Consider the following 54,834-nt stretch of genomic DNA (forward strand, 5'->3'; position numbering starts at 1 on the left):
TGGCCAATCGTGCCGATGTTCACATGAGGCTTTGTACGCTCGAATTTACCTTTTGCCATAGTCTCTTTCCTTGGACGGCCTGGACCTTCAGTTCAGTCGAATGCGGGGCGATTAGCGACTGCGGCCGAAAAACACAAGTGCCTTGTGGCCGGGACTTTCTCACCCGGTCTGAACCCATGATCCGGTTTTCGGGGATGTGGCGCGGATATAGGAACGAACAAGAAGGAATGGAATGGCCGGAGATAGGTTCCGCGGGTACCGGCATTCAGCGGGTGGACATCGCCGCTCCCGCCTGTCCGCTTGCCGGATTTACAGCCGGATCTGGCCCATTGCCGGTGTGACGCCGGTCTGATTTCCTGATCCGATGCATTTCATTCCGATCGCCATCCGCGGCCCGCTGTTCATGATCCTCTCGACCGGGTCCTATGTCGCCAACGACACCATGTTGAAGCTCGCCACGGTAGGACTGCCGCCCTATGAAGCGCTGTTTCTGCGCGGGACAGCGGCAACGCTTTGGGGCATCCCGTTGCTGTTTGCGCTGGGCTACGCCAAGCAGATCCCGCTGATCCTCGACAGGAGAGTGTTGCAAAGAAACCTGCTCGAGCTGGCGGCAATCCTTTGCTACGTGGTGGCGCTCGCCAACATGGAGATCGCCGATTCGACCGCCCTGGGGCAGATCACTCCGCTGCTCATGCTGATTGGCTCCGCTGTCCTGTTCGGCGAACGGATCGGGGGGCTGCGCATGGCGCTGATCGGGCTCGGCTTCATCGGCGCTGTGATGGTGGCGCAGCCGACCATGCAGGGAATCTCGGTCTACGCCTTGCTGGCGCTCGGCAATGCGGCATTCGCCGCCGCGCGCGATCTCGCCGGGCGGCGGGTCGCCGCCGATGTGCCTGGCATGATCGTCGCGATTTCCGCGGTGGTGGTGGTGCTGGTCGGCTCAGGCGTCGCGCATCTGATGTCCGAGCGTTGGGTGATGCCGGAGACGCATCATTTGCTGCTTATGGCTGGGGCCGGATTGTTCCTGATCTTCGGCCACTTCTTCATCTTCATGGCCTATCGCGCCGGGCCGACCCGGGTGGTGGCGCCGTTCTATTACTGCTTCACCGTCTGGGCGGTCATTTCGGGGCTGGTGGTGTTCCAGCAATTGCCGAACGCGCTGGCGATCAGCGGCATCCTGCTGGTGGTGGCCAGCGGGCTGACCATCGTGTCGCTTGACGAGCGTAGGCGCCGACTGACCGTCGTCGCATAATTTGGGCAGTGGTGACCAAAACAACGGTTACACCGCAAATTTCAACTTGGCCGCTGCCCGCAAAAAATGGAGAAACCTGTGACAAGCCAAGAGAATGCCGGCAACCGCATGCTTGCCGGAAATTGCCTGTGCGGCGCCGTGCAATACGCGGTGGCCGACGAGTTCATCTACGCCGCCAACTGCCACTGCTCGAACTGCCGGCGCACCACCGGTTCGGCCTTCAAGCCGTTTGCCGGCATCGAGCGTGAGAGACTGAGCCTGACCAAGGGCGAGGACAACCTCCTGATCTTTGGCGAGGAGACCGGCCACGACGTGCACTGCAAGACCTGCGGCTCATTGCTCTATTCGGTCGTCCGCGACGGCGCCTTCGTGCACGTCGCCATGGGAACCCTCGTCGACGAGCCGACCATCCGCGCGACCCAGCACATCTTTGTCGGCTCCAAGGCGAAGTGGTTCACGATCGCCGACGACCTGCCTCAATATGAAAAGCATGTCGCCGGAGGCGCCGACTGAAGACCTGGCGATGTCGATGACGGCATTGCCGCTCAGGCACTACAGAACCGCCACAGACAGTGACACGCAGCGACACGGCGCATTTTCAAGGAAGCTATTTTTGATAATGACTTCAACAGCATGCTTGGAGCGGGTAGCGGGAATCGAACCCGCATATTCAGCTTGGAAGGCTGCTGCTCTACCACTGAGCTATACCCGCGCCGTTCAGTTAAGCATCACCCGAAAACCGCTATGCACTTTTGGTCCGATGCTTTGCGTTTCAGGGCTTCCGGGCCGGCAGTGGTGGAGAGGGTTGGATTTGAACCAACGTAGGCATAGCCAACGGATTTACAGTCCGTCCCCTTTAACCACTCGGGCACCTCTCCAGTCTGCCGCCGGAGCCATGCAACGAGGCATTGACGCGTCGCGACTGCGTGAGCAGCCCTTCGCGAAGCGCCTTATGGCGGCAGCGCCCAAAACTGTCAACCGCAACATCCCGGCAAACCGCGCTGAATTTCTTGACGACCCGACGAGCAGGGTTTTCCGGCTGTATCCTTAGACAGACGACACGGCTATAGAACCGGCCATGAGCAATGATAACAAGCCCAAGACCCCGAAAGACACCCACTACGCCAAGCTGCGCCGAGCGCATCGCGACGAGAAGAGCGGCGGCGCGCCGGCGTTCAGGCCGCGCCAGCCGGTGCCGCCAGGAGAGACAGCAGCGGACGGCCTGGTGCGACTTTACGGCCTGCACACGGTGCGGGCGGCACTCGACAATCCGCGCCGGCGGATCAAGAAGATGCTGGTGACGCGCAACGCCGCCGAGCGGCTGGCGATCGCCGACCTCGCCGCCCTGCCCTTTGAGACAGAGATGGTCGAGCCGAAAGACATCGACAAGGTCACCGGCTCCGATGCCGTGCATCAGGGCGTGCTGATCGAAGCCGAGCCGCTGAAGCCGAAGCGCCTCGATGCGCTCGGCGATACAAAGCTGGTGCTGGTCCTCGACCAGGTTACCGACCCGCACAATGTCGGCGCGATCCTGCGCTCGGCGGTCGCCTTCGGCGCCGGCGCGCTGATCACCACGGCGCGCCATAGCCCGCATGAATCCGGCGTGCTGGCGAAGTCGGCCTCCGGCGCGCTGGAGCATATCGACCAGATCGAGGTAAAGAACCTCGCCGACGCGCTCGGCCAGTTGCACGATGCCGGGTTCCAGACCATCGGCCTCGATTCCGACGGACCGGCGGAACTCGAGAAGAGTTTTTCGGGAGAAAAGATCGCATTGGTGCTGGGCGCCGAGGGCAAGGGCCTCCGCCAGAAGACCCGCGAGACGGTGACGACGCTCGCCCGGCTCGACATGCCCGGCGCCATCCGCTCGCTGAATGTGTCGAACGCCGCGGCGGTGAGCCTTTATGCGGCGAGGAAGGTTTTGGGGTAGGGGAGTAAGGGAGTAGGGACGTGCAAGTTTGCCGCATGCCGTGAATAGACATTTCCTACTGCCCTACTCCCCTACTCCCCTACTGCCCTATTCCCCTAGCCCATGTCCCGCCATTCGCTCCAGCGCCCTGACCAGCGCCGAGTGATCCTCCTTGGCGCCGCCATTGGCCGCGCAGGAATTGAACAATTGCTGCGTCGTCGAGGTGTTGGGCAGCGAAACGCCAAGCGCTTTTGCCCCTTCCAGGGCGAGATTAAGATCCTTCTGATGCAATTCGATGCGGAAGCCCGGCGCGAAGCTGCGCTTGATCATGCGCTCGCCATGCACTTCTAGAATGCGCGAGGCCGCTAGCCCGCCCATCAGCGCTTGTCGCACCTTGGCCGGGTCGGCGCCGGCTTTCGACGCAAAAACAAGGGCTTCGGCGACCGCTTCAATGGTCAACGCAACGACAATCTGGTTGGCGACTTTGGTGGTCTGGCCGACGCCGTTGGGGCCAACCAGCGTGATGTTCTTGCCCATTTTTTCGAACACCGGCCTGGCGCGCTCGAATGCCTTTTCCTCGCCGCCGACCATGATGGTCAGCGACGCGGCCCTGGCGCCGACCTCGCCGCCCGACACCGGCGCATCGAGATAGTCGCAGCCGAGGTCGTTGATCTTCCTGGCAAAAACCTTGGTCTCGATCGGCGAGATCGAACTCATGTCGATGACCAGCTTGCCCCCCGTCAAACCCGAGGCGACACCGTTTTCGCCAAACAGCACGTCGGCCACCTCAGGCGTGTCGGGAACCATGGTGATGACGATGTCGGCCGTTTTCGCAACGGCGTGATGGCCGGTGACGGTCTTCAGACCCTTGGCGACGAGACCGGCCGGCGGTTTCGAGCGATGGTCGCTGGCGACGACGGTGTAGCCGGCGTCGATCAGATGCCCCGCCATCGGCGCGCCCATGATGCCGAGGCCGATGAAACCGATTGTGTCCATTGATGTTCTCCCTGGTATTTTCCTTGTTAAGGCCGCGTTCCTTCGCGCCCCCTCTGGCCCGCCGGCCATCTCCCCCACAAGGAGGGAGATTGGATGTCACCGCCGCTTTCGCCAATTTTCGACGTTGGAAAAGTAAAAGCCGGCGCCGGAACTGCCGATCTCCCCACCCGTGGGGGAGATGGCCGGCAGGCCAGAGGGGGGCGCGAAGGAACTCGACTTCAATAATTCTTGACCCCTACGCCGCCGCACTGCCCTGCCCGGCAAACTCCCGGAACCAACCCAGCCCGGCTTCCGTGTTGGCCTCCGGCTTGTACTCCGCCCCGACCCAGCCGGTGTAGCCGATGCGGTCGATGTGGTTGTACAGGAAAGGAAAATTGATCTCGCCCGTCCCCGGCTCATGACGGCCGGGATTGTCCGCAAGCTGGATATGCGCAGTGCGGCCGAGGTTTGCCTCGATGGTGCGGGCGAGATCCCCCTCCATGATCTGCATGTGATAGATGTCGTATTGCAGGAAAAGGTTCTTTGAACCGACGCGGTCCATGAGCGCCAGGGCCTGGTCCGAATAGTTCAGGAAGAAGCCCGGAATGTCGCGCGTGTTGATCGGCTCGGTCAACAGCCTGATGCCGGCCTGCGCCAGCTTCTCAGCTGCGAAAGCCAGGTTTTCGGCGAAGACATCTTCCATCACTGAACGCTCGACGCCTCGCGGCGCGATGCCGGCGAGGCAGTTGACCTGTTCGCAGCCCAGCGCATGCGCGTAGGTGATCGCCTTGGCGACGCCTTGCCGGAACTCGGGAACACGATCCGGCAACACCGCAATGCCGCGCTCGCCCTTGCCCCAATCGCCGGCCGGCAGGTTGAACAGCACCTGCGTCAGGCCATTCTTCTTCAGCCTCGCCGCCACGACATCGGGCGCATGGTCATAAGGGCCGATATATTCGACACCCCTGAAGCCGGCGCGGGCGGCGGCATCGAAGCGGTCGAGGAAATCGTGCTCGCCAAAGAGCATCGAGAGATTGGCTGAAAAACGCGGCATTCTTTTTTCTCCTTGTTTTCGCCCGGCCCAAGCTGTGGTGAGATTCAGGTCAGGCCGAGCCGGGGTCGAAGACGGGCGCGAAGCGACCAAACTAGGTGGGTTCCGAGAACCGGAGCGGAGCGTACTTTTGGTACGTGAGCACCGGAAGTACCAAGAAACCGCCGTTTGCAGGCCGGCATCACCTGAATATCAGCGCAGCTTAATCCAGCATGACGATCGCCGTGGGGGCATCTTCATGGTGTTCGGCAAGCTCCTCGAACTCTGTGATCTTGTCGATTTCGGTGCCCATCGAAATGTTGGTCACGCGTTCGAGGATAAATTCGAGCACGACGGGAACCTGGTGCTCCTTCATCAGGCGCTGCGCCTGCTTGAAGGCGCCGGCGAATTCCTCCGGCCTGCGCACCCGGATCGCCTTGCAGCCCATGGCCTCGGCAACAGCAACGTGGTCGACGCCATAGCCAGCCTCGGGATCGTCTTTGCGGTTGACGTTCTCGAAGGCGAGGCTGACCTCGAAATCCATCGAAAAGCCGCGTTGCGCCTGGCGGATCAGGCCGAGATAGGCATTGTTCACCACGACATGGATATAGGGCAATTTGTGCTGCGCGCCGGCTGCCAGTTCCTCGATCATGAACTGGAAATCATAGTCGCCGGACAGCGCCACGATGTTGCGCTGCGGGTCGGCGGCGCGAACGCCAAGCGCTGCCGGCAGCGTCCAGCCGAGCGGGCCGGCCTGGCCGCAATTGATCCAGTTGCGGGGCTTGTAGACATGCAGGAACTGCGCGCCGGCGATCTGCGAAAGCCCGATCGTGGTGACATAGGTGGTGTCGCGGCCGAATGCCTTGTTCATCTCCTCGTAGACGCGCTGCGGCTTCAGCGGCACCTGGTCGAAATGCGTCTTGCGCTTCATCGTCTTCTTGCGGCTCTGGCATTCTCTGGCCCAGCCCGACCAGTCGCGCAGTTTCCGCGCCGTCCTCCATTCGGTGGCGACGTCGAGCAGCATTTTCAGTGCCGCACCGGCATCCGAGACGACACCGAGATCCGGCGCGAAGACACGGCCGATCTGGGTCGGCTCGATGTCGACATGGATGAATTTTTTGCCCCTCGTGTAGACGTCGACCGAGCCGGTATGGCGGTTGGCCCAGCGGTTGCCGATGCCGAAGACGAAGTCGGCCTCGAGCATCGTTGCGTTGCCGTAGCGATGCGACGTCTGCAGCCCGCACATGCCGGCCATCAGCCGATGGTCGTCGGGAATCGCGCCCCAGCCCATCAGCGTCGGGATCACGGGCACGCCGCTGACTTCGGCGAACTCGATCAGCAGATCCGAGGCATCGGCGTTGATGATGCCGCCGCCGGCAACGATGACAGGCCTTTCGGCCGCGTTGAGCATCGCCAAGGCTTTCTCGGCCTGGCTGCGTGACATTGCCGGCTTGAACGGCACCAGCGGCTCATAGGCATCGATGTCGAACTCGATCTCGGCCAGTTGCACATCGACCGGCAGGTCGACGAGAACCGGCCCCGGCCGCGATGAGCGCATCAGGTGGAACGCCTTCTGCAGCGCCATCGGCACCAGGTAGGGTTCCATGACGGTGACCGCCCATTTGGCGACGGGCGCGGCGATGGCGGCAATGTCGACGGCCTGGAAATCCTCCTTGTTGAGACGCGCCCGCGGCGCCTGGCCGGTGATGCAGAGGATCGGGATGGAATCGGCCGCGGCCGAATAGAGCCCAGTGATCATGTCGGTGCCGGCCGGGCCCGAAGTGCCGATGCACAGGCCGATATTGCCTGACTTGGCGCGGGTATAGCCCTCGGCCATGTGCGAGGCCGCCTCGACATGGCGCGCGAGGATGTGGCGGATGGTGCCCCTCGCCTTCAGCGCCGAATAGAACGGGTTGATCGCCGCACCCGGCACGCCGAAGGCGCAGGAAATACCTTCCTTTTCGAGAACGAGAACCGCTGCATCGACTGCGCGCATTCTGGCCATGTCAGCCTCCACGGAATGTGTTGATGACCGAGAATGCCAGTGCGCCGACTATTTTTCAATTTTTTCAGAATATTTTTTCATTTCTAAGAAACGGCATCTACATCATGATTTCATTATGTTTTCTGTTTTCCAGGAAATTGGCGTGGCAAGCCAGTGAAAAACTTTTTCATTGCGCATCTGGCGAAATCGGCAAGAATGCCGCCATGGAAACCACCGAAAAACGCCAGCGCGGGCGGCCGCGTGCCTTCCACGGTCCGTCCGACGCCGCTTCGGTGCAGTCGCTCGACCGGGCGCTGCGCATCCTCGCCATCGTCGCCGACGGCAGCGGTCTGTCGCTGAGCGAGATCGCCGCGCAGAGCGGCCTCCCCGCCTCCACCGCCTACCGCATGCTGACGACGCTGGAAAACCACGGCATGGTCGAGTTCGACGGCACCGACCAGCTCTGGTCGATCGGCGTCGAGACTTATCGCATGGGCGCGGCGTTCCTGCGCCGCCGCAAACTGGTCGACCGCGCCCGCACCGTTATGCAGGACCTGATGGAGAAGACCGGCGAGACCGCCAATCTCGGCGTCGCCGAGGACGATTGCGTCGTCTTCGTCAGCCAGGTCGAGACGCATCAGGCGATCCGCGCCTTCTTCCGGCCGGGCACGCGCAGTTCCTTCCATGCGTCGGGCATCGGCAAGGCGGTGCTGGCGCATCTCGAGCCGGAGCGCGTCGGCGCCATCCTGCGCCGGGCCGGGCTGGAGCGCTTCACCGAAAAGACGCTGTCCGACATCTCGGCGCTGGCCCGCGACCTGGTGACGATCAAGCTGCGCGGCTGGTCGGTCGACGACGAGGAGCGGCATCCCGGCATGCGCTGCGTGGCCGCCGCGATCTTCAACGAGTTCGGCGAGCCGATCGGCGGGGTTTCGGTTTCGGGACCGACAGTGCGGGTGACGCCGGAGCGGCTGGTCGAGATCGGCCCCCTGGTGCGCGAAGCCGCAACGGAAATAACCAGGATGATTGGTGGTCTGCCGCCCCCTTCTTCACCAAGCCGCGCCGCCGAACCGGGTTCACTCTTCGAGATTGGCGCTGCGCGCTTACCTTGACAGCCGCCCGGCTACGGCCAAGTTTGCGTCCACCTTCCGCCAGCCGACGCCCGAAAGACGCATGAGCCTCCAATCCGTCAAAGCCTTCTTCGCCGAATATGCCCCCGACATCGAGGTGATCGAAACGCCGACAAGCTCGGCGACCGTCGCGCTCGCGGCCGAGGCGCACGGCGTCGAGCCGGGGCAGATCGCCAAGACCATCTGCCTGCGCGTCGGTGACCGGATCATGCTGGTCGTCGCCCGCGGCGACGCGCGCATCGACAATCGCAAATCGCGCGTTGCATTCGGCGGCAAGCCGCGCATGCTCGATGCCGAGCAGGTGGCCGAAATCACTGGCCATCCGATTGGCGGCGTCTGCCCCTTCGGCCTCGCCTCGCCGTTGCCGGTCTATTGCGACGTATCGCTGCGCGCCTACGATCAGGTCGTGCCAGCGGCCGGCGCAACCAATGCAGCGGTGAAAATAGGCGTCGAGCGCATGGCGGCGCTGACCGGCGCCGAATGGTGCGACATCTGTCAGGATGAGCTAGGCCCCGGGCACCGCGCTCTTGGTCGATAGGTCGTAGAAATCAAGCAGCATCGCCAGCCCAACTCCGCAGGCGGTGAAGATGAGGCCGGCGATGAAGATGCGGGTGGCGCGTTCATAGACGCGTCGCTGTAGAGACGTTGTGTCGAGCAGCAACTGCAGCGCTCGTATCTGCAAGGCAATGCCTATCAAAATCGGCACGACGGCTGCCAGGTGATAGATTTCCCAAGGGAGCGGGTTGGCGGCCCAATGCGTGATGAAGCCCAGCGAGAAAGCCAGTAGAATGCCGACGGTGGTGATCGTGCCGTTGCGGAAATCCGTCTCAATCTGCTCTTCCTTGGGTTCGTGCTCGTCCAAGCGTCCCTCTCCCTCTGGTGCCTTCACCGCCAGACTAAGCTGTCGAAAAATCCCTGTACATCCCTCGCTGGAACCGGTTGCGGTGCCGGGTTCAATTTTGCAACCCAGACAGCTGAAAAAGGGGCAGTGGGTGCCCCCTTTTCCCTTGCCTGAAACGGTTCACCTCCCCTCAAAGCCGGCAGCGGTGACGGTAGCCGTCGTAGCCGACATAGGTGTCCGAGTACGGATCGTAACTCTGATAGCGGTTGAGGCAGCGCCGGACGTGCCATGAGCCCCCATTTTCCTCGATATAGACGGTGCGCGGCTGGGCGAGCGCGGTGCCGAGCAGGAAGCCGCCGACGCCGGCGGCGATGCCGATGCCAAGATGCTTGTTGTGATGGTGCTTGTGATGGGCGGCCGAAGGCTGAACGGAGCCGGCCAGCATGGCGGCGGCGACGGTGGTGGCGATGAGGCCGGAAACGATGGTGCGCTTGAACATGACGATCTCCTTGCTGCGTTGTGAGAGGCGATCCATCCGCCTCTTGACCATCAGTCGTTGCAGCAGGGAAAAAGGTTCGACGGTTTTTTGGATTTTTTCGAAAGCGCAAAAGCGGCCGGTCTGAACAGGGTTTGCAGCCAGGCGCACAATTACGACCGGCGAAGAGCGCCAGTCGGCAGCCCGCCGGCGGGAGGCCTTAGCCCATGCCGGTGATGTGGCGCAGCCAGAAGGCGAGCGCGATGAAGCCGATGATGGTGGTGATGCCGGTCCAGTCGACATTGGCGCTCTTCACTTGCTTGACGAGCTTCACCAGGACAATCCAGGCCACGACGACGACCAGGGCAATGACGACAAGTCTGATCATGCGATACCCTCGCCCATGCGATTGCACCTGCAGTCAATATAGGAAGCGAATTGGCCGTTTTCAGGATGTCCGCGCCGGCCGCTCCGGCGCGTTCGCCGACAAAACAGAGTTTTGTCTTTACTGGCGCAACAACTATGCTAACCGGAGCGCCATGCCCTTGTAGCTCAACTGGTAGAGCAGCGGTTTTGTAAACCGAAGGTCGGCGGTTCGATTCCGTTCGGGGGCACCAGCAAAATCAAATACTAGAAATAATCCGGCCATTTGTCTTGTTCTTCCACAGTAAGGGTAACGACACGGGGTAACCAGACGTACATGCTAATCAAGCTCCAAAAAGATATATGTCCCTGATGAAGGAGAGGTACTAGAGGCAAATTTAGGAGTGACGAGCCGTGATCGGCCCCCACCGAGTGGTCCAGTTTGGGTGTTATTATTTAGTGCATTGATGTCTCCGCCGCCATTGCCGGATGGAGGTGGAGCGAAGCGGAACCGAAGTGTTACCCCGTGATACTTCAGGTGACCGCTATCTGAATCCCACGCCCCCGAATAGGAGGGCCCGCCTGCGAGCAGGTTGGCCAGATATCACTGACGTCTTTGCGGATGCTTTCGGATTGCAACAAGCACCGCGCCGTCATCCAAGCTACATTCAACAGACCCTACCGCGGCCAGCGCGTCAGTGGCATCCACCGAATCCCCACCCGGTCCAGGCCCTCTGATAACGAAATGTCCTTTCTCACATGTGAAGTCCCACTTGTGCAGCTGCTTGTACGATTCCGTCTTTCCTTCGTTTTCAGCATGATAAAGCACGACGAAACCATCATGTTTTGTGACCGAGAGCATCTGTTGTATTGCCTTGAGTGGACTAGCCGTGTGGTCTATACAATTCTGTCCATGCACGATGTCGAAACTGTAATCGCCAAATTGGGTGCTAAGATTTTCGGCGTCACCAAAGACTGTTCGCACAAGAGGTTGGATCCCAAAATCTCTCAGAACTTGATCATATTCTGTTGCCAGCAGGTCAGTTGCAGTAATCATGATCTCTTTCGAGGCATGCACTTTGCCGAGCTTCGTCAAGGGGCCAGCGCCCACATCGAGTATGTAAACTGGGTTGGTCGTCAACCTGTCGACATATCGCCCAACGTGATCCTGAATTGGTAAATTGGGGTCAAGACGTTCCTTGTAGTCCTCTGGCCAGAATGATCCCTGAGTGGAGAACCAGTGTCTCCAAAACAGAACTTCGTCTCTGAGCTGTTGGGATCGGCTGTCTCCCTCCAGCCAGCGCAGGATCTTTCGTCCGAGCCGCCGAGCCCTAGTCAACACCGATGTCGATCTTCTCAGAGACCCTTCTCTAGCCATGACGGGAATCCTCACGGTGAAGAGGGTTTACGGTCCGCTCTGGCCACGAAACGACCAGGGCAATGACGACAAGTCCGATCATGCGACACCCTCGCCTATGCGATTGCACCTGCGGCCAATATAGGAAGCGAATTGGCCGTTTTCAGGATGTCCGCGCCGGCCGTTCCGGCGCGTTCGCCAGCAACCGAAAACAGAGTTTTGTCTTTACTGGCGCAACAAATATGCTAACCGGAGCGCCGTGCCCTTGTAGCTCAGCTGGTAGAGCAGCGGTTTTGTAAACCGAAGGTCGGCGGTTCGATTCCGTCCGGGGGCACCAGTTTCCACCCGACAATCCAGAAATCAAGAAACTCAAGGGTTTCAACGTCCCCCCGAGGTACACCAAAAAGTACACCGAGGGTACACGAAGGATGAAAATGGCACTGGAGCATGTCCAGCCGCGCGGGGCAATCGGAAGGCCTATCGTCGGAAGGTGCCCAAGGCACTTCAAGGCATTCTGAGCGAGACAGAGATGGTGCTTCACCTCGGCAAGACCCGATGCCGAGGTGCACAAGCAGTATGACGCCCTGGAAGCGGCAAAGGAGGCCGTCAAAGCGGCAGGTGACTGCAAGATGTTACGGTCATGAAGCAGCGATGACAGAGCCTCGGCTGCGCTTGGCAAGTACGTTAGAGCCGCCGTAGCGGACAGGAAGGTCACTACCTACTCATTGCGCCACCGCATGGAGGATGGGCTCCTGAGAAGCTGAAGCGGTCCATCATGGGCCACTCAGGGGGCGGCGCTGCTACTACCCGACTATCTGAACCTATTGGCTAAGCAAGGCTTCGGCGTTAGTTTACGCTGGCCGGCCGCACACAACAGGAGTGTAGCCATGAAACTGCTCTTTTATCTCGCGTCGGTAACATTAGCGCTCTCGGCCTCCAGTGTCGCCGCTGAACTCACAGCGGAGGTTCCCCAGGGAGATCCCGAGTTCACTGCAAAAGCGATGTCCGCTGCCCCGGCGGATCTCGGGAAGGATGCCACAATCATTCGGATAGGTGATGGCTTCAAGGTGACGCCCATCAAGACCGGAACGAACGGATGGACTTGCGCTGTCGATACGACCGGCGAGCCGTGGTGTGCCGATGCCGCCGGGCTTGAATGGTTCAAGGCGATTTCCACCAAGGCCGAGCCGCCTGACAAGACCGGCTTCGTCTACATGCTCGCCGGCGACTTGGGCACCAGCAACCATGATCCCTAGCGACTGACAAGTCGCATTGGGTTCAAACGGGTCCGCACGTCATGATAGTCGGGAAGGCGGCGCACGAGATGGCGGCCAGTTATCCGAACAGCTTGGACGCCGATCCAAAGCATCCCTACGTGATGTTTCCAGGGACCAAGTACCAGCACCTGATGTTCCCTGCCGACGTGGCAGGCCACAGCTAATAGCAGCCTCCACCGCCGCGTCTTGGCCGGTCGCGGCGGAACTCATCGCTCTGGAAGAGGCTTGCGAGCCCGTTTGCCGGACCGATCATAATCGCCGGCACCTGAAAAAAGTGCGGTGGCTTGAGGATCGAGTGTGAATGGGAGGAAGTTGACCGCGAATGGGATGTGCAACGGCCACTCTTGGCCAAACAAGGTTTACAAAGGTACACCGCTCAGCCACAAAAAGGTACACTGAGCTTAACCGTTTCTGGGAAGAGGCCATTATATCCACTTGAGTTTTCTTGGTAATTTCGGTGGACGCTCCAGTTGGATTTGGCCCTTAGCGCCGTCTGGGGGCACCAGAAAACTTCGACTTCTTGCGAGAGCCTCGAGGGCGCTCGATATCTGCTCATCCCCGATTTCCACAGGCCGGGGCCGTCAGGATCGGTAGCACATCAGCTTCAATGCATATATTCACCGGCGGAACCCACGGGTATTCCCTAGTGGAAACCATAGGAGTCGCCGTTGGAGCAGAAACGCACGATCGCACCCTTTATTGGCGGCATGTATGGCAGCCTTGCTGCCCTCGCGTTGGCGTTCGGTTTCCGCTTCCTGATGATTCCCGATCCTGATCCAAGCTCGCAAGCAACGATAACCCTTTCAGGACTGGCCTTTTCGATTTGTTTCAGCCTGACCTTCCTTCGCGAGCATCGACGCCAAATCGCTGCCGCGAGAGAATTTCTCGGCCGTCCAAGATCGTATCGGGACTAATCCCCCCGTTCTGCAACGCAAAGCGCCCATGCCCTCCCCAGGTCCTCCGGGTCGTGCCCGGGGCATCAGAAAAATTCAGCAATCGAACCAACGGATGCAACAGTGGATGCGGACCGGCGGTATCTCCTGCTCGCCGGCCATTCCAATGCCATTCGATTAAAATGCGCCTGTGTATATTAGCACTCGCTCAATTTAGCGCGCCGACAATGTCTGTGCGGCGGGCTAGACAACGGGTGGTGTTATGCGAAGCGACTTCGCTGCAGCGCGCGAGCTCTTGGAGTGTGCCCAAAACCGGCTCTGCGGCATGGACGAAACGAGCCAACGCGTCAGCGAGGCACTCGACTCCCTGATTGAGGAAATAGCCATCGCGGAATTCCGCAAGGCGCCATTGACCATCGTGCCGTTTCCACGCGCGCGGCCGCCCAGGCATGCTCGTTGAAGCGCCGATCGCGCCGATATGGGAAGTCAGCAGCGGGAGTGCTCCACGCGCCACCAGCTGATTTGAACCTGCGCGATTGCGGCTTAGCGGCGTCCGGCCCACCAGAAATCCCATCGGGAGATCCCGCCCCTCACACCGCGATCGCCGCCACCAGAATCCGGTTCTGCCGGCGTATCGCGGCGCGCAATTCGGCAATTCTGGCGCCGTCGCGCTTCACGAACTCGATGAACATCATGTTCATGTTGTTGAACACCAGTTCGCCCAAGGCCTGCCCGTCGATATCGCGGCGCACCAGGCCGAGCCCCTGCAGCCTAGCGATCAGCGCGCGGATCTGCTCGGTCAGCGCCCGGTCGAGCGCGGTATAGGCCTGGCCGAACGGGCTGTCGGGCAGTTGCGTCGAGATCGCCATCGCCTGCCGCCACATCTCCTTGCTGAGATAATGCAGCGAATGCTCGATATAGATGCCGAGCAGCGTATCGAGCGCATCGCCGACATTGGCCGGCGGGTTGGCGACGACGCCCTGCCCGGCATTGAGCACCTCGTTGACCTCCATCGACACGATGGCACCGAGGATGTCGCCCTTGTTCTGGTAGTAGTTGTAGATCGTGCCGACCGAGACCTCGGCCTGAGCCGCGATGGTCTCGATCTTGGCGCCTTCATAGCCGGCATCGCGAAAAAGCTCCGCCGCCGCCTCGATGATGCGGCGATGTCGATCCGCCTTTTGCCTTGCCCGCAATCCGCTCATATCGGCTATTTGCCATAAAAACAGAATTGACTCAATTTTAGAATTGGTTCAATTTTTGTCACAAGCCAAAAAGGCAAGGGAGAACACTCGATGCGCATTAATCTGAAGACCTCGAATCCAACTACCAAGGTTCCGCTTTCCGTTCTGAAGAGCCATCTCCACGCCGCTTGTGCTGCGACAGCACTGCTGCTGGCGACGGGCAGCTTCGCTCAGGCTGCGGATCTCAACGCTCTGATCTGGTGCGATCACGCCGACCCGGCGCTGCTGCAGCCTTTCGAGGAGGCCAATGGCGTCAAGGTCAATGTCAAGGAGTTCGAGGGCACCGGCGCCGGTATGGCGATTGTCGAACAGTCGCAACCCGGCGACTGGGATGTGATGGTGATCGATAGCATCGACATACCGCGCGGCGTCGAAAAGGGCCTGTTCGAGCCGCTGCCGGAAGACAAACTGCCGCTCGCCGACCTCTTTCCCCAGGTGAAGATGGACAGCTCCACCGTCGTCGACGGCAAGCGCTACGGCATCACCGAAAAATTCGGCTACAACACCATCGGCTATAACAAGACCAAGGTCGATCCGGCCGACATGCAGTCGCTTGCCGCGCTGACCGGCGACAAGTACAAGGGCAAGATCGCCATCTACGACTATTACCTGCCGGTCATCGGCATGGCCGCACTGGCGATCGGCAAGAAGACCGCCGAGCTGACCGAGGCCGACCTTCCCGCCATCAAGGAAGAGCTGCTGAAGATGAAGGCCAATGCCAAGCTGGTCGGCGAGGTGACCGCCAGCCAGACGGCGCTGGCGACCGGCGAGGTCGACATTCTAGTCGGCGGCGGCGAATGGGTAACGGCCGGGCTGGCCAAGGAGAACCCTGCCCTCGACTTCTCGATCCCGAAAGAAGGTGCTGTGCTGTGGTCGCAGTCGCTTGCCATGTTCAAGGATTCCAAAAACAAGGACATGGCGCTGAAGTTCATCCAGTACATCATGAGCCCTGAAGGCCAGGCGCGGCTCGCCACCTCGGCCTGCTATTGGGGAATGCCGGCGAATACCAAGGCGGCTCTGACCGACGAGCAGAAGAAGATCCTGCGCTTCGACGAGCAGCCGGATTTCCTCGCCCGCGCCCAGCCCTACCCGGCGCCGAACGCCGATCTCGACAAGAAGATGCAGGACGTCTGGACCGAAATGCTGCAGGCGCAGTGATCGGTCGCCGGTCGTGAGCGCTACTGGAAACACTGGGCGTGCCCTGCCCTGGGCGCTGGTCACGCCGGCGCTCGGCTGGACGCTGCTGTTCTTCGTGCTGCCTTTCCTGGCCATGGCGCTTTCCAGCCTGACGGCGCATGACGGCGGTGGCTTCACCCTGTCCAACTACAGCCAGTTCTTCAATAATCCCGCCTATTGGCAGGCGATGGTGAACTCGCTGCAGGTCACCGCCATCGTCACCCTGATCTCGGTACTGCTCGCCTACCCCTTCGCCTGGATCCTGGCCGAACAGGTGCCGGAGCGCTGGCAGCGGCTGGCGCTGATGCTGGCGGTGCTGCCGTTCTGGACCTCCTATGTCGTGCGCTCCTATTCCTGGCTTCTGGTGCTGGCGCAGAACGGCGTGATCAACCGTGCGCTGACCGGCTCCGGCCTGTTTAGCGAGCCGCTGCAACTCGCCAACACACGGCTGGCCACGATCATCGGCTTCGTCCATTTCTTCGTCATGCTGTTGACGCTGACGATCTTCGCCAATCTGAAGCAGCTCAGCCCGAGCTACCGCAAAGCCGCCGCCGATCTCGGCGCCGGGCCGGTGCGCACGCTCCTGCATGTCGTCTTGCCGCTGACCTTGCCCGGCATCATGGTCGGCGCCTTCCTCACCTTCGTGCTGTGCATCGGCGACTACATCACGCCGCAGATCCTGGGCGGCAACAATGAGCTTTTGATGCCGCAGCTGGTGATGATGCAGATCGGCCGGCGCGGCGATTTTCCGCTCGCCTCGGCGCTGTCGATCATCCTGATGGCGGTCGTCACCATTGCCTATCTCGCCTGCGCCCGCTGGCTCAAGATCGAGCGGGCCTGACCATGCGCGCTCTTGTCCGTATCGTCTCGTGGATCTATGCCGTAGCCATCTATGGCTTCATCTTCCTGCCGGTGGTCGTGCTGGTGCTGTTTTCGCTGCAGGCGACGTCGTTTCCGATCCCACCCTTCACCGGGCCGTCGCTGCGCTGGTACGACGCCGTGCTCGCCGACACGCGGCTGACCTCGGCACTGGTCAATTCGCTTGGTGTGGCGGCTCTCTCCTCGGCTGCAGCCGTCGCGCTGGGTTTCCTTTCTGCCTGGGGTTTTGCGCGTTTTGCCCTGCCGGGTTCAGGCCTGATGCGCGGGCTGATCACGCTGCCGCTCACAGTGAGCTATCTCATCATCGGCATGGGATTGCTGGTGCTGTTCAACTGGGCCGGCGTGCCAAAATCGCTGCTTGCCGCCGGCATCGGCCATGTCGTTATCAACCTGCCGCTGTGCTTTGCCATCATCTACAGCCAGATGGGCGACCACCAGATCAATATCGAGCGCGCCGCGCGCGACCTCGGCGCGCCCGAATGGAAGGTGCTGCTGCTGATCACCGTGCCTGTCATGGCGCCGGCGATCTTCGCCGGCTTTTTCCTGTCGATGACCTTCTCCTGGGACGAATTCGTGATCTCGTTCCTGCTGACGCGCTTCGACACGACGCTGCCGGTCGAGATCTGGAACCTGCTGCGCTCAGGCCTCAATCCCAAGACCAACGCCGTCGGCTCGCTGGTCTTCGCCGTCTCCATCGTGCTGGTCGTGTTTTTTGAACTGATGCTGTTGCGGAGGAAGCCGGCATGACCGCGCCACTGGTCGATATAAGCTCTGTCTCGCACCGCTTCGGCCAGCATACCGTGCTGAAGAACGTCTCGCTGACGATCGAACCGGGCAGCTACACGATCCTGCTCGGCCCGTCGGGCTCCGGCAAGACGACGCTGCTGTCCATTCTCGGCGGCTTTGTCACGCCGAGCGAAGGCAAAGTGCTGATCCGCGGCGAGGACTGCACTGCCGTTCCACCGGCGAAGCGGCCGACGACGACGGTGTTCCAGGACTATGCGCTGTTTCCGCATATGAGCGTCGGCAGCAATGTCGGCTTCGGACTGCGCATGCAAGGCATCGATGCCGCGACACGTGCCGCGCGGGCGCGCGAGGCGCTGGCGCTGGTCGGGCTGGCCACCGCCTTCGACAAGAAGCCGCACCAGCTTTCCGGCGGCCAGCGCCAGCGTGTGGCGCTGGCCCGTGCCCTTGTCGTCGAACCTGCGGTGCTGTTGCTCGATGAACCGCTCGGAGCGCTCGACCTAAAGTTGCGCCGGCAGATGCAGGACGAGCTGAAAGCGATCCAGAAGCGCGTCGGCACAGCCTTCATCCATGTCACCCATGACCAGGAAGAGGCAATGGCGCTGGCCGACCATTGCGTGGTGATGAATGACGGGCGCATCGAGGACGAAGGGCCGCCCGAGCGTGTCTATGCGCGGCCGGCGACGCGCTTTTCCGCGACTTTCATGGGCGAAAGCACGCTGATTTCAGGAGCGGTGACGGCGGCGAAGGACGGAACAATCACTGTCGCGACGCAGGTCGGACCGCTTTCGCTGACCGGCACATTGCCGGCCGGGACGACTGTCGCACTCGCCGTCCGTCCGGAGCATCTTGTCCTCGGCGCGGCCGGCGGCGCTGTAGGGTTCGGCACGGCCAAGGTGAGCGACGTTGTTTTTCAAGGCAGCTTCAAGCGCGTGCTTGCTGTCTCCGAGAAAGACCCGGCGCTGCACTTCATCGCCAGGGCTCCCGCCGCTGCGGCCGTCCAGCCGGGCGACATCGTTGCGGTTTCGTGCGAGGCTGGCGACATCATCCTTCTGGCGAGTTGAGCCATGGGCGCGCTTCCGATTATCGACGCTCCGAATTGGTATGAAACCATCCGCATGGCCGATGGCGTGACGCTGATCCACGAGCCGTGGATCAAGCCGTTCTTCCGCTGCAACCTCTGGCATGTGCGCGGTCGCGACCACGATCTTCTGTTCGACACCGGCCTCGGCCATTTCAGCCTGCGGCGCCATGTGCCGCTGGTGACGGAGCGAAAGCTCACCTGCGTCGCGAGCCACACCCATTTCGACCATATCGGCTGCCATCACGAATTTCCGGACCGCTGCGTGCATGCGGCCGAAGCGGAAATCCTCGCCGATCCGCGCAATGAGTGGACGGTCGCCGACCGCTATGCCACCGAGGCAATGTTCGACGGAATGCCGCAAGGTTGGGATACCGCGCGCTACCGGATCCTGCCGGCGCCGGCCGATCGCTTGCTCGGAGAAGGCGACGTCGTCGATCTCGGCGACCGTGCCTTCGAGGTGATCCACACGCCGGGCCATTCACCAGGCGGCATCGCGCTCTATGAGAGGAAGACCGGCATCCTGCTGTCCGGCGACATCGTCTATGACGGCCCGCTGATCGACGATGTCTATCATTCGGCCGTCGACGATTATGTCGAGACGCTGTTACGGATGCGCGAGCTGAAAGTCGCGGTCGTGCATGGCGGCCACTTCCCGAGCTTCGGCAGGGTGCGCTACCACCAGCTTATCGACGAGTATCTCGCGCAAAAGCGGCAGGCCGGCTGCCATCTGCTGCAGGCGCGATAAGCACCGGTCTTCGTATCGCAGGAAGTGCCTGGCGAGTTCACAGCGCCCTTTGCGGGCACGGCGTGCCGGCGGCGTCGCCGCAGCGTGAAGCCGTGGGCTGAGGTCTCAAACTCGTCTCTTCGGACTGGCGCACCAGTTGGGCAAAGGCAAGAGCAAAACTTCCCAGCATCAGGACGATGATAATCAGGCGTGTTACCGGCAATAGATTGGTCCGACTGGCTGGCCCCACGCCGCCCATCCACTGCCGGCTAACATGGTCGATCCGGCTTTACGAGAGTTTAATCTCCGTCTTAACCATCACATTCGCTTGTCACTTGACACGATGCGCGAGCACCTGACCGGCAGCTCTTCCCGGCGCTGTGTCGAGCAGCGCCACATGCCTCCCTTTGCAGATTTGCCCGCCCATGCTAACCCGGCGCTGGCGCGGCCCAAGCAACCGGGCGCCACCAGCCGGTCGCCACCAACCGTCGACATTGGGGAGCCATGAACAAAGCCGCCAGCCGTTTCGCCTTCGTCTCGTCCGACACAGCCGACGCCAAGGCGGCGCTGGAGAGCCTGTCGGCGCGCTATGGCCAGGCGTCCATCGAGGATGCAGAGATCGTCGTCGCACTCGGCGGCGACGGCTTCCTGTTGCAGACCTTGCGCGACACGATGAGCACGGGAAAAAAAGTCTACGGCATGAACCGTGGCACCATCGGCTTCCTGATGAACGAATACCGCGCCAGCGGTTTGACCGGGCGCATCGCGGCGGCCGTTGCCGAAACGATCCGTCCGCTGGAGATGCAGGCGGTGACGGCAGAGGGCGAAACGATCTCGGCGTTGGCGATCAACGAGGTTGCGCTGTGGCGCCAGTCCTACCAAACGGCCAAGATCCGCATCACCGTGGACGGGCAAGTGCGGCTGGAGGAATTGAACTGCGACGGTGTGATGGTCGCGACACCGGCCGGCTCGACCGCCTACAATCTGTCCGCGCACGGGCCGATCCTGCCGCTTGACGCGCCGCTGCTGGCGCTGACCCCGGTCAGTCCGTTCCGCCCGCGCCGCTGGCGCGGCGCGCTGCTCTCCAACAAGGCGACCGTTCGTTTCGACATTCTGGAGCCGGAAAAGCGGCCGGTGAACGCCGCCGCCGACCACACCGAGGTGAAGGCCGTAACCTCGGTTACGGTGCAAGAATCGCCAACGGTGACGGCGACGCTGCTGTTCGATCCGAGCCACTCGTGGAATGAGCGCATTCTCGCCGAACAGTTCCGTTACTGAGCCGGTACGGCGACAGTCAGTTCGATTAAGCATCGCGATTAAGGTTACGACTTCACAATCATGCCAATCCCCGCCCGTTTCTGTTGACAAATCGTGGGCTTGCGCCTACCTGCAATACCAATCTTGCAGGCGCGCGGCGCTTGCCGCGACTGCTTATGTTGCGCCCCCGAACCAGCCAAAGACAGCCAAACTTGTCCTCAGACGCCCAGATCGCTCAAGAAGCGTTGACCTTCACAGACCTCGGCCTGTCGCCGAAGGTCCTTTCCGCAGTCACCGATGCCGGTTACATCGAACCGACGCCGATCCAGGCCGGCGCCATTCCGCACGCCTTGCTCGGCAAGGATATTTTGGGCATCGCCCAGACCGGCACCGGCAAGACGGCCTCGTTCGTGCTGCCGATGCTAACCCGCCTCGAAAAAGGCCGGGCCCGCGCTCGCATGCCGCGCACGCTGATCCTCGAGCCGACGCGCGAGCTTGCCGCGCAGGTCGAAGAGAATTTCATCAGATACGGCAAGAACCACAAGCTCAACATCGCGCTGCTGATCGGCGGCGTGTCGTTCGACGAGCAGGACAAGAAGCTGGAGCGCGGCGCCGACGTGCTGATCGCGACGCCCGGCCGCCTGCTCGACCACCGCGAGCGCGGAAAGCTTCTGCTCAACGGCGTCGAAATCCTCGTCATCGATGAGGCCGATCGCATGCTAGACATGGGCTTCATCCCCGACATCGAGCGTATCTGCGAGATGATCCCGTTCACCAGGCAGACGCTGTTCTTCTCGGCGACGATGCCGCCTGAGATCACCAAACTCACTGAGAAATTCCTGCACGCGCCGGTGCGCGTCGAGGTTTCGAAGGCCGCGTCCGCCGCCACCAACATCGTCCAGCGGCTGGTGAAATCCGGCTCGAAACCCTGGGACAAGCGCGAAACGCTGCGCAATCTGATTAGGGCCGAGGATGCGGAGTTGAAGAACGCCATCATCTTCTGCAACCGCAAGATCGAGGTCTCGGAGCTTTTCCGCTCGCTGCTGAAATATGATTTCGACGCCGGCGCGCTGCATGGCGACATGGACCAGCGCGCGCGCATGCAGATGCTGGCCAATTTCCGTGACGGCAAACTGCGCTACCTCGTTGCGTCGGACGTTGCGGCGCGCGGCCTCGACATCCCCGATGTCAGCCACGTCTTCAACTACGACGTGCCGATCCATGCCGAGGACTATGTCCACCGCATCGGCCGCACCGGCCGCGCCGGACGCTCGGGCAAATCCTTCACCATCGCCACCAAGTCCGACACCAAATACATCGACGCGATCGAACGGCTGATCGGCAACAAGATCGAGTGGCATGACGGGGATCTGTCGACGGTCGTCGCCAGCGAGGGCGGAGAGGACGATGCTCCCCGCCGTGGCCGCGGCGCCCCGCGCCGCGCCGGCCGCAAGGACGATGACCGCAAGGACAGGGGCGAACGCAAGCCACGCGAACGCCACGCCAGGCAAAGCGAAGCTGCAGCACCGGATGCGGCGCGCGAGGAACAGCCAGTGGCTGCCGAGACCGCGGTCGCCGATGCCGGGGAGCGGCGCGCGCGCAAGGAAGCGATCCGCTCGGAAAATAGCGAGCGCCAAGCTTCGCCCGAACGTAAGGCTTCGCCCGATCGCAATCGCAACGAACAGCGTGCGCCGGAACGTGGCGACACCAGGCCGCAGCGCGACGGCAATCGCCATGCCCGCCATCGCCAGGAAGACAATGACGCGACCGTCGGCTTCGGCGACGACATGCCCGCCTTCATGCGCATCGTCGCCAAGGTCTGATCACAGCAGAAATTCTCAAATGCCAACGAAAACGGCCCCTTGCGGGGCCGTTTTCATGTCCGATATTTGCTTTGCTCAGGTGTTAGCGCGAAAGCTGGATCTTGACGTCCCGTTTTTCGGTCGGCCGCTGCCGCGTTAGAAGCCGATGACCATGAGGCGGTCGACCGCGCTCTTTCGTCTCGTCTGATCCGGTGGTTACAGGTTTTTGAATTCCGGACGGGACGGCAACATATCCAGAAACGCGCGAACTTTGGCTGACGATGATCTGCCTTCCGGCCACACGGCGTGCATCGGCACCGGCACCGGCTCGAATTCGCTTAAAACCACCTCTAGGCGGCCATCGTCCACCGAATGCCTTATCTGCCAGAGGGGCGAGTAGCCCAAACCCAATCCGTGAGCTGCGGCTGCGTAGATCGGTGCCATCAAATTGGATCGAAAACTGCCAGCCACTTTCACCGCCCGAGGTTTCCCCTCAATCTGAAACATCCATTCACCTGGACGCTGGTCGGAGGTTCGAACAATGCAGCTGTGCTTGCTCAGTTCAAAAGGATGGGTTGGTCGGCCACGGCCTTCAAAGTAGGAAGGCGAGCCGAACACGACGCGCCGCAACGCGCCCAAGCGTCTGGCCCGCAAGCTGGAATCCGGCAAATTGCCGATCCGTATTGCCAGATCGAGGCCCTCGGCACCAAGATCAACAAATCCATCGGAAAGCTGGAGGTCAACCTCGACCCGCGGATACATCTGCATGTAGTCGGCGATGACAGGTACAACGAAATCCGGGCCGAACAGAACTGGCGCGCTCACGCGCAGGATACCTGATGGCTCCGATCGTTGGTTGGCGGCTTGAAGTCTTGCGTCGTTTATTTCGTCGACGGCGGGTTTGATGCGGTGGAAAAACGCCACTCCGGCTTCGCTCGGTGTCGAACGGCGCGTCGTTCTCTGCACAAGCTCGACCCCGACGGATTCCTCCAGCGTCGCCAAAGACCGGCTGATCGATTGCAGTGAGCGGTTCAGCCGACGTGCGGCGGCCGTCAAACTTCCATGCTCGACGACTGCCATGAACGCTTCAAAATCATCTATCCGGCTCATGGCATCTCCTTTTCTCTCGAAAATCGAGAGAAACTATCGCAAAGCCAAACAATTGTAACGCTGTTCGCGAGTTTTTATTTCCCTCGAAGAAAATCCCGAAAGGGCAAGCTTCGTGGAAGGGAATTGTCATGCGAGCACCCAATCCAACCGTCCTGGTCGTGGGCGCAACAGGCCGATTTGCCGGACTGGTTGTGCCTGAACTTGTCCGCCGCAATGCCACCGTTCGAGCATTCATTCGCGACCCCGCGAGCGCCGAAAAGGCCCGGAGGCTCGGAGCATCCGAGGTCGTGACCGGCAATTTGCGCGACCCTCAGAGTCTCGAAAATGCCGTCGAGGACGTCGACGGCGTCTTTCACATCGGACCGGCCTTTGCCCCCGATGAAGCGGCCATGGGTGTTGGGATGGTTGAGACTGCAGCACGAGCAGGCGTTCGAAAATTCGTCTTTTCGTCAGTGATCCAGCCGACCAATACGAGGCTCAAAAACCATGCGAGCAAGGTGCCGGTCGAGGATGCTCTCTACTCGACGAATATGGAATACACCATTCTGCATCCCGCCAATTTCATGCAGAATATCGCAGCAGCCTGGCCGTCCGTCGTTAGGGATGGCGTTTTCTCGGAACCGTTTCCAAAGACAGCAAAGCTGGCGCGCGTCGATTACCGCGATGTCGCCGAAGTGGCAGCGATCGCATTGACCGAAGCGCGGTTGTCCTATGCCACCCTCGAGCTGTGCGCTGGTATGCATAGCCGGGAAGAGATCGCTTCAATGATGAGTGAGGAACTTGGCCGCTCGATCTCTGCTGGCGAGCCGACCTTCGGCGAGTGGGCAGCGAATGCCCGCCTTCCCTACGATGACCGCCAATTGCAGCTGCTGGCTAAAGTACATGACCACTACGCCAAGTACGGCCTCGGCGGAAACAGTCTGACATTGCGCTGCGCTTTGGGCCGCGAGCCGCGTTCGTTGCGAAGCTTTATTCGGGAGCTAGCCCTGCAATCGGCACAGATCGCCTGATCGCGCTCACGCATTTTCCGACTAGGAGAGTCCATGCATGCATCACCGCAAAAGACATTGAAGCTGAGAAAACTGCCGCCTTCCTACAGTGCAGTGGTAATGCCGTTCGTTCTTTCAATCCTCATGACCTGTATTATCTCGGCGGTTTCGACGGCGATCGGCACGGGCTGGACGAACGGTTTCGTAGCGACTTGGTCATACGCATGGGGCGTATCATGGCTTGTTGCGTTTCCGAGCCTGCTGATTGTCCTTCCGATCGTGCGCCGGATCGTTGCGGCAATTGTCGATCAGCCGGCCCGCCCCTGACACTATGAAACCGAAGCGATGGGCGCTCGTCGCTCCAGCAAAAGCAAACAATAACGGCCCCTTGCGGGGCCGTTCTCATGTTCAATGCCGTCTTCTTGTTTGTCTTGCTCAGGTGAGCGGTGAAAGCTGGATCTCGACGCGGCGGTTCTGGGCACGGCCGGCGGCCGACGCGTTGGAGGCGATCGGACGCGTCTTGCCGAAGCCGGTGACGGCGAAGCGGCGGGAATCGACGCCCTGCCCGGACAGATAGTTGGCGACCGCCAGCGCGCGGCGCTGCGACAGGTCGAAATTGTGTTCGTCGCCACCGGTCGAGTCGGTGTGGCCGAACACGTCGACCGTGGTCTGCCGGAACTTGTTCAGCACAAGTGCGACCGAATTCAGCACTTGATAGAAGCCGGGCTTCACCGCGTCCTGGTCGACGTTGAAAGTGATGTCGGACGGCATGTTGAGGATGATCTGGTCGCCGGTGCGGGTGACGCTGACGCCAGAGCCCTGAAGCTGCCGGCGCAGTTCGGCCTCGTTCTGGTCCATCGTGGCGCCGATGGCGCCGCCGGCGAGCGCGCCGACGCCAGCGCCGATCAGCGCATTACGGCGATCGTTGCCGCCGGCAAGCAGGCCGAGCCCCGCACCCGCCAGCGCGCCGATGCCGGCGCCGGCCGCAGTGTTGGAAACCTTCTGCTCTCCGGTATACGGATCGGTTGTAGTGCAGGCACTCACGAGCACAGCCGTCGCCACGACGACGAGCACAGTCTTTCTCATTGGGTAGTCCCTCTCCAGTCCGCGGTCCCACCGGTGGCGCGCCGCATCAGCCCTTCCGTTGCATCGGCCCGAAAATCATCGATTTTCGGAAGCACGATGCATAGATTCAAAGTCTTAGAGCGTACTTTGTGCGTCCAAGTGGACGCACGTCGCTCTAATGCTTGTAACATGAAATGCGGCGAAAAATGGAACGGGAAAAGCGGCTGGCTATGGCTTTTCCCGGTCAATTGCACGGCCGCGGTATTGCGCAATTCTGATCGGCTACCAGAGATTATCGGCTACCAGAGATTCTTGCCGTCGATGACAACGACCTCGACCTGATCGAGGTCGAAATCGTCGAACAGGCGCGAATTAACGCTGATTTTCGGATTGTCGAAATCCGGCTTGCCGGTCGACCAGTCCGGCGTTTCGGTGAAGGTGCCGCAGCCGCAGGTGGCGCAGAAACCGTGTTTGATCGTTTTCGACCCCCACCGGTAGAAGGAGACATTCTTGAGTGGGCTGGTGAGCTTGAATTGCGACGGGGTGTAATAGGCCCACAACGAGCCGCGTTTCGAGCAGAAGGAGCAGGTGCATTGCGTCACGGTTAGCGGCGCTTGCGAAACTTCGAACGTCGTCGCCCTGCAGTGGCAGCTTGCCTTTATGGTCATGAACGCCTCCTCACGATTGCCTGCCGCCCGCGCGGCAAGGCAACATAAAGAGACACTCCTGACAACCGTCTATCAGCAGACTCGCTTGCCTGCGTCGGACGCGTGGCGCGCTTCAATCTTTTTGATGCATGTCGTTATCCCAAAACCGCTGCGCACCATCGGGTCAGGCTCTGGGTCAGGCCCTTGGGGCAAGCTTTTGGGCGACATACATTAAAACGACGACGGTGGCACGAACAGGCAGATGGTCTTTCCATCATTGGCGCCGGCGACCGAGCACCAGTGATATTCGCCATCGGGCGAATTCTTGATCCGTCCATCGCTGTAGGACACGACCTCGCCTGTCCCCTTGATGACATAGCCCTCCGGACGCTCGCTGATCGACGTCTGCGAAACCGCGCGGCAATCATAGCCGGAACAACAGGAGAATGGGTAACTCCACCCTTGCGGCCTCGCCGCAGTCGGCTTGGCATCGTGCGCAAACGCAGGTGCCATCAGCACTGCGATCGCTCCGGTCGTGAACAAGAAAAGCAGGGGTCGGCCCGCCGTTTGTACGGCTGAAGCCGATCGGGTCATTGAAGCAGGCATGGGCGAAGTCCTATCAAACGAGTTATCAAGCGTTTCGCTTGCCCGCCCAGAACGTGTCTTCCCAGTAGCCGGATCGTCAGGTCGCAGATATGCCGCGTCCGGCCATAAATGCTTTTTCTCCCAAGCCCTGGATGCTGGGCTGATTCCTTGGTTGGCGCAAGAAATTGCTGATGCTTCAGCCCAACAACCAACATCCAGCGCACCAACCCCGGAAACTGGATTCGGTTCCGGCGTTGACCGCGCGCAGATGACAAAATATTAGAATATGCTTTTGTAAGTCAACTTCGACATTCGGCCACCCCCAAATCGGAACCCGTCAGTCGATATCGGCCACCACTTCGCCGGCGCCGCCCTCGATGCGCTGCGACAGCGACGCCTCCATGAAATCGTCGAGGTCGCCGTCCAGCACGCTCGACGGGCTTGTGCTCTCGACGCCAGTGCGCAGATCCTTCACCAGCTGATAGGGCTGCAGAACGTAGGAGCGGATCTGGTGGCCCCAGCCGATATCGCTCTTCGATGCTTCGGTGGCGTTCGCCACCGCCTCGCGCTTCTTCAGCTCTTCCTCGTAGAGCCGCGAGCGCAGCATCTCCCAGGCCTTCGCCTTGTTCTTGTGCTGGGAGCGCTCGGCCTGGCAGGCGACCGCGATGCCGGTGGCGAGATGGGTGATGCGGACCGCCGAATCGGTGGTGTTGACGTGCTGTCCGCCCGATCCGGACGAACGATAGGTGTCGATGCGGACATCCGATTCGGAAACGTCGATCTCGATCGTATCGTCGATCACGGGATAGACCCAGACGCTGGCAAACGACGTGTGGCGGCGCGCATTGCTGTCGTAGGGCGAAATACGCACGAGACGGTGAACGCCGGATTCCGTCTTCAGCCAACCATAGGCATTGTGGCCCTTGATCAGCAGCGTAGCGGACTTGATGCCGGCCTCTTCGCCGTCATGCACTTCCAGCACCTCGACCTTGAAGCGCCGCCGCTCGGCCCAACGCGTGTACATGCGCAGAAGCATCGAGGCCCAGTCCTGGCTTTCGGTGCCGCCGGCGCCGGCATGGACTTCGAGATAACTGTCGTTGGCGTCCGCCTCGCCCGAAAGTAGCGTCTCGATCTGGCGAGCCTTTGCTTCGCCGCGCATCGAGCGGATCGCCGCTTCCGCCTCGGCGATGACGCTCTCGTCGCCCTCTTCCTCGCCAAGCTCGATCAGGCCGATATTGTCTTCCAGCGCTTGGGTGAGGCCTTTGACCGCGGCGATGCCTTCCTCGAGGCCCTGGCGCTCACGCATCAGCTTCTGCGCCTCCAGCGGTTCGTTCCAGAGACTCGAATCCTCGGCACGCACATTCAGGTATTCAAGCCGCTTTATGGCTTGATCCCAGTCAAAGATGCCTCCTCAGCAGGGTTATCGCCTGCCTGATTTCGTCGACAATGTTCTGCGTTTCCGCGCGCATGGCTGGTCGTTCTGTCCTGTGCTGAAATGGTGCCCTGTTGCTTAAACAGAGCTGGGTTGGCGCGATACATAGGGACGGCACCGCCGCCTGTAAAGCGAAATGGGCCGGCTCGAAAGCCGGCCCAGAACACCATGTCCTATGTCAATACAGCCCGCCGCCGCCGGACTGGATGGCTTGGTTGGCCTGTGGCGACAGCGCGCCGCCGGAGGCGTTGGAGCCGTCCGCACCCATGCCGATCACCCAATAGCTGTCGGCGGGGCCGGTGCCCGGCTTGAAGGCTTCGATAAAGGCGCCAGCGTCGTCTGGGTTGGCAGCCATGCCGGTCTTGCGGTTGATGGCGATCAGCTTCATGCCTTCGGGAACCTGGAAATCGACATTGGGCGTGCCGTCCAGCGCCACGCGCATGAAGTCCTTGAAGATCGGCGCTGCGAGACCGCCGCCGGTCGCGCCCTTACCAAGACCTTTCGGCTGATCATAGCCCATATAAAGGCCGACAACGAGATTGGGCGTGTAGCCGATGAACCAGGTATCCTTCTCGTCGTTTGTCGTTCCGGTCTTGCCGGCGATGTGGCGGCCGAGTTCGGCGACGGTGGCGCCGGTACCGCGCTCGACGACGCCCTCCATCATCGAGGTGATCTGATAGGCGGTCATCGGATCGAGCACCTGCTCGGAATTGTCGACCAGTTCTGGCTCAGGCTGGTTCTGCCATTCGGCGGCGTTGCAATTTTCGCAGCCGCGTTCGTCCTGCCTGTACACCGTCTTGCCGTAGCGATCCTGGATGCGGTCGATCAGCGTCGGCTTGATCGACTTGCCGCCGTTGGCCATGATCGAATAAGCCGACACCATGCGCATCACGGTGGTCTCGCCCGAACCCAGCGCCATCGGCAGATACGGCGCCAGACGGTCATAGACGCCGAAGCGCTCGGCATATTCCGCGACCAGCTTCATGCCCATGTCGTTGGCCAGGCGCACAGTCATCAGATTGCGCGACCTCTCGATGCCGGACCGCAAGGTCGCCGGGCCAGCTGTCCTTCCATCGTAGTTCTTCGGCGTCCAGGTCGTGTTGCCGCTCTTGATGGTGATCGGGCCGTCCATGATCACCGAAGCCGGCGTATAGCCATTGTCGAGGGCGGCCGAATAGACGATCGGCTTGAACGACGAACCCGGCTGCCGCATGGCTTGCGTGGCACGGTTGAATTCGGATTGCGAGTAGGAGAACCCGCCGACCATGGCCAGAACACGGCCGGTATGCGGATCCATGGCGATCATGCCACCTTCCACTTCGGGGGCCTGGCGCAGGATATAGGCCCCGTCCGTACCCTCTTTCTTCTGCACGAAGATGACATCGCCCGGCTTCAGCACGTCCGCCAGCGATTTGGCCTTGACGGTCTTGCCGCCGACCACATGACGCATGGCGAAGCTCATGTCCTCGCGGCTGACGGTGCCTTCGATGCGATCCTTGACGAGTTCGCCCGAGATCTGCCGGGTCGGCCGAAGGCCGATCGACAGGCCGCTCTCCGAGCTGTCGAGCACGACGGCGAGCGACCATTCGGGCACGTCGTCCAGTCCCTTGACTTCGCTCAAAGGCACGCCCCAGTCGCCGGATACGCTGATGGTCTTCACCGGCCCGCGATAGCCGCGCAGCGTATCGAACTTCATCAGGCCGTTCTGCATGGCTTTGCGGGCGATCAGCTGCATCTTGGGATCGAGCGTCGTACGGACGGACAGGCCGCCCTCGTAGAGCGCATTCTCGCCGTAGCGCGCGCTGATCTGGCGACGCACTTCCTCGGTGAAGTATTCGCCGGCGAACAGATAGGTGCCGGAGCGGCGTGGCTTGACGCCGAGCGCCTCGGCCTTGGCCTTCGCGCCTTCCTCTTGCGTGACGTAGCCGTTGCCGACCATCTGGTCGATGACCCAGTTGCGGCGCTCGATGGCGCGGTCGGCATATTTGAAGGGGTGATAGTTGGAGGGGCCCTTCGGCAAAGCCGCCAGATAGGCCGCCTCCGCCACGGTGAGTTCATTCACCGCCTTGTCGAAATAAGTGAGTGCCGCGCCGGCGACGCCATAGGCGCCAAGCCCGAAGAAAATTTCGTTGAGGTAAAGCTCGAGAATGCGGTCCTTCGAATAGGCCTGCTCGATGCGGAAGGCGAGGATCATCTCCTTGATCTTGCGCTCGTAGGTCTGGTCCGAGGACAACAGGAAGTTTTTCGCCACCTGCTGGGTGATCGTCGAGGCGCCGACCTGGCGCTTGCCCGAGCCGAAATTCTGCAGATTGACCATCACAGCGCGGCCAAGGCCGGTCATATCGATGCCGGGATGATTGTAGAAATTCTTGTCCTCGGCGGACAGGAAGGCCGCCTTGACACGGTCCGGCACCGCCTGGATCGGCAAATACAGGCGCCGCTCGCGCGCATATTCGGCCATCAGCGCACCGTCAGACGCATGGATGCGGGTCGTCACCGGCGGTTCATACTTGGCCAGGACCTCGTAGTCGGGCAGATCCTTCGACAAATGGCTGATATAGATCGCCACGCCCGCCGCGACCAAAAGGGCCAGCGCCGTGCCGATGCCGAAGAAATAACCAATGAGACGAATCATGCCCGCTCCAGTCCTTGGTTCGGGAATCCCCTAAACGAAGCCGCCTTTCGCGCAAGCTTTCGAGACGATCCCGACCGGTAATCGAAAATCCATGTCGCCACCATGTGGGCAAAATGCGGCAGCACGGAATTTCGGCTTCGAATGGCGGAAATAAGTGCAGGGTGTTGTCGTCGTGCAACGCTGCCTCTGGTTGTAGCGCGGCTGGCATCTCAGCCTCCGGTTCCGCCTCCGGCCCGGGCTGAGGCGAACAGGGCGATGGCATTGGTTATGCTCTGGGCCGCCTTGCCGCGCCAATCGGCGCTGAGCAGTTGCGCCTCGTCCTTGGCGTTCGACAGATAGCCGAGTTCGACCAGCACGGAGGGGACATCCGGTGCCTTCAACACCTTGAAGCTGGCCGAACGCTGCGGATTGTTGATGAGGCCGACGCTGGTGGAAAGCTGGCCGACCAAAGTTTGGGCAAAACGCATCGAGAAACCGTGCGTCTCGCGGCGGATCAGGTCGATCAGGATGTCGGTCACTTCCTTGTCGTCGTCCTTGATTTCCATGCCGGCGAATTGATCGGAAAGGTTTTCACGGTCGGCGAGCGCCTGCGCTTCGGGATCGGAAGCCTTGTCGGAGACGGTGTAGACGGTTGCGCCGCGAAGGCCCTTGACCCTGATCGTGTCGGCGTGGATCGAAATGAGCAGATCGGCCTCGTGCTGGCGGGCAATTCGCACGCGGTCGTCCAGCCGCAGGAATTGGTCCGTCTCGCGCGTCATGAACACGTCGTATTTGCCGACTGCGGCAAGTCTTTCCCGCAATTCGGTGGCGAAAGCGAGCGTGACGTTCTTTTCGACCGTGCCGTTCAGGCCCTCGGCGCCGCCGTCGATGCCGCCATGGCCTGGATCGATGACGACGGTGAAGCGATGGCCTGGATTGGAGACCGGGCCGGTGCCGACCCTGCCGCCCTTGTCGGAAGAGACCGTCGAGCCGGTGGTCAGCGCCTGATTGGCAAGAGCGGCGTCGAACTCCCGCACGGACGCCGCAGACATGTCGATTGCGATGCGGTAGCCGCTGCCGTCCTCGTTCTTGAGCACGTCGAGCCTGTCGACGGCGAACGGGCCCTTGCCGGTGAGAATCAGCCGCGACACCCCCTCGCCGAGATCGCCGTAGCGCACGCTCCTGACCAGGCCGCGCGCCTTCACATCCTTGGCATTGATGGCGAATTTCGTGATTGGCAGGTCGACGACCAGACGGTGGGGGCCGCGCAGCAGGAACCATTTGACGTCCGGCTCGCGGTCGAAATTCATGACGATGCGCATCTTGGTGGCGTCACCCGCCATTTTGTAGCTCGTCACGGCGAGCGGCGCGTCGGCGGCAAAGGAAACCGGCGAAAAGGCCAGGCAAGCGACAACCAGCGACAGCAGACAAGCATCGCGGAAGTGGGCAGCGCGGAAGTAGGCAGCGCGGAAGTAGGCAGCGTAGAAAAAAATGGCTCCGGCGCGACCACTCTTGTGCGTGAAGACTGCCAGTGCCATCTCTTTCCAGTCGCTCCGGTTTGGCGCCAGGCGCCCAATCTTGTTTGTCGGAGTGTCGTCGTTTTGTCGAAGTGCAGGTTAGGCCGCGAACTCGATTAACGATTGGTATCCAGAGAAGGTTAACCAAGCCTTTTCATGCAACGCTCAAAGCCGTGCTTCCGTTGCGGAACTGCTTTTTGCCGGCATCGGAAATCGGGGTTGCCTTCCAACCCGCCAAATCATAAAAGCGATGGTGGATCACTGCAATCCTGGAACCGTCCTTCTCCGCAGCTTCCTGCTACAGGTCAGATGAACGACGGCTCCTTTCGCTTCAGGCGAAGAAGGTATCAAGTGATCGCGATGAATTTCGCAGGTGCGAGCCCGTGGCGGGGGAAGCGCCTGCGTGAGGAAAACGGCCGGGATTGTCCCGCGCCGGCTCTGTATGAGCAAACAAGCTGGTCCGGTTTTCCCGGGCTTTGGTTCAAAAAGGTTCTGCTGGTTACGATGGCTTCAAGCGCAATCATGGAAAGGTCCGCAGTAAACCGCGCCATTATGGCTGCGGGCGGCACCGCCATAGCGCTCAGGCAGCGGCCGGCGGACATTCAATTGCCCGGCACCCATGTTCATCCACACTCACAGCGGCGGGCTTTGCCCCGCAAGCTGCGGCTGACGGCTGCCGGGGGGAAACGAAATAATGCCCAACAAGATGCTGATAGACGCCTCCCACCCGGAGGAAACACGTGTTGTCGTCGTTCGCGGTAACCGTATTGAAGAATTCGACTTTGAATCCCAGGACAAAAAGCAGCTCAAAGGAAACATCTACCTCGCCCGCGTAACGCGCGTCGAACCCTCGCTTCAGGCAGCCTTTGTCGAATATGGCGGCAATCGTCACGGTTTCCTCGCCTTCAGTGAAATTCATCCCGACTACTACCAGATTCCGGTCGCCGACCGTCAGGCGCTGCTGCGCGCGGAAGCGCAGGAGGCTGAAGACGAGGACGATGAGGACGGCGAAGGCGACGACCGCCAGAGCCGCGATCGCGGGCGGCGGGGACGCCGGCGCGGCGGCAAGAGCCGCGACCGAGGCGAGCACAAGCGTGATGCAGGTGCGGCCGATTCGGACGATTCTGTCGAGTCCAACGACAGCGGTTCCAATGAGGGCGGCGAACACGGCAAGGATGCGGTCGCGGAGAACGTCGATGCCGTTTCCGAAAATGTCGACACGCCGTCGGATACTTCGGAACATGGCGAGGATGCCGCCGGTCATGTTGACGCGAGTCATAATGAGACGAGCCATGATGAGACTGGGCCTTCCGAAGGCGGACCCAATTCCATCGCCGCCAGCATCGAAGCGGATGTGATTTCCGAAGTCGTGGCGCAGCCGGACTCGGCCGGCGAAGCCACGTCCACCGACAATGATCGCGGCATGCTGGAAGAGGTGCAGTCCTCGCATCCGGACGACCATGAGGTCGAATCGGTCGGCGCCGAGGATGCGCTTGAAGAAGCGCGCAACCGCCGCAAGCCGGTGCGCCGCCAATACAAGATCCAGGAAGTGATCAAGCGCCGGCAGATCCTCCTGGTGCAGGTCGTGAAGGAAGAGCGCGGCAACAAGGGCGCGGCGCTCACCACCTACCTGTCGCTTGCCGGCCGCTATTCGGTGCTGATGCCGAACACGGCGCGTGGCGGCGGCATCTCGCGCAAGATCACCAACGCGCAGGACCGCAAGCGGCTGAAGGAGGTCGTCGCCGATCTCGAAGTGCCGCAGGGCATGGGCGTCATCCTGCGCACAGCCGGCGAAAGCCGCACCAAGGCCGAGATCAAGCGCGACTACGAATATCTGATGCGGCTTTGGGAAAACGTCCGCAATCTGACGCTGCAGTCCACGGCCCCTGCCCTGGTCTACGAGGAAGGCAGCCTGATCAAGCGCTCGGTACGCGATCTCTACAACAAGGATATCGACGAGATCCTGGTTTCCGGCGAAGAGGGCTATCGCGAGGCCAAGGACTTCATGCGCATGCTGATGCCGAGCCACGCCAAGGTCGTGCAGCCGTTCCGCGACACGACGCCGATATTCGTACGCAATGGCATCGAGGCGCAACTCGACCGCATGCTGCAGCCGCAGGTGACCCTAAAGAGCGGCGGCTACATCATCATCAACCAGACCGAAGCGCTGGTCGCCATCGACGTCAATTCGGGCCGCTCCACCAAGGAGCACTCGATCGAGGACACGGCGCTTCACACCAATCTGGAAGCGGCCGAGGAAGTCGCACGGCAGCTGAGGCTGCGCGATCTTGCCGGCCTGATCGTCATCGACTTCATCGACATGGAGGAGAACCGCAACAACCGCTCCGTCGAAAAGCGGCTGAAGGATCACCTCAAGAACGATCGCGCCCGCATCCAGGTCGGCCGCATCTCGCATTTCGGCCTGATGGAGATGTCGCGCCAGCGCATCCGAGCCAGCGTGCTGGAATCGACGATGAAGCCGTGCCCGCATTGCGGCGGCACCGGCCATGTGCGGTCCGATTCGTCTGTCGCGCTGATGGTGGTGCGGGCGATCGAGGAATTTCTGCTCAAGGATTCGCGCAGCCACATCACGGTGCGGACGCCGGCGGCGACCGCGCTCTATGTGCTCAACCACAAGCGCGGCACGCTGGTGGAGCTCGAAAGCCGCTTCGGCCTGACCATCACCGTCGAAGCCGACGACACGGTCGGCGCCCAGCACTATGCGATCTTCCGCGGCGCGCTGGCTGAAAAGCCTGAAGGCTTCGTCGAGGTGCGCACCTTGCCCGCCTATGTCGAGCCGGAAGAGCCCGCCGACGAAATCGTCATCGACGAGGAGGAAGACGAGGCCGTTGCACCGGCGGAGCAACCGCGCCAAGCCCAGCAGCCGCAGCAGCCAAGGCCAAGCGAGGATGGCGAAGGCCGCGACCGCAAGCGCCGCAAGCGCCGCAGACGGCGCGGCGGCAAGGATCGCGACCGCGAGCATGGCGCCCCAATGGAAGGCGCGTCCCTCCCCGCCACTGCCGAAGGCGTATCCGAGGCGTTAAGCGATGAAGGCGTCGAAGCAGACCACGAGGACCAGGTCGGCGTCACTGAGGCGGTGGAAGCGTCGGATGACGGTCAAGTGGTGGATGAAGGTCAGGGCAAGAAACGCCGGCGCGGCAAGCGCGGCGGCAAGCGCAATCGCCGCGAGGACGAAGGCGAGGTCGATGCAGGCACTGCAGAATTTGCTGACAGCCCCGAAGGCGAAGTCTTGGAGGGCGTAGCCGTCTCCAGCGAGCCGGTAGCAACAACGCCGGTCGAAGAGCCTGTGGACCTTGCTCCGGCCAATGACGACATGCCGAGCGCCGAAAAGCCGAAGAAGCCGCGCCGCGCCGCCAAGCCGAAGAAGGCTGCGGCGGACGTCGTCGCCGAGACGGCGGTAGCCGAGCCGGAAACCTCTGCCGAGGCTCCCGCACCTGTTCCGGAGGAAACAGTCGTGGCCACCGTCGACGAAAAACCGAAGGTCCGCCCATCGCGACGCAAGCCTGTACCGGTAGATGCTCCGGTTGAGCCGATCGTGTCTTCGACTGTTGCCGAAGAGGAAAAGACCGAGGAAAAGCCGAAGCGTGCCGGCTGGTGGCAGCGGAAAGGCTTTTTCTAATTTTTTCGGTAGTTTAGCCTGATCTTTTGACCAAAAGAATCCCGCGCTGTCCTGTCGACAGCGCGGGAATTTTCTTGTCTGAAGCCTCACAATCTCTATGGCGCCCCCAAATCTTTATGGCGCGAAGACCGACCAGTTCATCATCTTCGCCAGCCTTTCCAGCGCAATCGACCCCAGCCTGGAATTGCCGTTGGCGTTGAGGCCGGGCGACCAGACGGCGAGCGAAGCCACGCCCGGCACGATCGCCAAAATGCCGCCGCCAACGCCGCTCTTGCCGGGGATGCCGACGCGAAAGGCGAAATCGCCGGAGCCGTCATAATGACCGCAGGTCAGCATCATCGCGCCAATGCGGCGGGCGCGCTCGGCCGAAACAACGGAATGGCCGGTCGCCGGGTTCTTGCCGCCATTGGCAAGGAAGCGGCCGGCCAAAGCCAGTTGCCGGCAGCTCATGGCGATGGCGCAATGATGGAAATAGACGCCCAGCGCCAGGTCCGGCGCGTGGTTGAGATTGCCGAAGGATTTCATGTAGTTGGCAAGCGCCAAGTTGCGAAAACCGGTGGCCCGTTCCGAAGCCGCGACCTCGCGGTCGATGATGATGGTCTCGTCGTCGGCCAGGAACTGGATGAAGCGCAGGATCTCGCCGATCGCCTCGCGCGGCTGGTGGCCGGCGAGCAGAATGTCGGAAATGACGATAGCGCCGGCATTGATGAACGGATTGCGCGGAATGCCGTTCTCATGCTCGAGCTGGACGATCGAGTTGAACGGGTTGCCCGAAGGCTCGCGCCCGACACGCTGCCACAACGCGTCGCCGACGTTGCCGAGCGCCAACGTCAGCGTGAACACCTTCGAAATGCTCTGGATCGAAAACGGCTCATCGGCGTCGCCCGCCATCAGCACGCGACCGTCATTGGTCACGGCGGCGATACCGAACTTTTTCGGATCGACCTTGCCGAGTTGTGGAATGTAGGTCGCGACTTCGCCGCGATCCGTGCGCTCCGCCATTTCGGCGGCAATTTCGGTCAAAGCCTGTTCGAGTTCCGGCATTCGCGCTACTTCAGCCAGCGTTCGAGGCGCATCATCGCCTCGACCATCTCATCGTGGCTGCCGGCGTAGGAAAAGCGCATGGTTCGATGGCCTTGAAGCGGATCGAAATCGCGGCCGGGCGTCGCCGCCACATGCGCCTCGGCCAGCATCTTGCGCGCGAAGGCCATACTGTCGTTGGTGTGCCTGGTGACATCGCAGAAAGCGTAGAACGCCCCGTCCATCGGTGCCGCCAGCGCAAAGCCGATTTCGGGCAGGCGTGTCATCAAAAGCTCGCGATTCCAGGCGTAGCGCGCCTTCACCGCCTCCAATTCCCCGGTCGCCTTGAATGCCTCGATCGCGGCGATCTGGGACAGTTCCGGCGGTGAGATGTAGAGACTCTGGGCGATGCGCTCGACCGGCCGCACCAATGCTTCCGGCAGCACCATCCAGCCGATACGCCAACCGGTCATGCAGTAATATTTCGAGAAGGAATTGATCACCGTCACGTCCTGGCCGTAGGCAAGCGCCGTCGTGTCCGGCGCAGCGTAAGCCAGCCGGTGATAGATCTCGTCGGAGATCACGGCGATGCCGAGCTCTTGCGCCGTCGTCACCAGCGCCGACAGCTCGTCGGCGGGGATAATTGCCCCGGTCGGATTGGCCGGGCTGGCAAACAACACACCCTTCAGCTTCTTTTCGCGATGCGCGGCCTTCAGATGTTCGGCGTGGAGATAGGCATCACCGTGGAGCTCGATCTCGACGATCTCGATGCCGAGCGCTGCCATGATGTTGCGATAGGCCGGATAACCGGGTGCGGCGATGGCGACACAATCGCCTGGATCGAACATCGCCAGAAAGGCCAGGTTGAATGCGGCCGACGATCCGGTGGTGACGGCGATCCGGCCGGGTGAAACGGCATGCCCGTAGTGGTCGGCATAGTGCTGCGCGATGGCCTGGCGCAGGCCGGAAAGACCCAATGCGTCGGTGTAGCCGATGCGCCCCATCTTCAATGCATTCGTCGCCGCTTGCCTGACCCCGGCCGGCGCCGGGTCGGACGGCTGGCCAACGGCCATGGAAACAACCGGCACGCCCTTTGCCTTCAGCCGATTCGCTTCCGCCAGAATATCCATGGCGTGGAACGGCTCGACTTCGCCGCGACGCGAAAGCGATACAACCATTTGACCTCATTCCTGGGCGGCCCTTGGGTCGGCCCTTTGGTCGGCACTTGTCGGCTGCCGGCGCCGAGCTTTGGCGTCCCGCGCCGCACAAATGCCCGATTGATGTGAGGATCACAAGTTCGGTAAAGTTTCGGTGCCGACTTTTCATCCTTCGCCCGCTCGTCTACCAGTGGACCTGCCATGTTTAGCCGACCCAAATCGACGATAGCCAGGGCAGCGCGCGCCTTCGCGACGCTTTCGCTTGCCGCGACGGTCGCTGTGACCGGCACCATCAGCGCCTTAGCGCAAAACGTGCCGGTGGTGCGCGATGCCGAGATCGAGGCGCTGGTACGCGATTATGCGCGGCCGATCTTCCGGGCCGCGGGCCTGCCGGAAGACGGCGTCGACATCGTGCTGGTCAACGACCAGAGTTTCAACGCCTTCGTTGCCGGGTCCCGTCTGTTCATCAACACCGGCGCCCTGATGTCGGCGGAGACGCCCAACGAGATCATCGGCGTCATCGCACACGAAGCCGGCCACATTGCCGGTGGGCACCAGCAAAAATTGCGCAACCAGCTCGAACGCGCCAAGACGATGGCCATCATCGCGACGCTGCTTGGCGCCGGCGCCATCGTCGCCGGCGCCACCACCAAAAGCCGGGGCCTCGCCGGCGCCGGCATGGGGGTCGCGGCTGGCGGCGGCGAGATGGCGCAGCGCAGTATCCTCGCCTATCAGCGCACCGAAGAGATGACCGCCGACCGCTCGGCGATAACCTATCTCAATGCCACCGGTCAGTCCGGCCTGGGCATGCTTAAGACCTTCGGCCGCTTTCAGAGCGCGCTCTCGCTGTCAGGGGCGCAGGTCGATCCCTACCGGATCAGCCATCCGCTGCCGCGGGAACGCATCGCCAATCTCGAAGTCCTGGTCAAGCAGAGCCCCTATGTCGACAAGGTCGATACGCCGGCACTGCAGCAGCGGCACGACATGATGCGCATCAAGATCGCCGCCTATATGGGAGGCAAGGCCGCCGCATCGCGGCTGATGCGCAAGAACCCGGCCAGCCTCGCCTCGCAATATGGCGACGCGCAGACGAGCTATCTTTTCGGCGATCTGGCCGGCGCGCTCGCCAAGACCAACGCGCTGATCAAGGCACAGCCGAAAAACCCCTATTTCCAGGAATTGCGCGGCGACATCCTGATGAAGGCGAACAGACCGAAGGCCGCCGCCGAAGCCTATGCCAAGGCGGTCAGCCTCGATCCGGCGCGATCCGGGTTGCTGTCGGTCTCCTACGGCCAGGCGCTGATGGCCATCGGCACGCCCGAATCCCTGGAGAAAGCGGTGGTGCAGATCAACAAGGGCCTCGGGCGCGACCGGGAAAACGCCGTCGGTTACCGCCATCTGGCGCAGGCCTATGGCGAGCTCGGCAACATTCCGGCCGCCGATCTTGCAACCGCCGAAGGCCATTTCTATTCCGGCGCCTACAAGGATGCCAAGATCTTCGCAATGCGCGCGCAGATGAAAATGAAGCGCGGCGAACCGGGCTGGATCCGCGCGCAGGACATCATAAACTACGCACCATCAGGCAAGAAAAAGTGAACCTTCCGACCGTGCGCGGCGACATGTAGTCGGACCAATCGAGGTCAGACCAATCGGGCCGGAAACCAGGCAAGAGGATTAGGGACGATGAACAAGGCAATTCTGCTGGGCACCACGGGAGTGGCGGTCGCTCTCGCCATGCTGGGTTTCGGGTTCGTGACCGGAAGTCCGCAGACGGCAAAGGCCGATGCCGTGCAGATCGCCCAGGCGGCGCCCGCCGACACCAAGATCGACCGGGCCGAAGTCGAAGGCATCATCCGCGACTATCTCCTGAAGAACCCCGAAGTGCTGCTGGAGGCTCAGGAAGCGCTCGAGGCCAAGCAGAAGGAGGCGCAGCGCCTCGCCAGTCTCGCCATCATCAAAGATGCCAAGGACCAGATCTTCAACTCGGCCTTCGACGGCGTCGTCGGCAATCCGAACGGTAAGGTCACCATCGTCGAGTTCTACGATTACAATTGCGGCTACTGCAAACGCGCCATGGAGGACATGAAGACGCTGACGACAGCCGATCCGGACCTGCGCTTCGTGCTCAAGGAGTTCCCGATCCTCGGCCCGGATTCGCAGAAGGCGAGCGTCGTCTCGATGGCCTTCCACCTGATGATGCCGGAGAAATACGGCGAGTTCCACAACGCGCTGCTCGGCGCCCAGGGACGCGCCACCGAAGCAGCGGCCATCAAGGTAGCGCTTTCGCTCGGCGCCGACGAAGCGACGCTGCGCGAGAAGATGAAGGACCCGTCGATCGCCGAGGCCCTCTCCAAGACCTATGACATTGCCAACAAGCTGGCCATAACCGGAACGCCCTCCTATGTGGTCGGCAACGAGGTGGTGTTCGGGGCGCTCGGCCAGCAGGTGCTGGCGGAGAAGATCGAGGCGGCCAAGGCCGCACTCTGATCGGTTTCGGCGCAAGGCATTTTCCGCCTATTGTGGACAGCGAAAGAACCCACTTGCGCTCTTTTCGCAGGCGTCTAAGCCCATTATAGAGGTCCGGCGCGCCGACTGATGCCGGCGCTGATGTGGTGGATTTGAATCCGAAATTCGTTCAAAGCGCTGCTTCAAGATATTGCGAATTTCGGATTCAAAACCACACTGGAAAAAGGTCGGCATTTTGAAAACGGTTTTCGTCCTGAACGGTCCCAACCTCAACGCGCTCGGCAAGCGCGAGCCGGGCATCTATGGCGGCAAGACGCTTGCCGCGATCGCCGACGATTGCAAGCAGGCAGGTGCGGCGCTTGGGCTCGAGATCGATTTCCGTCAGTCGAACCATGAGGGCGACCTCGTCGACTGGATACAGGAAGCCGCCGACAAGGCTGTCGGCATCGTCATCAATCCGGGCGCCTACAGCCACACCTCGATCGCCATTCACGACGCCATCCGCTCAGTCGCGCCATTGCCCGTCGCCGAAGTTCATCTTTCCAACATCCATGCGCGGGAATCATTCCGCCACGTCTCCATGGTCTCGCCGGTCGCCGTCGGCTTGATCTGCGGGTTCGGGCCGCTCGGCTACACACTGGCGCTGCAGGCGCTGGCCGCACGCCTATGACTGGCCAACAAACAGAAGGCTCGAAAATGTCGATTAAGAAGAATGGTGTTGACCAGCAGCTTATCCGCGATCTGGCGGGCATACTGAACGACACCAACCTCACCGAGATCGAGGTCGAGCTGGGTGACTTGAAGGTGCGCGTGTCGCGACAGGCGCCGGCCGTCCATGCGGTCGCCGCACCGCAGCCCGCCTACGCGCCGCCGGCAGCGCAGCCGGCGGCCGCAGCCGCCCCGGCAGCGGGCGACGTGTCCAAGAATGCAGTCGCCTCGCCCATGGTCGGCACCGCCTACCTGGCGCCGTCGCCCGACGCCAAGGCGTTCATCGAGGTCGGCCAGCAGGTCAAGGAAGGCCAGACGCTGCTGATCATCGAGGCGATGAAGACGATGAACCAGATCCCCTCGCCCCGTGCCGGCACGGTGACGGCGATCCTGTTCGAGGATGCGCAGCCGGTCGAATACGGCATGCCGCTCGTCGTGATCGAGTAGAGCCGGGAACAGCCGAAAAATGTTCCAGAAAATCCTCATCGCCAATCGCGGCGAAATCGCTTTGAGAGTGCTGCGCGCCTGCAAGGAGCTCGGCATCCAGACGGTGGTGGTGCATTCGACAGCCGACGCCGACGCCATGCATGTGCGGCTCGCCGACGAGAGCGTCTGCATCGGGCCGCCGCCGTCGCGCGACAGCTATCTCAACATCCACCAGATCGTCGCGGCCTGCGAGATCACCGGCGCCGACGCGGTGCATCCGGGCTACGGCTTCCTGTCGGAGAATGCCAAATTCGCCGATATCCTCGCCGCGCACAACATCACCTTCATCGGCCCGACCGGCGATCACATCCGCATCATGGGCGACAAGATCGAGGCCAAGCGCACCGCCAAGCGCCTTGGTATTCCGGTGGTGCCCGGGTCCGACGGCGCGGTCACCGAGGAAAAGGAAGCCAAACGCATCGCCGCCGAGATCGGCTATCCCGTGATCATCAAGGCGTCGGCCGGCGGCGGCGGACGCGGCATGAAAGTTGCGCGCAGCGAAGCCGATCTTGTCGTCGCGCTGCAGACGGCGCGCTCGGAAGCCGGTGCTGCCTTCGGCGACGACGCCGTATACATCGAGAAATACCTTCAAAAGCCACGCCACATCGAGGTGCAGGTATTCGGTGACGGTGCCGGCCACGGCGTGCATTTCGGCGAGCGCGACTGCTCGCTGCAGCGCCGTCACCAGAAAGTCTGGGAAGAAGCGCCCTCGCCGGCCCTCAATGCCGAGGAGCGCGCGCATATCGGCGGCGTCTGCGCCAGGGCGATCGCCGATCTTGGCTATTCCGGCGCCGGCACTATCGAATTCCTCTACGAGAACGGCGAATTCTACTTCATCGAGATGAACACGCGCCTGCAGGTCGAGCATCCGGTGACGGAGGCGATCACCGGCATCGACCTCGTGCACGAGCAGATCCGCGTCGCCTCGGGCGCTGGGCTTTCGGTGCGCCAGCAAGACATCCGCTTCCAGGGCCACGCCATCGAATGCCGCATCAATGCCGAGGATGCGCGCACCTTCACTCCCTCGCCCGGCACGATCACCCACTTCCACACGCCGGGCGGCCTCGGCATCCGTGTCGATTCCGGCGTCTATTCCGGCTACAAGATCCCGCCCTACTACGACAGCCTGATCGGCAAGCTGATCGTGCACGGCCGCAACCGTGTCGAATGCATGATGCGGCTGCGGCGGGCACTCGACGAATTCGTCGTCGACGGCATCAATACGACGCTGCCGCTGTTTCGCGATCTCGTCGGCAATGCCGATATCGCCAATGGCGAGTATGACATCCACTGGCTGGAAAAATATCTGGCCAAAGAGGATTAGGTCGTGAACTTATAGAATATAATGATGCGATGACCCGTCCCTACGCGCCAGGCTATCGCATCCCGACCGACCTGTTGCTCAAGGCCTACGCCTCGGGTGTCTTCCCGATGGCCGAAAGCGCCACCGATCCCGAAGTGTTCTGGGTACGGCCGGAGACGCGCGGCATCATCCCGCTCGATGGTTTTCACACGCCCAAAAGCCTGAGGAAGGCGATCCGGAAAAACCTGTTCGACATCCGTTTCGATTTCGACTTCGAGGCGACGATCGATGGCTGCGCCGAGAGGCGCGAGGAACGCCGGTCGACCTGGATCAATGCGCCGATCCGCGAGGCCTATGTCGAACTCCATAGGATGAGCCATTGCCATTCGGTCGAAGCCTGGCGTGAGGGTCGGCTGGTTGGCGGCCTCTACGGCGTGTCGCTCGGCCGGGTGTTCTTCGGCGAAAGCATGTTCGCCAGGGAAACGGACGCGTCGAAGGTCTGCCTGGTGCATCTGGTCGAACGCCTGAAGGAACGGCGCTTTGCGCTGCTCGACACCCAGTTCACCACCGAGCACCTCAAACGCTTCGGCGCGGTCGACGTGCCAAGGGGCAAGTATGAAAAGATGCTGGCTGACGCGCTGAAGGGCGAAGCGGTCTTTTTCCCGTGATCTGCGCCAGGGTCAGTGTTTTGCGGCAGGCTCAAGAGGCGTCTGCGCGTGGAACATCATCTTCCAGCCATTGACGCGATGGACATAACCGGTGCTGACCAGCGCCGCATAAGGCTCGCCATTCTCGCGAGTGGCATGGGCCTCATAGGTCAGTATGACGATGTCGCTGCCCGGCTCGATGATGCCCTTGAGGTCGATGTCGAGATCGCGCCAGCGGTTCGGGTCCGTCGCGGTTCCGGCCAGGTCGGCGTTGCTCATCGTTTGCGCCATCTGTGGGAAGGCCACCAGGCATTCGGTGTCGGCATTGGCTTTGAAATAGGCAGCGTCGCCGGTCCAGAACCCTCTTTCGAGATCGAGGAGTTCGTTCTTGTTGGCCATCATGGGGACATCTCCGTAATGCCAGCCATGACCAACGCACGGAGAATAAGGCGGTTCCAGAAGGCTCAGCATGTGATCCCGAACAGGTGATTCCGCATCTGGCGCCCTAAAGCGCGTCGCGTTTGACCGGCCTCTACCGGCCTCATGCGACGCGCTTTAGGTTGTTGTTTTATGCATGTCGTTATCGCAAAACCGCTGCACACTTTTGCGCGACATGCATTAATTGGATTTAGCAGCGTCGGGTGCCGGCACCTCCGACTTCTGCTTGCAGCCCTTCAGCCAGACGTCGTAGACGGCGTGCTCGACGGCGTTGAGACCGGGGCTTTCGGCAAACATCCAGCCGGTGAAGATGCGGCGGATCTTGCGATCCAGCGTGATCTCGTCGACCTCGACGAAGGAATCGGTCTTCGGCTCCTCGGTTTGCGGCTGCGAATAGCAGATGCGCGGCGTCACCTGCAAAGCACCGAACTGCACCGTCTCGTCGATATAGACATCGAAGGTGATGATGCGGCCGGTGATCTTGTCGATGCCGGCGAATTCGGCGACGGGATTGGTGATGCGTTCCGGTGCCGCCGGCGCCGCCGGAGCCACTGTCGCATCCGGTTCCATTGGCGCCTCCGGTGTCGCTGGCGCCTCCGGCGTCGCTGGCTCCTCCCAGGCCTCCGGTTCGATTGGCGCCTCCAGCGTCTGTGCGGCGGCCATGGCGCAAGCGACAAGAGCGGCGGCCACCGTCAGTCCGCCTATCGAGATTCGGCTGAAAATGCTCATGCAAGGATCCGGTGGTTGGCGCCCGGGGTGATTCTGTCGCGCCCAAGGCTAGTCGCTGCTGTCAGATCGACAAGCAGCTAAACGCCAATTGTGGCGATAAAGGACCGATCCGCCCTTGACCAGCGGTTACGACCCCGGCGTCCAGGCGTCGTAGTCGCCCGTCACCTGTGGGCGGTGCTGATTGCTGAGTATGGAACCCTTGGGGCGATAGGCGGCGGCACTTCCGGTAAGGTTCGGCTGATGCGGTTTCTGCCAGTCGCGTGGCTTGTAGTTTTCGCTCGGCGGCGCGGTATCAACGCGGTGATGCATCCAGCCATGCCAGCCGGGCGGAATCATCGAGGCTTCCGAATAGTCGCGATAGATGACCCAGCGGCGGGTGCGGCCTTCCGAATCGACACCACCTTCGTAGTAGACGTTGCCAGCCTCGTCCTGCCCGACTTTCTTGCCATGCCGCCAGGTGTGGAAGCGCGTGCCCAGCGTCTGGCTGTTCCACCAGGTAAAAAACTGCAGAAGGAACGTCTTCATCCAAAATCCTCGCGGCAAGTCCTCGCGGCGGCACCCGTTGCCTGCTTATGGCGTCAGGCCATCGCTAAGGCAAGGGTTTTGCTGCAAGCGTCACGCAAATCGCGGTCGGAAAACCGATGCAAACCTGGCAAGCCTTTCGCCTCTGTCGAGGCATGCCTTGCCAAGGCTGCCTGGTCTTTCTAAAGCTCTGCGCGTCCCATGCAGGTACCCAGCCTGATTGGCGGTTGAGGGAGGTAAAAAGATGGCCCCGGATGCATCCGACCCTGAACTGCGGATCAGTGCCGGCGCCATTCGCCTGCGCAAGGGCGGCGTGCCGGTCGTCTGCCTCACCGCCTATACCTACCCGGTCGCTCGCCTGCTCGACGGCCATGTCGACCTGCTTCTGGTCGGCGACAGCGTCGCCATGGTTCTCCATGGCCACAAGACCACGCTGGGCGCCTCGCTGGAGATGATGATCGCCCATGGACAAGCGGTGATACGAGGTTCGGCCAGGGCCTGCGTGGTGGTCGACATGCCGGCCGGAAGCTATGAGGCAACGCCGCGCCAAGCCGTTGCCTCGGCGCGACGGATCGTCGGCGAAACCGGCTGCCAGGCGGTCAAGCTGGAGGGCGGTGTCACAGTTGCCCGACAGATCGCGGCGATCGTCGCTGCCGGCATTCCGGTCATGGGACATATCGGCTTGCAGCCGCAATCGGTGGAAAGCGACGGCGGCTACAGGATCAAGGGCCGGACCGAGGAGAATGTGGCGGCGCTTTATCGCGACGCTGAAGCGGTCGAAAAGGCTGGCGCGTTTTCTGTGGTCATCGAAGGCACCGTCGAGACCGTCGCTGCCGACCTCACCCGGCATATTTCCATTCCAACCATCGGCATCGGCGCCAGCGGCGACTGCGACGGCCAGATCCTGGTCATCGACGACATGGTCGGCCTGACCGTCGACCGGGTGCCGAAATTCGTCAAGCAATATGCCGACCTGCGCAGCGTCATATTGCAGGCGGCGGCCAGCTATGCAGCGGAGGTGCGAAGCCGGACGTTCCCCGGCCCGGCCCATGTCTTTTCAACCGCAGCCGACAACGACAAAGAATGAGTGGGACAAAGAATGAGTGGGGACAGTGAATGAGTGGGGACAAAGAATGAGCCGGGACAAAGCATGAGCCGGCCTCTCGTCATCGACAGTGTCGCCGCTCTTCGCGCGCAAATCCGCGACTGGCGTTGCGATGGTCTCAGCGTTGCCATGGTGCCTACCATGGGTGCGCTGCATGACGGCCATATCTCGCTGGTCAGGATCGCGCTGGAAAAGGCCGAACGCTGCGTTGTTTCGATCTTCGTCAACCCGACGCAGTTCGCGCCGAGCGAAGACCTCGACAAATATCCGCGACAGCTCGCTCGCGACCTCGACCGGATGGCCGGGGCCGGCGCGCAGCTCGCCTTCATCCCTGATGTCGCGGAGATGTACCCGGCCGGCTTCGCCACCAGGATCTCCGTCGGCGGGCCAGCCGCCGGGCTGGAATCGGATTTCCGGCCGACCTTCTTCGACGGCGTCGCGACGGTCGTGGCAAAGCTCTTCCTGCAGACGTTGCCCGACTGTGCGGTCTTCGGTGAAAAGGACTACCAGCAGCTTTGCGTCGTCAGGCAGCTCTGCCGCGACCTCGATCTGCCGGTGGAAATCATCGGCGCACCAACGGTACGCGACGCACATGGCCTCGCCATGTCGTCACGCAATGCCTATCTGAGCGAAGCCGAACTCGGGGTGGCGCGCCAGCTCAACGCCGTATTGCACCGGACGGCGGCGGCACTAGCGGCAGGCGCGGATGAAAGCAGCGCGACCGCCGAGGCCGGCCGCGCGCTCGTCAAGGCCGGCTTCGACAAAGTCGACTATATCGCGGCGCGCGAGAGCCTGGCGCTCGCGCCGTGGCGGCGAAACCGTGACGGACGCCTGCTCGCAGCCGCCTGGCTGGGCAAGACCCGGCTCATCGACAATGTGGAAGTTCCCTCCGCTTAAAGCGCGACGCGTTTGGATGGATTCATGCGACGCGCTTCAAGTTCTTGTTGTTATGCATGTCGCTATCGCAAAACCGCTGCGCAGTTTTGAACGACATGCATTAGGCCAATCAGGCGACCTTGAGTTCCTTTATCGCCTTCTCGTAGACATCTTTGATCGGCTTGGATACGTCTTCGGCGGCTTTCGTCGCCGCCGCCTGAAACTCCTTGCTCTGCTCGACGGTCTTTTCCACCTGCTTGCGCAAGAAGTCAGTCTGCAGTTCGATGAACTCGGAGGGCGATTTCACGGCTACCAGGGCTTCGAGGTGCGCAAAGCTGGCCTCAGCATTTGCGCGCAGCGCGGCGATCGTCTTCAGCGACAGCTCATTGCTGGCGGTCTTGGCTGTTTCGAAGGACGACTCAAGAGCCTTCTGGGTTGCCTCGGCGCCGGTCGCCAATTTTGACAGGGCTTCTTTCGACTGCTCGACGCCCTTTTCGGCGACAGCGAGGATCTGATCGGTTGCCTCGGTCGAGACTTTTGCGTTCTCGGTGATTTCAGCAGTTTTATCGGCGGTCTTGGTCATAGTTTCCATCCTTTGCGGTGGGCGGCCTTTTTGAAAAGCCGTCTCGTTCATCTAGGACCATGACGTTACGGCATCTGCAGTGCATTGCAATATTTTTGTGCGTCGCACCATGCCTTTTTTGCCTCAGCGTTAGCCACTGCTGAATTCGTGCCTGCGGGCGTGTGCACTGTCACGTAATTCAATTCGGCGCCCGCAACCGACCCTCGCAGCTGCTCATGAAACGCAACTGACGGCGACCTGCTAGGGCAGATAAATCTAGCCGATCGTCTTCTCGAAAATCAGCGCTGGCAGCCCTGAACCACCGCCGCAATCGGCGGTGTTGCCGGCCGGCAAAAACCCATTCGAGCGGTAGAAGGCGACGGCCTGAGCGTTTGCCTCTTCAACTTCGACACGCAGCGTCCGCGCCTCCGGAAAGCTGGCTTCGACCTCTTCCAGCAAGGCCTGGCCAATCCCCTGCCTCTGGCAGGCCGGATGCACGTAGAGCTGGTTCAGCATGATGATCTTCGCATCGGTGGTGGCTGCGGCGAAAGCCATGCCGCCGATGCGCTTGCCGTCGTCTGCGACCAGGAATTCGGAATTCGGTCGCGTCAGCCGCGCCTTGAGCGAGGCGATCGAATGCCATTCATCAGTGATCTCGGTGACTTTGGCAGCACCATAAATACTATCGTAGGTTGCGTGCCAGGTTTCGACCAGCAGCGCGCGGACCGCGGCAAGATCGCGCTCGCCAGCGGTGCGAACGAACATCATCCTAGTCGATCCCGAGCTTGGCCTTGACGAGGTCGTTAACTGCTTGCGGGTTGGCCTTGCCGCCTGTCGCCTTCATCACCTGGCCGACGAACCAGCCGGCCATGCTCGGCTTGGCGCGCGCCTGCTCGACCTTGTCCGGATTGGCTGATATCACCTCGTCGACCGCCGTTTCGATGGCGCCGGTGTCGGTGACCTGCTTCATGCCGCGGCTTTCGACCAGCTGGCGCGGATCGCCGCCCTCGTTCCAGACGATCTCGAACAGATCCTTGGCGATCTTGCCGGAGATGGTGCCCTCCTTGATCAGGTCGATGACCGCGCCAAGCTGATCGGGCGAAACCGGAGCATTTTCAATACCCTTGCCGGCTCTGTTCAACGCACCCAGCAGATCGTTGATGACCCAATTGGCGGCGAGCTTGCCGTCGCGACCAGCGGCGACCTTCTCGAAATAGTCGGCGACCGCCTTTTCCGACACCAGGATCGAGGCGTCGTAAGTCGACAGTCCGAGCGAGGAGATCAGACGCGCCTTCTTGGCGTCAGGCAGTTCTGGCAGATTTTTTGCCAGCGCATCGACATAGGCCTGGTCGAATTCGAGCGGCAGAAGATCGGGATCCGGGAAATAGCGGTAGTCGTGCGCTTCTTCCTTGGAACGCATCGAGCGCGTCTCCCCCTTGTTGGGGTCGAACAGCCGCGTTTCCTGATCGATCTTGCCGCCGTCCTCGATGATGGCGATCTGGCGGCGCGCCTCGTAGTCGATGGCCTGGCCGATGAAGCGGATCGAGTTGACGTTTTTGATCTCGCAGCGGGTGCCGAATTCGCCGCCGGGCCGGCGCACCGAGACGTTGACGTCGGCGCGCAGCGAGCCTTCGTCCATATTGCCGTCGCAGGTGCCGAGATAGCGCACGATGGTGCGCAGCTTGGTGACATAGGCCTTGGCCTCGTCGGCGGAGCGCATGTCGGGCTTGGAGACGATCTCCATCAGCGCCACGCCGGAGCGGTTGAGGTCGACATAGGACATCGTCGCATGCTGGTCGTGCATCGACTTGCCGGCATCCTGCTCCAGGTGCAGGCGCTCGATGCCGACCTCGATATCCTCGAACTCGCCCTGCCGGTCCGGGCCGACGGAGACGATCACCTTGCCCTCGCCGACGATCGGCTGCTTGAACTGCGAGATCTGGTAGCCCTGCGGCAGGTCGGGATAAAAATAATTTTTCCGGTCGAAGACCGACTTGTGGTTGATCTCGGCCTTCAGTCCGAGGCCGGTGCGGATCGCCTGCTTGACGCATTCCTCGTTGATGACCGGCAGCATGCCTGGCATCGCCGCATCGACGAGGCTGACATTGGCGTTTGGCGGCGCGCCGAAAGCCGTCGAGGCGCCGGAGAACAGCTTTGCTTGCGAGGTCACCTGCGCGTGCACCTCAAGGCCGATGATGATCTCCCAGTCGCCGGTGGCGCCTGATATCAGGCGTTTGGGGTCGGGCGTGCGGGTGTCGATGAGGGTCATAGTGGCCTGCGAGTTATCGGCGACGGAATTCACTTCCCAACGTGAATTCCGTCACCTCGGACGTGAAAGTCACTCGCTAGTGCAAACCACAAAAAGAGACAAGCGCAAAGCCAAAGCTGGCGCTTCACATCGAATCCAGCCGGCCGGCTGAAGAAACAAGGCATCACGCCGTCGCGATGTAGGCCCTGATCTCCGCGGCCTCGCGCTCGACATCCTCGATGCGCCGCTTGACCACGTCGCCTATCGATACGATGCCGTCGAGCAGGCCGTCCTTTTCCACCGGCAGATGGCGGAAACGGCCACTGGTCATGATCTCCATGACCTCGTTGACGGTGTGGTTCTCATTGCAGATCTTCACTTTGGGCGTCATTGCCGAGCGCACCGCGATATCCAGTGCGGCGGCTCCTTCCCTGGCGAGGACCCGCACGACGTCGCGCTCGGAAAGAATGCCGACGATCTTGTGATCGCCATTGGTGATGACCAGCGCACCGATCCTGTGTTCGGCCAGGATGCGAATGGCCTCGCTCAGCTTTTCGTTCGGCCCGAGCGTCAACACGTCGTGGCCTTTCTGCTCGAGAATTGCCTTAACCGTCATGGCGTCCTCCTCAGTTTTACTTGCCGGTTTCCTGCCCTGACCGGCTTTCGATGGTGCCAGACATCGTGCGCCGCGATCGATTGCTTTTCAAGTGCGGCGAGGCTCAGACCATGAACTCATCCGCCTGCTGCCGCCGATCGAATGCGCGTAGGCCGAAGAAGCCGGCGACGAAACCGCCAATATGAGCCTCCCAGGCGATCTGGCTTTCGATGCCGGGCGCGAAGGCAACGAGGCCGGTGGCGAGATTGATCACCATCCAGATGGCAAGAAAAGTAACAACGCCGCGCAAGCGGAACACCGCCGCCATCGGCAGCGGCGCGCCGGCGAAGGCGGCCTTGCCGGACGAGCGGTCGGTGCGGAAGCCAAAGCGGGCGGCGGCCCCCATCATGCCGGAAATCGCCCCCGATGCGCCGACCAGCGGCGCCTGGCCGAGCGGATGCACGGCCCAGAACAGCACCACCGCCGCCAGCCCCGTCGCCGCGAAGAACAGGCTGAAACGAAGCGCGCCGAAGCGGTTCGCCAGCGGCGAGCCGAAAGCCGCCAGCCACACCATGTTGACGGCAAGATGAGCAAAGCCACCATGCAGGAAGGCATAGGTGAAGGGGCTCGAAAACGCGTAGAAATCGAGGTCGAAGCGACCGGAATAGCGGATCGGAATGAACGCGGTCCGGATCAGCAGGGAGAAATCCTGGTCCTCGGTGAGCCAGTAGAGCCGGATCAGGTGAACGACGACGCAGATGCCGATCAGCGCCAGCACAACAGGCGGCATGTTGAATACTGGCTCGCGGCCGACAGGTCCGCCCTTGCCCTGTTCGATTTCCGATGGACTTGCTGGTTCGCTCATATGGCTCGCACTCAGTCGCTGGATTCGACTTCGCGAGCATGTAGATCACGGTCACCCGATTCACAAAGGGCGAATCGCCCCACGCAAATCAAAACTGGGGCGAATCAAAATTGGCGCGAATCAAAATTGGCGCGAATCAAAAAGAAGCCGTCCAAGGTTGCCCTTGAACGGCTGGTCGAGCCCCCGTGCTCCCCCAAACTCTTGACTGAACTGCTGCCGATCGCTGCGAAACGACCGCTTCTGGAGTGGTTTTAGCGTGCCACGGGGGTGGGCGGGGCGCAACGTAAACCACTTGTTAACCTTAACGACCCCGACCCGTGAACAAGTGTTAACGATGCTGGCACGCATCCTGCTCCGCAACGCATGTAGGTCCTCGGAGGGCGCCCTTCTGTTCACCGATGGGACATCAGACGACAGATTGCGCGGAGCAGCATAGCATGAACCAGAACGGATCGATCACGCTGTTCCATTATTGGAACCGGCTGCGTGACGGGCGCCCTGCCCCGAAGCGTTCGGAAGTCGAGCCAGCCGACATCAAGTCGCTGCTGGCCGACACCTTCATCCTGGAAAAGGATACGCGCGGCGAAGCGGTATTCCGACTCGCCGGCACCAGGCTTTGCGCTGTCTATGGCCGTGAGCTCAAGGGGTTTTCCTTTCCCTCGCTATGGCGCGAGAAGGACCAGCGGCTTGTCTCAAAACTGATCCACGGCGTCTTCGATCAGAAATCCGTGGTGCTCATCACCTATGAAGGTTTCAGCCGCACCGACCGCTCCAGCAAGTTCGAGCTGCTCGCCCTGCCGCTCGACGGCGGCGTCGAAAATCCGCGCTGCCTCGGCGTGATAAGCGCTGCTGAAAAACCCTTCTGGCTGGGCGCGGATCCGATCGCCGACGCCCTGATCGATTCAATCCGTGTCGTCGATCCGGAGAAGGAACCGAAATTCCCCAGGAACCGGCCGGCCATCGACGTTCCTTCGCTTGTCCCGTCGGAACTCGATCCGCCCCAGACGATTTCGGCGCTCGGCCAGGCGCGCCGCATCCGCCATCTGGTCGTGTTCGACGGCGGGCGCGGTGAATAGTCCAGAACGCTAAAGTAGCCCAAAATCCTAAAGTAGCAGCGTCAGGCTTTCCCCTTTGTTAACCTGCTTTGCTGTAGCTTTTCGACGAAATTCCTCGCATCAACGCGCGGAATGCCAATCGGGGTGTAGGCAGTCATGAGGTCAGCGGCGGTCGACACCGCGCCGTCCCGAGCTGAAAGGCGTAACTTTCAGCGCGTCCGCGTGAAGATCTACGGACGCTTCATGCTGGAGGATCGCACCGAACATCCGTGCCAGGTGGTCGACATGTCGCCGGGCAATGTAGCGCTTCGCACCGAACGCATCGGCATGCCGGGCGAGAAAGTCATCGCCTATATCGATCACATCGGCCGCATCGAGGGCGTCGTCACCCGCATTTTGCAGGACGGTTTCGCGATGACGGTCATCGCGTCGGAACGCAAGAAGGACAAGCTTGCCGCGCAATTGACCTGGCTTGCCAACAAGCACGAGCTCGACCTGCCGGAAGACCGTCGTCACGAACGCGTGGCGCCGCGCAATCCGACCAGCGTGCTTCAGCTCAGTGACGGGCGCCAGTACCAGTGCCGCATCATCGATCTGTCGCTTTCGGGCGCCGCGGTCGAGATCGACGTCAAGCCGGCGATCGGCATCCAGGTCATGCTGGGCACCATGCGCGGCCAGGTGGTGCGCCATTTCGAGGAGGGCGTCGCCATCGAGTTCGCGGTCATCCAGCGGCCCGAAACACTCGATTCCGAATTCAACGCGTCCGGCACCTGACAAACAGCGCACATTGCCGCAATCGACCGGCCCATTTCGGCCGGTTTTGTTGACCCGCGCCGGCCTTCGCGGGCTGCCAACCGATGCCGCGCCAAGGCGCCGCGTCGCGCCGATGTGACTCCCGCGAAGCCGCCTCAACAATTTTATACTGAAATGATTCAAATTTTATGTTTATTCTATAGGCGTTTTACTTAATGTCTACTTCGGACCTTTGCGTCGAATAAATCCAATCGTGTCATTGTCTCCTCAAACGGGGAGACTGGACGATGAAGAAGACGAGGGGCAAGCTGTTGCTCTTGGCAATGGCGACGCAGCTTACCGCCTGGGGAACGGCGTATGCAGCGGGACCTGCCTTCATGCACACCGGCAGCCGCACCACACAGCCGGTCGGCCATTACGAGTTCTGCCAGAAGATTCCGCTGGAATGCAATCAGCGGACGCAGAAGCAGGCGCCGGTCGAGCTGACCCGCAAGCTGTGGGCGAAGATCGTGAGCATCAACAATTCGGTCAACAGCAGGATCGCGCCACGCACCGATATGGAACTGTCGGGCAAGGAAGAAATCTGGTCCTATCCCAACAGCGGCTTCGGCGACTGCGAGGACTATGCGCTGGAAAAGCGTCGCGCGTTGATGAACATCGGCGTTCCGGCCGGCGACCTGCTGATGACGGTTGCGCGCCAGCCGAACGGAGACGGTCACGCGGTGCTGACCGTGCGCACCAGCCTCGGAGAGTTCATCCTCGACAACCTCGAAACCAGGGTGCTGTCCTGGACCGCCACCGAGTACACCTACCTGAAACGCCAATCGAGCCAGAATTCGGGCGCTTGGGTAACGATCAACGACGGCCGCTCCGACGCGGTCGCCAGCGTCCGCTAAGGACGCGACGCAAAAACCCGGTCGAGTCCCCACACTCCCCGTCCCCAACGACCGGGTTTTAGGAGCCGGCCCCGTCCCCGGGCCGGCTCCACTTTTTCGGGGGAGACCCGAAGAAGCCCAGATAGCAGAACTCGACTTGAGCGTTGCCAAATTTTGAATTATTGAAAGAATCGTGGAGACGTTCTCTAGTTCGTCTGGGATCCGTAATTGGTGACTGTATGGAAGCCGATCTCAAGTTCGGCATCTACCGCTTTAATACTGCGGAGTGGCACTCTTACGGGTGCCGTCTAGTGCGAGGGCTTGTCCCTTCTGAATAAGGAGCAATCGCTTACAGGTTGCTGCACATCCGCTTCATGTTGATGAAGCAAAAGGATGTGTGAAATGAATAATTCAAACAAATTAGCAAAACTCAGA

55 protein-coding genes and 4 tRNA genes are annotated in these 54,834 nt (G+C 61.5%); 31 read left to right on the plus strand and 28 right to left on the minus strand.

Annotated elements, in window-relative coordinates:
* From BQ8482_RS39740 to BQ8482_RS30630, 3 genes are all read left to right on the plus strand, one after another.
* On the plus strand, positions 1 to 341 hold a 341-nt coding region (locus BQ8482_RS39740), incomplete at its 5' end, for a hypothetical protein (protein ID WP_244603062.1).
* A 23-nt stretch (positions 342 to 364) separates the two neighbouring features.
* Positions 365 to 1,252, plus strand: coding sequence for a DMT family transporter (locus BQ8482_RS30625; RefSeq protein ID WP_123151006.1), 888 nt, complete (start codon positions 365 to 367; stop codon positions 1,250 to 1,252).
* A gap of 66 nt (positions 1,253 to 1,318) precedes the next feature.
* Entirely contained in the window at positions 1,319 to 1,765 is a 447-nt protein-coding gene (locus BQ8482_RS30630) for a GFA family protein (RefSeq protein ID WP_123151007.1), read from the plus strand.
* 125 nt (positions 1,766 to 1,890) lie between these two features.
* Here BQ8482_RS30630 and BQ8482_RS30635 read toward each other — a convergent pair.
* Together BQ8482_RS30635 and BQ8482_RS30640 are read right to left on the minus strand one after the other, a co-directional pair.
* Positions 1,891 to 1,964: transfer RNA gene (locus BQ8482_RS30635), tRNA-Gly, on the minus strand.
* Between the two features lie 81 nt (positions 1,965 to 2,045).
* Positions 2,046 to 2,130 (minus strand) — tRNA-Tyr (locus tag BQ8482_RS30640).
* Between the two features lie 200 nt (positions 2,131 to 2,330).
* Here BQ8482_RS30640 and BQ8482_RS30645 point away from each other — a divergent pair.
* The gene (locus BQ8482_RS30645) at positions 2,331 to 3,179 is read left to right on the plus strand and encodes a TrmH family RNA methyltransferase (RefSeq protein WP_123151008.1); all 849 of its coding nucleotides are present in this window, start codon (positions 2,331 to 2,333) and stop codon (positions 3,177 to 3,179) included.
* Between the two features lie 87 nt (positions 3,180 to 3,266).
* On the opposite strand, the gene BQ8482_RS30650 is transcribed toward BQ8482_RS30645, so the two are convergent.
* From BQ8482_RS30650 to gcl, 3 genes are all read right to left on the minus strand, one after another.
* Positions 3,267 to 4,154, minus strand: a complete 888-nt coding sequence (locus tag BQ8482_RS30650) for a 2-hydroxy-3-oxopropionate reductase (protein ID WP_123151009.1) — start codon at positions 4,152 to 4,154, stop codon at positions 3,267 to 3,269.
* 235 nt (positions 4,155 to 4,389) lie between these two features.
* Entirely contained in the window at positions 4,390 to 5,187 is a 798-nt protein-coding gene (gene otnI, locus BQ8482_RS30660) for a 2-oxo-tetronate isomerase (protein WP_123151010.1), read from the minus strand.
* 199 nt (positions 5,188 to 5,386) lie between these two features.
* Positions 5,387 to 7,168: a glyoxylate carboligase gene (gcl, locus tag BQ8482_RS30665; RefSeq protein WP_123151011.1), complete on the minus strand. Its 1,782-nt coding sequence runs from the start codon at positions 7,166 to 7,168 to the stop codon at positions 5,387 to 5,389.
* A gap of 203 nt (positions 7,169 to 7,371) precedes the next feature.
* On the opposite strand from gcl, the gene bhcR reads away from it, so the two are divergent.
* Together bhcR and BQ8482_RS30675 are read left to right on the plus strand one after the other, a co-directional pair.
* The gene (gene bhcR / locus BQ8482_RS30670; protein ID WP_123151104.1) at positions 7,372 to 8,256 is read left to right on the plus strand and encodes an HTH-type transcriptional regulator BhcR; all 885 of its coding nucleotides are present in this window, start codon (positions 7,372 to 7,374) and stop codon (positions 8,254 to 8,256) included.
* Between the two features lie 61 nt (positions 8,257 to 8,317).
* Positions 8,318 to 8,812, plus strand: a complete 495-nt coding sequence (locus BQ8482_RS30675) for a YbaK/EbsC family protein (RefSeq protein ID WP_123151012.1) — start codon at positions 8,318 to 8,320, stop codon at positions 8,810 to 8,812.
* On the opposite strand, the gene BQ8482_RS30680 is transcribed toward BQ8482_RS30675, so the two are convergent.
* The 3 genes from BQ8482_RS30680 to BQ8482_RS38470 form a co-directional block, all read right to left on the minus strand.
* Positions 8,780 to 9,136 carry a hypothetical protein gene (locus BQ8482_RS30680; protein WP_123151105.1) on the minus strand — a complete coding sequence of 119 codons (357 nt, stop codon included), beginning with the start codon at positions 9,134 to 9,136 and terminating at the stop codon, positions 8,780 to 8,782. The two genes, BQ8482_RS30675 and BQ8482_RS30680, sit on opposite strands and share 33 nt — an antisense overlap.
* Before the next feature lie 169 nt (positions 9,137 to 9,305).
* Positions 9,306 to 9,614, minus strand: coding sequence for a BA14K family protein (locus BQ8482_RS30685; protein ID WP_123151106.1), 309 nt, complete (start codon positions 9,612 to 9,614; stop codon positions 9,306 to 9,308).
* Between the two features lie 196 nt (positions 9,615 to 9,810).
* Positions 9,811 to 9,978, minus strand: a complete 168-nt coding sequence (locus BQ8482_RS38470) for a hypothetical protein (RefSeq protein WP_165848785.1) — start codon at positions 9,976 to 9,978, stop codon at positions 9,811 to 9,813.
* Between the two features lie 153 nt (positions 9,979 to 10,131).
* Here BQ8482_RS38470 and BQ8482_RS30690 point away from each other — a divergent pair.
* A tRNA-Thr gene (locus BQ8482_RS30690) sits at positions 10,132 to 10,207 on the plus strand.
* Positions 10,208 to 10,557: 350 nt separating this feature from the next.
* Here the strand turns inward: BQ8482_RS30690 and BQ8482_RS40185 are convergent.
* On the minus strand, positions 10,558 to 11,331 hold the full coding sequence (locus tag BQ8482_RS40185; RefSeq protein WP_095492051.1) for a class I SAM-dependent methyltransferase: 774 nt from the start codon (positions 11,329 to 11,331) through the stop codon (positions 10,558 to 10,560).
* A gap of 240 nt (positions 11,332 to 11,571) precedes the next feature.
* Between BQ8482_RS40185 and BQ8482_RS30700 the strand changes: the two genes are divergently transcribed.
* The 3 genes from BQ8482_RS30700 (at position 11,572) to BQ8482_RS30710 (ending at position 13,501) form a co-directional block, all read left to right on the plus strand.
* Positions 11,572 to 11,647, plus strand: a tRNA-Thr gene (locus BQ8482_RS30700).
* Between the two features lie 550 nt (positions 11,648 to 12,197).
* A complete protein-coding gene (locus tag BQ8482_RS30705) occupies positions 12,198 to 12,566 on the plus strand; it encodes a hypothetical protein (protein WP_133254868.1) in 369 nt (122 codons plus the stop codon).
* Between the two features lie 689 nt (positions 12,567 to 13,255).
* Positions 13,256 to 13,501, plus strand: a complete 246-nt coding sequence (locus tag BQ8482_RS30710; protein WP_123151014.1) for a hypothetical protein — start codon at positions 13,256 to 13,258, stop codon at positions 13,499 to 13,501.
* Positions 13,502 to 13,688: 187 nt separating this feature from the next.
* On the opposite strand, the gene BQ8482_RS40405 is transcribed toward BQ8482_RS30710, so the two are convergent.
* Both BQ8482_RS40405 and BQ8482_RS30720 read right to left on the minus strand, forming a co-directional pair.
* The gene (locus tag BQ8482_RS40405) at positions 13,689 to 14,054 is read right to left on the minus strand and encodes a hypothetical protein (protein WP_165848787.1); all 366 of its coding nucleotides are present in this window, start codon (positions 14,052 to 14,054) and stop codon (positions 13,689 to 13,691) included.
* 16 nt (positions 14,055 to 14,070) lie between these two features.
* A complete protein-coding gene (locus BQ8482_RS30720) occupies positions 14,071 to 14,685 on the minus strand; it encodes a TetR/AcrR family transcriptional regulator (RefSeq protein WP_123151016.1) in 615 nt (204 codons plus the stop codon).
* Positions 14,686 to 14,775: 90 nt separating this feature from the next.
* Here BQ8482_RS30720 and BQ8482_RS30725 point away from each other — a divergent pair, with 90 nt between their 5' ends.
* From BQ8482_RS30725 to BQ8482_RS30760, 7 genes are all read left to right on the plus strand, one after another.
* Positions 14,776 to 15,882 (plus strand): polyamine ABC transporter substrate-binding protein, encoded by a 1,107-nt coding sequence (locus BQ8482_RS30725; RefSeq protein WP_123151017.1) that lies wholly within the window; start codon positions 14,776 to 14,778, stop codon positions 15,880 to 15,882.
* 13 nt (positions 15,883 to 15,895) lie between these two features.
* Positions 15,896 to 16,741: an ABC transporter permease gene (locus BQ8482_RS30730; protein ID WP_123151018.1), complete on the plus strand. Its 846-nt coding sequence runs from the start codon at positions 15,896 to 15,898 to the stop codon at positions 16,739 to 16,741.
* Positions 16,742 to 16,743: 2 nt separating this feature from the next.
* Positions 16,744 to 17,526: an ABC transporter permease gene (locus tag BQ8482_RS30735; protein ID WP_123151019.1), complete on the plus strand. Its 783-nt coding sequence runs from the start codon at positions 16,744 to 16,746 to the stop codon at positions 17,524 to 17,526.
* A complete protein-coding gene (locus BQ8482_RS30740; protein ID WP_123151020.1) occupies positions 17,523 to 18,587 on the plus strand; it encodes an ABC transporter ATP-binding protein in 1,065 nt (354 codons plus the stop codon). Before BQ8482_RS30735 ends, BQ8482_RS30740 begins: the two co-directional genes overlap by 4 nt.
* 3 nt (positions 18,588 to 18,590) lie before the next feature.
* On the plus strand, positions 18,591 to 19,352 hold the full coding sequence (locus tag BQ8482_RS30745; protein ID WP_123151021.1) for an MBL fold metallo-hydrolase: 762 nt from the start codon (positions 18,591 to 18,593) through the stop codon (positions 19,350 to 19,352).
* A gap of 483 nt (positions 19,353 to 19,835) precedes the next feature.
* Positions 19,836 to 20,609 carry an NAD kinase gene (locus BQ8482_RS30755; protein WP_123151023.1) on the plus strand — a complete coding sequence of 258 codons (774 nt, stop codon included), beginning with the start codon at positions 19,836 to 19,838 and terminating at the stop codon, positions 20,607 to 20,609.
* 191 nt (positions 20,610 to 20,800) lie between these two features.
* Entirely contained in the window at positions 20,801 to 22,411 is a 1,611-nt protein-coding gene (locus BQ8482_RS30760) for a DEAD/DEAH box helicase (protein WP_165848788.1), read from the plus strand.
* 195 nt (positions 22,412 to 22,606) lie between these two features.
* On the opposite strand, the gene BQ8482_RS30765 is transcribed toward BQ8482_RS30760, so the two are convergent.
* On the minus strand, positions 22,607 to 23,500 hold the full coding sequence (locus BQ8482_RS30765) for a LysR family transcriptional regulator (protein ID WP_123151025.1): 894 nt from the start codon (positions 23,498 to 23,500) through the stop codon (positions 22,607 to 22,609).
* A gap of 128 nt (positions 23,501 to 23,628) precedes the next feature.
* Here BQ8482_RS30765 and BQ8482_RS30770 point away from each other — a divergent pair, with 128 nt between their 5' ends.
* Both BQ8482_RS30770 and BQ8482_RS30775 read left to right on the plus strand, forming a co-directional pair.
* The gene (locus BQ8482_RS30770) at positions 23,629 to 24,510 is read left to right on the plus strand and encodes an NmrA/HSCARG family protein (RefSeq protein WP_123151026.1); all 882 of its coding nucleotides are present in this window, start codon (positions 23,629 to 23,631) and stop codon (positions 24,508 to 24,510) included.
* Between the two features lie 33 nt (positions 24,511 to 24,543).
* Positions 24,544 to 24,816 carry a DUF2798 domain-containing protein gene (locus tag BQ8482_RS30775; protein WP_123151027.1) on the plus strand — a complete coding sequence of 91 codons (273 nt, stop codon included), beginning with the start codon at positions 24,544 to 24,546 and terminating at the stop codon, positions 24,814 to 24,816.
* Positions 24,817 to 24,924: 108 nt separating this feature from the next.
* On the opposite strand, the gene BQ8482_RS30780 is transcribed toward BQ8482_RS30775, so the two are convergent.
* The 6 genes from BQ8482_RS30780 to BQ8482_RS30805 all read right to left on the minus strand — a co-directional run bounded on the left by BQ8482_RS30780 (position 24,925) and on the right by BQ8482_RS30805 (position 32,370).
* On the minus strand, positions 24,925 to 25,575 hold the full coding sequence (locus tag BQ8482_RS30780) for a YiaD family glycine zipper/OmpA-like lipoprotein (RefSeq protein ID WP_123151028.1): 651 nt from the start codon (positions 25,573 to 25,575) through the stop codon (positions 24,925 to 24,927).
* Positions 25,576 to 25,853: 278 nt separating this feature from the next.
* Entirely contained in the window at positions 25,854 to 26,222 is a 369-nt protein-coding gene (locus BQ8482_RS30785; protein WP_123151029.1) for a GFA family protein, read from the minus strand.
* Between the two features lie 210 nt (positions 26,223 to 26,432).
* A complete protein-coding gene (locus tag BQ8482_RS30790) occupies positions 26,433 to 26,807 on the minus strand; it encodes a hypothetical protein (RefSeq protein ID WP_123151030.1) in 375 nt (124 codons plus the stop codon).
* Positions 26,808 to 27,123: 316 nt separating this feature from the next.
* Positions 27,124 to 28,255 (minus strand): peptide chain release factor 2 gene (prfB, locus tag BQ8482_RS30795; protein ID WP_123151031.1). Its coding sequence is split into 2 segments (ribosomal slippage): positions 27,124 to 28,188 and positions 28,190 to 28,255, totalling 1,131 coding nucleotides; the frame shifts between segments, so codons are not numbered across the junction.
* Between the two features lie 141 nt (positions 28,256 to 28,396).
* The gene (locus tag BQ8482_RS30800) at positions 28,397 to 30,853 is read right to left on the minus strand and encodes a penicillin-binding protein 1A (RefSeq protein WP_123151032.1); all 2,457 of its coding nucleotides are present in this window, start codon (positions 30,851 to 30,853) and stop codon (positions 28,397 to 28,399) included.
* 209 nt (positions 30,854 to 31,062) lie between these two features.
* On the minus strand, positions 31,063 to 32,370 hold the full coding sequence (locus BQ8482_RS30805) for an N-acetylmuramoyl-L-alanine amidase (protein ID WP_123151033.1): 1,308 nt from the start codon (positions 32,368 to 32,370) through the stop codon (positions 31,063 to 31,065).
* A gap of 673 nt (positions 32,371 to 33,043) precedes the next feature.
* Between BQ8482_RS30805 and BQ8482_RS30810 the strand changes: the two genes are divergently transcribed.
* Positions 33,044 to 35,989: an Rne/Rng family ribonuclease gene (locus BQ8482_RS30810; RefSeq protein WP_123151034.1), complete on the plus strand. Its 2,946-nt coding sequence runs from the start codon at positions 33,044 to 33,046 to the stop codon at positions 35,987 to 35,989.
* Positions 35,990 to 36,103: 114 nt separating this feature from the next.
* Here the strand turns inward: BQ8482_RS30810 and BQ8482_RS30815 are convergent, their stop codons facing one another.
* Together BQ8482_RS30815 and BQ8482_RS30820 are read right to left on the minus strand one after the other, a co-directional pair.
* Positions 36,104 to 37,033, minus strand: a complete 930-nt coding sequence (locus BQ8482_RS30815) for a glutaminase (RefSeq protein WP_165848789.1) — start codon at positions 37,031 to 37,033, stop codon at positions 36,104 to 36,106.
* Between the two features lie 5 nt (positions 37,034 to 37,038).
* A complete protein-coding gene (locus tag BQ8482_RS30820; protein ID WP_123151036.1) occupies positions 37,039 to 38,187 on the minus strand; it encodes a pyridoxal phosphate-dependent aminotransferase in 1,149 nt (382 codons plus the stop codon).
* Between the two features lie 180 nt (positions 38,188 to 38,367).
* Between BQ8482_RS30820 and BQ8482_RS30825 the strand changes: the two genes are divergently transcribed.
* From BQ8482_RS30825 to aat, 6 genes are all read left to right on the plus strand, one after another.
* Positions 38,368 to 39,762, plus strand: a complete 1,395-nt coding sequence (locus BQ8482_RS30825; protein ID WP_123151037.1) for a M48 family metalloprotease — start codon at positions 38,368 to 38,370, stop codon at positions 39,760 to 39,762.
* A gap of 87 nt (positions 39,763 to 39,849) precedes the next feature.
* The gene (locus tag BQ8482_RS30830; RefSeq protein ID WP_123151038.1) at positions 39,850 to 40,653 is read left to right on the plus strand and encodes a DsbA family protein; all 804 of its coding nucleotides are present in this window, start codon (positions 39,850 to 39,852) and stop codon (positions 40,651 to 40,653) included.
* A gap of 214 nt (positions 40,654 to 40,867) precedes the next feature.
* On the plus strand, positions 40,868 to 41,302 hold the full coding sequence (aroQ, locus tag BQ8482_RS30835) for a type II 3-dehydroquinate dehydratase (RefSeq protein WP_123151039.1): 435 nt from the start codon (positions 40,868 to 40,870) through the stop codon (positions 41,300 to 41,302).
* 26 nt (positions 41,303 to 41,328) lie between these two features.
* Positions 41,329 to 41,787, plus strand: a complete 459-nt coding sequence (accB, locus tag BQ8482_RS30840) for an acetyl-CoA carboxylase biotin carboxyl carrier protein (protein ID WP_123151040.1) — start codon at positions 41,329 to 41,331, stop codon at positions 41,785 to 41,787.
* Between the two features lie 19 nt (positions 41,788 to 41,806).
* Positions 41,807 to 43,150 carry an acetyl-CoA carboxylase biotin carboxylase subunit gene (accC, locus tag BQ8482_RS30845; protein ID WP_123151041.1) on the plus strand — a complete coding sequence of 448 codons (1,344 nt, stop codon included), beginning with the start codon at positions 41,807 to 41,809 and terminating at the stop codon, positions 43,148 to 43,150.
* Positions 43,151 to 43,179: 29 nt separating this feature from the next.
* A complete protein-coding gene (aat, locus tag BQ8482_RS30850; protein WP_095492025.1) occupies positions 43,180 to 43,797 on the plus strand; it encodes a leucyl/phenylalanyl-tRNA--protein transferase in 618 nt (205 codons plus the stop codon).
* A 12-nt stretch (positions 43,798 to 43,809) separates the two neighbouring features.
* Here aat and BQ8482_RS30855 read toward each other — a convergent pair whose 3' ends face one another.
* From BQ8482_RS30855 to BQ8482_RS30865, 3 genes are all read right to left on the minus strand, one after another.
* The gene (locus tag BQ8482_RS30855) at positions 43,810 to 44,178 is read right to left on the minus strand and encodes a hypothetical protein (RefSeq protein WP_095492024.1); all 369 of its coding nucleotides are present in this window, start codon (positions 44,176 to 44,178) and stop codon (positions 43,810 to 43,812) included.
* 216 nt (positions 44,179 to 44,394) lie between these two features.
* On the minus strand, positions 44,395 to 44,943 hold the full coding sequence (locus tag BQ8482_RS30860) for a DUF2155 domain-containing protein (protein WP_123151042.1): 549 nt from the start codon (positions 44,941 to 44,943) through the stop codon (positions 44,395 to 44,397).
* Between the two features lie 126 nt (positions 44,944 to 45,069).
* Entirely contained in the window at positions 45,070 to 45,468 is a 399-nt protein-coding gene (locus BQ8482_RS30865) for an NADH:ubiquinone oxidoreductase subunit NDUFA12 (RefSeq protein WP_123151043.1), read from the minus strand.
* Positions 45,469 to 45,709: 241 nt separating this feature from the next.
* Here BQ8482_RS30865 and panB point away from each other — a divergent pair, with 241 nt between their 5' ends.
* Both panB and panC read left to right on the plus strand, forming a co-directional pair.
* Entirely contained in the window at positions 45,710 to 46,552 is an 843-nt protein-coding gene (gene panB / locus BQ8482_RS30870) for a 3-methyl-2-oxobutanoate hydroxymethyltransferase (RefSeq protein WP_123151044.1), read from the plus strand.
* A gap of 63 nt (positions 46,553 to 46,615) precedes the next feature.
* Positions 46,616 to 47,467, plus strand: a complete 852-nt coding sequence (gene panC / locus BQ8482_RS30875) for a pantoate--beta-alanine ligase (protein WP_123151045.1) — start codon at positions 46,616 to 46,618, stop codon at positions 47,465 to 47,467.
* A gap of 109 nt (positions 47,468 to 47,576) precedes the next feature.
* On the opposite strand, the gene BQ8482_RS30880 is transcribed toward panC, so the two are convergent.
* The 5 genes from BQ8482_RS30880 to BQ8482_RS30900 form a co-directional block, all read right to left on the minus strand.
* On the minus strand, positions 47,577 to 48,029 hold the full coding sequence (locus BQ8482_RS30880) for a phasin (protein WP_123151046.1): 453 nt from the start codon (positions 48,027 to 48,029) through the stop codon (positions 47,577 to 47,579).
* 255 nt (positions 48,030 to 48,284) lie between these two features.
* Positions 48,285 to 48,773: a GNAT family N-acetyltransferase gene (locus BQ8482_RS30885; protein ID WP_123151107.1), complete on the minus strand. Its 489-nt coding sequence runs from the start codon at positions 48,771 to 48,773 to the stop codon at positions 48,285 to 48,287.
* 4 nt (positions 48,774 to 48,777) lie between these two features.
* Positions 48,778 to 50,277, minus strand: a complete 1,500-nt coding sequence (gene gatB, locus BQ8482_RS30890) for an Asp-tRNA(Asn)/Glu-tRNA(Gln) amidotransferase subunit GatB (RefSeq protein WP_123151047.1) — start codon at positions 50,275 to 50,277, stop codon at positions 48,778 to 48,780.
* 163 nt (positions 50,278 to 50,440) lie between these two features.
* A complete protein-coding gene (locus BQ8482_RS30895; protein WP_023798170.1) occupies positions 50,441 to 50,872 on the minus strand; it encodes a CBS domain-containing protein in 432 nt (143 codons plus the stop codon).
* 103 nt (positions 50,873 to 50,975) lie between these two features.
* Positions 50,976 to 51,716: a rhomboid family intramembrane serine protease gene (locus tag BQ8482_RS30900; protein WP_123151048.1), complete on the minus strand. Its 741-nt coding sequence runs from the start codon at positions 51,714 to 51,716 to the stop codon at positions 50,976 to 50,978.
* Positions 51,717 to 52,153: 437 nt separating this feature from the next.
* On the opposite strand from BQ8482_RS30900, the gene BQ8482_RS30905 reads away from it, so the two are divergent.
* The 3 genes from BQ8482_RS30905 to BQ8482_RS30915 all read left to right on the plus strand — a co-directional run bounded on the left by BQ8482_RS30905 (position 52,154) and on the right by BQ8482_RS30915 (position 54,420).
* Positions 52,154 to 52,792: a PAS domain-containing protein gene (locus tag BQ8482_RS30905; protein ID WP_123151049.1), complete on the plus strand. Its 639-nt coding sequence runs from the start codon at positions 52,154 to 52,156 to the stop codon at positions 52,790 to 52,792.
* Positions 52,793 to 52,927: 135 nt separating this feature from the next.
* The gene (locus BQ8482_RS30910; RefSeq protein WP_123151050.1) at positions 52,928 to 53,545 is read left to right on the plus strand and encodes a PilZ domain-containing protein; all 618 of its coding nucleotides are present in this window, start codon (positions 52,928 to 52,930) and stop codon (positions 53,543 to 53,545) included.
* Positions 53,546 to 53,811: 266 nt separating this feature from the next.
* Positions 53,812 to 54,420, plus strand: coding sequence for a transglutaminase-like cysteine peptidase (locus BQ8482_RS30915; protein WP_123151051.1), 609 nt, complete (start codon positions 53,812 to 53,814; stop codon positions 54,418 to 54,420).
* Positions 54,421 to 54,834: the final 414 nt, after the last annotated feature.

Source organism: Mesorhizobium delmotii (assembly GCF_900149755.1).
GTDB classification, from domain to species: Bacteria; Pseudomonadota; Alphaproteobacteria; order Rhizobiales; family Rhizobiaceae; genus Mesorhizobium; species Mesorhizobium delmotii.

What these genes read in the sequence shown, in the direction of transcription:
- BQ8482_RS30625 (WP_123151006.1), top strand. Translation starts at nt 365, where the DNA reads ATGCATTTCATTCCGATCGCCATCCGCGGCCCGCTGTTCATGATCCTC.
- panB (WP_123151044.1), top strand. Translation starts at nt 45,710, where the DNA reads ATGGCCCCGGATGCATCCGACCCTGAACTGCGGATCAGTGCCGGCGCC.
- BQ8482_RS30900 (WP_123151048.1), bottom strand. Translation starts at nt 51,716, where the DNA reads ATGAGCGAACCAGCAAGTCCATCGGAAATCGAACAGGGCAAGGGCGGA.
- BQ8482_RS30775 (WP_123151027.1), top strand. Translation starts at nt 24,544, where the DNA reads ATGCATGCATCACCGCAAAAGACATTGAAGCTGAGAAAACTGCCGCCT.
- BQ8482_RS30805 (WP_123151033.1), bottom strand. Translation starts at nt 32,370, where the DNA reads ATGGCACTGGCAGTCTTCACGCACAAGAGTGGTCGCGCCGGAGCCATT.
- BQ8482_RS30860 (WP_123151042.1), bottom strand. Translation starts at nt 44,943, where the DNA reads ATGAGCATTTTCAGCCGAATCTCGATAGGCGGACTGACGGTGGCCGCC.
- BQ8482_RS30630 (WP_123151007.1), top strand. Translation starts at nt 1,319, where the DNA reads ATGGAGAAACCTGTGACAAGCCAAGAGAATGCCGGCAACCGCATGCTT.
- BQ8482_RS30735 (WP_123151019.1), top strand. Translation starts at nt 16,744, where the DNA reads ATGCGCGCTCTTGTCCGTATCGTCTCGTGGATCTATGCCGTAGCCATC.
- BQ8482_RS30770 (WP_123151026.1), top strand. Translation starts at nt 23,629, where the DNA reads ATGCGAGCACCCAATCCAACCGTCCTGGTCGTGGGCGCAACAGGCCGA.
- BQ8482_RS30815 (WP_165848789.1), bottom strand. Translation starts at nt 37,033, where the DNA reads ATGCCGGAACTCGAACAGGCTTTGACCGAAATTGCCGCCGAAATGGCG.
- BQ8482_RS30865 (WP_123151043.1), bottom strand. Translation starts at nt 45,468, where the DNA reads ATGAAGACGTTCCTTCTGCAGTTTTTTACCTGGTGGAACAGCCAGACG.
- BQ8482_RS30855 (WP_095492024.1), bottom strand. Translation starts at nt 44,178, where the DNA reads ATGATGGCCAACAAGAACGAACTCCTCGATCTCGAAAGAGGGTTCTGG.
- BQ8482_RS30885 (WP_123151107.1), bottom strand. Translation starts at nt 48,773, where the DNA reads ATGTTCGTTCGCACCGCTGGCGAGCGCGATCTTGCCGCGGTCCGCGCG.
- BQ8482_RS30810 (WP_123151034.1), top strand. Translation starts at nt 33,044, where the DNA reads ATGCCCAACAAGATGCTGATAGACGCCTCCCACCCGGAGGAAACACGT.
- BQ8482_RS30790 (WP_123151030.1), bottom strand. Translation starts at nt 26,807, where the DNA reads ATGCCTGCTTCAATGACCCGATCGGCTTCAGCCGTACAAACGGCGGGC.
- aat (WP_095492025.1), top strand. Translation starts at nt 43,180, where the DNA reads ATGACCCGTCCCTACGCGCCAGGCTATCGCATCCCGACCGACCTGTTG.
- otnI (WP_123151010.1), bottom strand. Translation starts at nt 5,187, where the DNA reads ATGCCGCGTTTTTCAGCCAATCTCTCGATGCTCTTTGGCGAGCACGAT.
- gcl (WP_123151011.1), bottom strand. Translation starts at nt 7,168, where the DNA reads ATGGCCAGAATGCGCGCAGTCGATGCAGCGGTTCTCGTTCTCGAAAAG.
- BQ8482_RS30650 (WP_123151009.1), bottom strand. Translation starts at nt 4,154, where the DNA reads ATGGACACAATCGGTTTCATCGGCCTCGGCATCATGGGCGCGCCGATG.
- BQ8482_RS30725 (WP_123151017.1), top strand. Translation starts at nt 14,776, where the DNA reads ATGCGCATTAATCTGAAGACCTCGAATCCAACTACCAAGGTTCCGCTT.
- BQ8482_RS30905 (WP_123151049.1), top strand. Translation starts at nt 52,154, where the DNA reads ATGAACCAGAACGGATCGATCACGCTGTTCCATTATTGGAACCGGCTG.
- BQ8482_RS30745 (WP_123151021.1), top strand. Translation starts at nt 18,591, where the DNA reads ATGGGCGCGCTTCCGATTATCGACGCTCCGAATTGGTATGAAACCATC.
- BQ8482_RS40405 (WP_165848787.1), bottom strand. Translation starts at nt 14,054, where the DNA reads ATGGGATTTCTGGTGGGCCGGACGCCGCTAAGCCGCAATCGCGCAGGT.
- BQ8482_RS30785 (WP_123151029.1), bottom strand. Translation starts at nt 26,222, where the DNA reads ATGACCATAAAGGCAAGCTGCCACTGCAGGGCGACGACGTTCGAAGTT.
- BQ8482_RS30645 (WP_123151008.1), top strand. Translation starts at nt 2,331, where the DNA reads ATGAGCAATGATAACAAGCCCAAGACCCCGAAAGACACCCACTACGCC.
- gatB (WP_123151047.1), bottom strand. Translation starts at nt 50,277, where the DNA reads ATGACCCTCATCGACACCCGCACGCCCGACCCCAAACGCCTGATATCA.
- BQ8482_RS30915 (WP_123151051.1), top strand. Translation starts at nt 53,812, where the DNA reads ATGAAGAAGACGAGGGGCAAGCTGTTGCTCTTGGCAATGGCGACGCAG.
- BQ8482_RS30765 (WP_123151025.1), bottom strand. Translation starts at nt 23,500, where the DNA reads ATGAGCCGGATAGATGATTTTGAAGCGTTCATGGCAGTCGTCGAGCAT.
- BQ8482_RS30880 (WP_123151046.1), bottom strand. Translation starts at nt 48,029, where the DNA reads ATGACCAAGACCGCCGATAAAACTGCTGAAATCACCGAGAACGCAAAA.
- BQ8482_RS30800 (WP_123151032.1), bottom strand. Translation starts at nt 30,853, where the DNA reads ATGATTCGTCTCATTGGTTATTTCTTCGGCATCGGCACGGCGCTGGCC.
- BQ8482_RS40185 (WP_095492051.1), bottom strand. Translation starts at nt 11,331, where the DNA reads ATGGCTAGAGAAGGGTCTCTGAGAAGATCGACATCGGTGTTGACTAGG.
- BQ8482_RS30685 (WP_123151106.1), bottom strand. Translation starts at nt 9,614, where the DNA reads ATGTTCAAGCGCACCATCGTTTCCGGCCTCATCGCCACCACCGTCGCC.
- BQ8482_RS30825 (WP_123151037.1), top strand. Translation starts at nt 38,368, where the DNA reads ATGTTTAGCCGACCCAAATCGACGATAGCCAGGGCAGCGCGCGCCTTC.
- accB (WP_123151040.1), top strand. Translation starts at nt 41,329, where the DNA reads ATGTCGATTAAGAAGAATGGTGTTGACCAGCAGCTTATCCGCGATCTG.
- BQ8482_RS30755 (WP_123151023.1), top strand. Translation starts at nt 19,836, where the DNA reads ATGAACAAAGCCGCCAGCCGTTTCGCCTTCGTCTCGTCCGACACAGCC.
- BQ8482_RS30740 (WP_123151020.1), top strand. Translation starts at nt 17,523, where the DNA reads ATGACCGCGCCACTGGTCGATATAAGCTCTGTCTCGCACCGCTTCGGC.
- bhcR (WP_123151104.1), top strand. Translation starts at nt 7,372, where the DNA reads ATGGAAACCACCGAAAAACGCCAGCGCGGGCGGCCGCGTGCCTTCCAC.
- BQ8482_RS30895 (WP_023798170.1), bottom strand. Translation starts at nt 50,872, where the DNA reads ATGACGGTTAAGGCAATTCTCGAGCAGAAAGGCCACGACGTGTTGACG.
- BQ8482_RS38470 (WP_165848785.1), bottom strand. Translation starts at nt 9,978, where the DNA reads ATGATCAGACTTGTCGTCATTGCCCTGGTCGTCGTCGTGGCCTGGATT.
- accC (WP_123151041.1), top strand. Translation starts at nt 41,807, where the DNA reads ATGTTCCAGAAAATCCTCATCGCCAATCGCGGCGAAATCGCTTTGAGA.
- BQ8482_RS30720 (WP_123151016.1), bottom strand. Translation starts at nt 14,685, where the DNA reads ATGAGCGGATTGCGGGCAAGGCAAAAGGCGGATCGACATCGCCGCATC.
- BQ8482_RS30705 (WP_133254868.1), top strand. Translation starts at nt 12,198, where the DNA reads ATGAAACTGCTCTTTTATCTCGCGTCGGTAACATTAGCGCTCTCGGCC.
- BQ8482_RS30830 (WP_123151038.1), top strand. Translation starts at nt 39,850, where the DNA reads ATGAACAAGGCAATTCTGCTGGGCACCACGGGAGTGGCGGTCGCTCTC.
- BQ8482_RS30675 (WP_123151012.1), top strand. Translation starts at nt 8,318, where the DNA reads ATGAGCCTCCAATCCGTCAAAGCCTTCTTCGCCGAATATGCCCCCGAC.
- BQ8482_RS30780 (WP_123151028.1), bottom strand. Translation starts at nt 25,575, where the DNA reads ATGAGAAAGACTGTGCTCGTCGTCGTGGCGACGGCTGTGCTCGTGAGT.
- BQ8482_RS30820 (WP_123151036.1), bottom strand. Translation starts at nt 38,187, where the DNA reads ATGGTTGTATCGCTTTCGCGTCGCGGCGAAGTCGAGCCGTTCCACGCC.
- BQ8482_RS30910 (WP_123151050.1), top strand. Translation starts at nt 52,928, where the DNA reads ATGAGGTCAGCGGCGGTCGACACCGCGCCGTCCCGAGCTGAAAGGCGT.
- panC (WP_123151045.1), top strand. Translation starts at nt 46,616, where the DNA reads ATGAGCCGGCCTCTCGTCATCGACAGTGTCGCCGCTCTTCGCGCGCAA.